Below are 57459 nucleotides of genomic sequence, written 5' to 3'. Positions count from 1 at the left end.
TGCCAGCAGTTGGCTGAAGTGCCATGAACCGGCGATCTTCACCTGCGCGCTGGTCAACAGCTGGCCCATGGGCTTCTATAGCCCTGACCAGTTGCTGCAAGAGGCCCGGCGCCAGGGTATCGAGGTGCGGTCGGTAGATGTCTGCCACAGCGAATGGGACTGTACCCTCGAGCCTGATGCTCAAGGCACATTGGCCATTCGGATGGGTTTGCGCCTGGTGCGCGGGTTGGCTGAGGCTGATGCCAGGCGGCTGGAGCAGGCGAGGGCTCAACGGCCATGGCGCGATGTCGAGGACCTGTGCCTGCGTGCCGGGCTCGACGCACGGGCCCGAGCCCGGCTGGCCGATGGCGGGGCGCTGCGAGCCTTGGCCAGCGATCGTCACCAGGCACGCTGGCAGGTGGCGGCGGTGCAGCCGCAGCTGCCGCTGTTCACTGATGTGCAAGCGGTGCCTGAAACGCCAGTGGACTTGCCTGTGCCCACCGTAGGCGAAGACCTGATGGCCGATTACCAGGCGCTGGGCACAACGCTGGGGCCGCATCCGCTGGCACTGTTGCGCTCACGCCTGAGGGCGCTGGGGTGTCGCAGCTCCAGCGAGCTGCAGGGTGTCGAGCATGGCGACAACATTGCCGTGGCCGGGTTGGTGGTGGGGCGGCAACGGCCCCAGACAGCCAGCGGAGTGACCTTCGTCACCCTGGAAGACGAGCACGGGATGGTCAACGTGGTGGTGTGGCGGGACATTGCCGAACGGCAGCGGCGGGCGCTGGTGGGGGCGCAGCTGCTCAAGGTGAGTGGGCGGCTGGAGCAGGAGAACGGCGTGCGGCACCTGATAGCACGGCGGCTGGAGGATGTGACCCCGTTGCTGCAAGGGCTGGATGTGCGCAGCCGGGATTTCCAGTAACCCCCGGCCCTACCAAAAGCCGTGATGCTCGCGTATTCCTTGTGGGAGCGGGTTCACCCGCGAACACGGGCGAAGCCCGTGCCATCCACCGTGTTGCCTTCTTCGCGGGTAAACCCGCTCCCACAGGGGCCGCTCACGCTTTCAGATTGGCAAGATAAAGACGATTCACGGCTCGCCAGTTACACCATCGCCAACCGCTGCTTGCGCGTCGGTGCCGGGAACGCCCGGTCGATTGCCCGAAGGTCTTCGCTGTTCAAGGTCAGCGCACCTGCGGCTGCATTCAGCCGCACATGCTCGGGCGCCACGGCCTTGGGGATGGCGATCACTCCGTCATTACGGGTCACCCAGGCCAGGCTGACCTGGGCTGGCGTGGCGCCATGGCGCTCGGCGATTTCTGCCAGCACCGGGTGCTGCAGCAAGCGCCCGGCCTGGGCCAGCGGGCAGTAGGCCATGGTCGGCAACGCGCGCTTTTCGCACCACGGCAGCAAGTCGAACTCGATGCCACGCTGAGCCGGGTTGTACAGCACCTGGTTGGTGGCGCAGTCAGGGTTGTGCAGTTCGCGCAGGTCGTCGAGGTCGAAGTTGGACACGCCCCAGCGCTTGATCTTGCCTTGTTCGCGCAAATGCTCGAAGGCTTCGACGGTTTCTTCCAGCGGGTGCTGGCCACGCCAGTGCAGCAGGTACAGGTCGATGCAGTCGGTACCCAGGCGTGTGAGGCTGCGCTCGCAGGCGGCCGCCATACTGCGTCGGCCGGCATTGTGCGGGTACACCTTGCTGACCAGAAACACTTGGTCGCGGCGCCCGGCAATGGCTTGGCCAACCACGTCTTCCGCCCCACCTTCGGCGTACATCTCAGCGGTGTCGATCAGGCTCAGGCCCAACTCAATGCCCTGTTGCAATGCCGCCACCTCGGCGGCTTTGCGGCCAGGGTCCTCGCCCATGTACCAAGTGCCCTGGCCGATGGCCGGAACGCTCGAACCTGCCAGTTTCACGTAACGCATGTCACCTCCCGGATGTGGGTATTGGAAAGCACAACCTCAAGCAGCGCTTGCGCTGCAGTGGAAAGCTTGTGTTCGCTGAGGGCAATCACGCCGATGCGCCGCTCGACCGTGGGCTCCACCAGGGTGACGCAGCGGGCGCCGAGTTCCTGCATCTGGTTGATGCACAGCGCCGGTACGGCACTGACCCCCAGGCCGCTGGCGACCATTCGGCCGATGGTTGCCAGTTGGTGGCTCTCGAAAGCCACGGCCAGTTTGCCGTGGTGGGCGGCCACATTCTGCTCCATCAGCAGGCGTACCGCCGAAGGGCGTTGCAGCGCCACGAAGTCCTCGGCCATCAGCTGTGCCCAACTGACCTGTGGCAGCAGCGCCAAAGGCGAGTCTGCGGGTACCACCGCGACAAAGCGGTCCAGGTACAACGGGTGGAAGTCCAGCCCGTCGATGTTGTCCGGCTCGAAGCCGATGCCCAATTCGACGCGGCGATGGCGTACCAGTTCCAGCACCTGTTCGTTGATCACGTCATGCACCGTGACATTGACCTTGGGGTAGCACTGGCGAAATACCTTGAGCGAGTGGGGCAGCAGGTTGCCGGCGAAGGCCGGCATGGCCGCCACCGACACACGGCCCAGTTGCAAGGTGAAGCGTTGGCGCAGCATCTCTTCCGTGTCGTCCCAGTCTGCCAGCAGGCGCCGTGCCAGCGGCAGCAACACTTCGCCCTCGGCGGTCAGGCTGACGCTGCGCGTGGTGCGGCTGAGCAGGGCGCCGCCGAGGTTTTCTTCCAGGGCCTTGATGGTCAGGCTCAGGGCGGGTTGCGAGATATGCAGGTGTTCCCCGGCCTGGGCAAAGCTCTGGTACTTGGCCACGGCGACAAAGGCACGCAGTTGCTTGACGTTCATGACAGGCCTATTGTCTGTTTTGTAAAAGTTATCAATCGATGACGAAAACAAAATTAACAAATCAGTCGCGTGCGGTGAAGATGTCTGCACACGCTCACCGACAGCCTCGTCGGTTCTACAACTACAAAAGGCGGATCAGCATGGCCGGACTGGACAAGCGCGTTGCAACCTATGAACAGGCCCTTGAAGGCCTGACCGACAACATGACAGTACTGGCCGGTGGTTTTGGCCTGTGCGGCATCCCGGAAAACCTCATCAGCGAAATCAAGCGACGCGGCGTCAAAGGCTTGACCGTGGTGTCGAACAACTGCGGCGTTGACGGCTTTGGCCTGGGCGTGTTGCTGGAAGATCGTCAGATTCGCAAGATGATTGCCTCCTATGTGGGCGAGAACGCCGAATTCGAACGCCAGCTGCTCAGTGGTGAGCTGGACGTGGAGCTGACCCCGCAGGGCACCCTGGCTGAGAAGATGCGTGCCGGCGGCGCCGGGATCCCGGCGTTCTACACCGCCACCGGCTACGGCACCCCGGTTGCAGAGGGCAAGGAAGTGCGCGAGTTCAAGGGCCGCAAGTACATCCTCGAAGAAGCCATTACCGGTGACTTCGCCATCGTCAAGGGCTGGAAGGCTGACCACTACGGCAATGTGGTGTACCGCAATACTGCGCAAAACTTCAATCCGCTGGCGGCCACCGCCGGCAAGATCACTGTGGTCGAAGTGGAAGAGATCGTCGAACCCGGCGTGCTGTTGCCCAGCGAAATTCACACCCCGGGCATCTATGTGGACCGTGTCATCGTCGGCACCTTCGAAAAACGCATCGAAAAGCGCACCGTCAAGGCCTGAGCGCCATCCACCAGAACAACAAAGAGACCCTGACCATGGCACTGACCCGCGAACAGATGGCGCAACGCGTCGCACGTGAACTGAAGGACGGCTACTACGTCAACCTGGGCATTGGCATTCCTACCCTGGTAGCGAACTACGTACCCGCCGATATGGATGTGATGCTGCAATCAGAAAACGGCCTGCTCGGCATGGGCGAATTCCCGACCGAAAGCACCCTCGATGCCGACATGATCAACGCCGGCAAGCAAACCGTCACCGCCCGCCGCGGCGCCTCGATCTTCGATTCGGCACAGTCGTTCGCCATGATCCGGGGTGGCCACGTCGACCTCACCGTGCTGGGTGCCTTCGAGGTCGACGTGCAAGGCAACATCGCCTCGTGGATGATCCCCGGCAAGCTGGTGAAGGGCATGGGCGGTGCAATGGACCTGGTGGCTGGCGCCGAGAACATCATCGTCACCATGACCCATGCCTCCAAGGACGGTGAGTCCAAACTGCTGCCACACTGCAGCCTGCCGCTGACCGGCGCCGGCTGCATCCGCAAGGTGCTGACCGACCTGGCCTACCTGGAAATCGAAGACGGCGCCTTCATCCTGCGCGAAACCGCGCCGGGGGTAAGCGTTGAAGAGATCATCGCGAAAACCGCCGGCAAGTTGATCGTGCCGGATGACGTGAAGGAAATGACCTTCTGATTCAACGGGCTTCATACATTCCCCTGCAGGAGCAGCTTTGGGCTGCGAAGGGGCCAGTGCAGGCATTCATATAATGTTTGTCTGTACTGGCCGCTTCGCAGCACAAGGCTGCTCCTACAGGGGTTTTGTGTTTTGGCTGATTTATCCGATAAAACCAATAAAAGGAATTCAACTGTGGCCGCTGAAATCCAAGACAGCCGTTCTGCGCGCTTTGCCTTGCGCTGCTCCAACTGGGCCGAACGCTGGTTCCCCGATTCCTGGGTGTTCGCCGCCCTGGCGGTGCTGCTGGTGTGTATCGGTGCCCTGGCCATGGGCGCCAAACCGACCGACACTGCCAAGGCCTTTGGTGACGGTTTCTGGAGCCTGATCCCGTTTACCATGCAGATGGCCTTCGTGGTCATTGGCGGTTATGTCGTGGCCAGCTCGCCTCCGGCCGCGCGGCTGATTGATCGCCTGGCGCGTATCCCCGGCAATGGTCGCTCGGCAGTGTGCTGGGTAGCCCTGATTTCGATGCTGGCTTCCTTGCTCAACTGGGGCCTGTCGCTGGTGTTCGGGGGCCTGCTGGTACGCGCCCTGGCGCGGCGCACCGAACTCAAGATGGACTACCGCGCCGCTGGCGCGGCCGCCTACCTGGGCCTGGGTGCAGTGTGGGCGCTGGGCTTGTCATCGTCGGCGGCGCAACTGCAGGCCAACCCGGCCAGCCTGCCACCGTCCATCCTGTCGATTACCGGGGTAATCCCGTTCACTGAAACCATCTTCCTCTGGCAGTCCGGCGTGATGCTGTTGGCGTTGGTGCTGGTCTCGCTGGTAATCGCCTATGCCACGGCCCCTGGCCCGAACAGCGCGCGCAGTGCCGAAGACTGCGGCGTCGACCCCAGCTTCACAGCGCCACCTGCACCGCAGCGCACGCGCCCGGGTGAGTGGCTGGAGCACAGCCCGATCCTGATCTTGCTGCTGGTGGCCCTGGCCGCTGGTTGGCTCTACCAGGAGTTCGCCACCAAGCCGGCGATTACCGCGATCTCCGGGCTGAACACCTACAACCTGTTGTTCATCATGCTCGGCGCCTTGCTGCACTGGCGCCCACGCAGCTTTCTGGACGCTGTGGCGCGCGCCGTACCGACCACCACGGGTGTGCTGATCCAGTTCCCGTTGTACGGGTCCATCGCTGCCATTCTCACCCAGGTGAAGGGCGTCGATGAACAGACGCTGGCCCACCATATTTCGCTGTTTTTCACCCAGATTGCCACCCACGACACCTATGCCGTGCTGATGGGAGTGTACTCGGCCGTTTTGGGCTTCTTCATCCCTTCGGGCGGTGGCAAGTGGATCATCGAAGCACCGTACGTGATGCTGGTGGCCAACGACCTGCAGTACCACCTGGGCTGGGCGGTGCAGATCTATAACGCTGCCGAAGCCTTGCCGAACCTGATCAACCCGTTCTACATGCTGCCGCTGCTGGGCGTACTGGGGCTCAAGGCGCGCGACCTGATCGGCTTCTCGTTCGTGCAGTTGCTGGTGCATGTGCCGTTGGTGCTGGTGTTGCTGTGGGCGCTGGGTACGACGCTGCAATACGTACCGCCTGTGATGCCATGAAGGCAGGGCCGCTGTGCGGCCCATCGCCGGCAAGCCAGCTCCCACAGGCCCGGCTGACGCTGTATGTGTGGAACCTGGCTTGCCCGCGATGGGCTGCAAAGCAGCCCCAGCATTTCGCCGGCAGTCCACGTATCATGGTCAGGCTGACTCAGCCTGGGAAACCCGCGTCACATGTCTATCCGATTGAAACTGCTGCGTAAGAAACTGGGAATGACCCTGGAAATGCTGGCCGAAAAGACCGGCATGACCAAAAGCTATCTGTCCAAGGTCGAGCGCGGCCTGAATACACCCTCGATTGCTGCCGCGCTAAAGCTGGCCCGGGCGTTGAACGTGAATGTCGAAGAGTTGTTCGCCGAAGAGCAGGCTGGCCCGAGCCGCTACAGCCTGGTGCGCCACGGCGAACGCCAGGCCCTGGTAGGCGACGGGCAAGGGCCTGGCTATGCAGCCCTGACCAGCCAGGTCGGGCAGCGCAGCCTGTTGCCGTTCCTGATCCAGCCGCCGTCCGAGTTCAGCGACCCCACGTTCAAGGAACACCAAGGCGAGGAATTCCTGTTCGTGCACGCCGGCCAGGTGGAGGTGGATTTCATGAACGAACGGGTGCTGCTGGAGCAGGGTGATGCCTTGCATTTCAACGCCCAGACACCGCATCGACTGCGCTCGGTAGGTGCCCAGCCGGCGCAATTGCTGGTCGTGGTTCACCACGCAGACGAATAAAACCACGGGGCAGGGCACGCCCTACCTGTGTTCTCATCCGTGAAACGCAGCCGCCATCGCATCAGCCCGCCTTTGCATCTTTTGCATGTCGGTATTTTGACGAATACCGCCATCGCCCATTGAATTTTATTATGGTGTCGGATCATTGACGTAGTGTCATTGTGCCCATAAGCTCAAGTCAACAGCGAAACAACTCCCGCCATACTGTGCAAATAACTAATTGATTTTCCTCATTTCAGGAGGGGCGTATGCGCACGACTCTGATTATCAAATCGATGTTCTTGCTGGTGTTGCTGAGTGGCGCTGCGCGTGCGGCAGATTCGTATGTAAACCAAAACAGTATCATTCCTGTTTCAACCGCCGGCTGGTTGTTGGCCTTCGCTGTTGTCGGCTTTGTACTGGTCGCCAACAGAAGAAAAATCTGAGCCTGACCCGCTCCCTGTCAAAGCGAGCGCAGGTTGTTGCAAGCCGGGGGCTGGCTTGTGAATTTCCCAACCGTTGCTATATTCCCAGTAGCCCTTCAAAGGCCTTGGTTGCAGGGCACTGCAGCCCACATGTACGGCGTCAAGGTTGGGGCCTCCAGGAAGGTCGAGGCCATCGCGGTGGGTTCAAGCCGCGAAGCGGAGCGAGAGTTGGTGTGCTGTTCTCATTCAGTGCTCTTTTTCGGGCCATTTGGCCGGAGGGACCCTCATGATGCGTTCATTGATTGCCGCATTCTGCGTGCTGGCCGTGTGGTCCAGTGCTGGCAACGCCGATCAGAGTGGTACGGCTTACCTGCTCAGCCCTGGTGATGTGGTAATGGTTTCGGTGTGGCAGGAAGACAGCCTGCGTCAAGAAGCCACCGTACTCCCCGATGGCAGCATCACCTTCCCCTTGGCCGGGCGCATCAATGTTGCCGGCCTGGATGTAACGGCAGTTGAAAAGCAAGTGGCTGCCAAACTCGACAAATTCCTCCCCGACCCAAACGTCAGCGTTGTCGTCAAGAGCATCGCCGGCAACCTGGTCTATGTACAAGGCAAAGTGATCAAGCCGGGCCCCGTGCAAATGGCGGGCCCTACCGCAGTGCTTCAGGCGCTGAGCATGTCGGGCGGGCTGGACAAGTTTGCTGACGAAAGCGATATCAAGGTGGTCCGCGGCACTGGCGCTTCCCAAAAGATCCTGCCCGTGCGATATAAGGACCTGGTGTCTGGGCGGGACATGTCCACCAACATCCAACTTCAGGCTGGCGACACGCTGGTCGTTCCTTGATCTTGCCTTTAATAAGAACACTTAATGCCTCTTCTCAGAACAACAAGCATTGCAACGGCAATCATTGTCTTGCCGTTTACGGACGTGGTACTGGCGGCAAATTGGCAGTCTACGGTGGTGGTACCGACATCCGTTGAATATGACAGCAACCCTTTGTTGCTGACATCGGGGGAAAAGGGTGTAACGCGCACGATCATCGCGCCGGATTACACCCTGATCGGTACCTTCGATCAGGATGAACTGAGGTTGGGGCTGGGCATGCATGTGTTGCGCTCGTCCGACACGGATGTGGTAGATGACCGTGAGGACCCCGATATCAGCCTGGGCTGGCAGCGCACCACCGAGCGTGGGCGTTTCGGGCTGGTGGCACGTTACAACGAAAGCTCGACGCTGTCGGGGACGGTGCTGGATACCGGGGTCATCACCACTGACGGTACGCAAAAGCTCTACACCCTGACCGGCAACTGGAGCCAGGCGGTGACCGAGCGTAGCACCCTGAGCAACGAAACCACGTACAACCGTGCCCGTTATGACATCAGCTCGCTGACGGGCTACGACGAACTGGCAAACGTATTCACCTGGACCTACGCCTGGAGCGAACGGGCCGATGTGTATTCCCGTTTCGGTGCCCGCCGCTATGAGCCCGAGCAGGACCTTACCGCGACCGCCTCCAACAGCTACACCCCGGCAGTCGGTATCAAGTACCAGCTTGCCGAAGGCCTGAGTGCCGATGCCCACATTGGCGTCAACCAGGTGTCTGGCGACGGCGGCGGCCGACGCGGGGAGGGTGGGGTGGCATTGCTGTACACCGGCACGCGCGCCGACGCCAGCCTGACCGCCGAGCGCAGCACGGTGGCCAGTGCCGAAGGCGGTTTCGCCGAGCTGGACCAGGTGCGTGGCGTGTGGAGTTATGCTGTTACCGAACTGGCGCGGGTGGGCGCTGACGCGGCCTGGCAAGACAGCAAAGGGCAGAGCCCTAACACACTGCAGACTTACAGCGTTTGGGCCAGCCGCCAGTTTTCACCGTACTGGGACTTGCGCCTGTCGCTCATGTACAAGGAACGGCAACAGGACCGAGCGCCCGATGCAACCGCGACGATCGTTGGTTTGACGTTGACGTACAGGTACCCCGACATCTGAACTTCAGGCAGGTGGCCCAATGAAGTCTGACTACGAACTCTCCATCAGAGATTACATCGCCATTATCAAGGACAGGGCCCTGGTGTTAGGGGTGAGTGCCGTAGTCATACTTGCCGCGACCGTGGCTGTCGCGTTGATGGTGCCGCCGATTTACCAGTCGACCGGCACCATTCTCGTGGAATCGCAACAGATTTCCCCTGAGCTGGTATCGACCAACACCACCAGCTTTGCCGATGAGCGCATCGAGGTGATTCGCCAGCGGGTGATGACGCGCGAGAACCTGCTGCGCATCATCGACAAGTACAACCTGTTCGCCGACAAGCGCTTGAGCGAGTCCGACAAGATCGACCAGATGCGCAATGCCATCGTGGTCGAAACCCTCACCACGTTCGTGCGCGGGCGGGGCGAGGCGACGGTTGCGTTCAATGTGTCCTTCGAACACAAGCAGGCGCAAGTCGCCAAGGAAGTGGCCGACGAACTGGTCACGCTGTTCCTCAACGAAAACCTCAAGCAGCGCACCGAGCGGGCCAACGAAACCACCGAGTTTCTTACCCAGGAGGCTAACAAGCTGGGCGCGGAACTGGCCAGCCTGGAAAACCAGCTGGCCGACTTCAAGCAGGCCCACGCCAATGCCTTGCCAGAGCACCAGACCCTGCGCATGAACATGCTCTCGCGTTCGGAGCTGGAGTTCCGCGAAGTTGACCGTGACTACAAGGCCGCCCAGGAAGAACTGCGCTACCTGGAGCTGGAACTGTCTGCGGCCAATGCTGGCCTTGCTACCAAGGTTACCGAGGGCACCAAGCCAGCCAGTGCTGACCAGGCTCAGGACCTGCCGAGCCTTAAAGCCGAGTACGCCCGGTTGCTGACCCGCTACAAGGATGCCCACCCGGATGTGGTGGCGATCAAGCGCAAGATCCAGGCGTTGGAAGCCAGTGGTGGGCGTACGGCCACGACGTCCACGGTCAGCCTCGACGTGGCGCGCGTCCGGGCCAAGATGAGCGCGGCCCAGGAACGTATCAGCTCGCTGGCCGATCAGAAGCGCGAGCTGACCCGAAAGATGGAAGGCTACGAGGCCGAGATCCTCGAGGCGCCGCAAGTCGAGCGTGGCTTGGTGACGTTGATGCGTGACCACGATAACGCGCGCAAGAAATACGAAGAAATCCGCGCCAAGGAAATGGGCGCTAAAATTACCGAAAGCCTGGAGCAGGAGAACAAGGCCGAGCGCTTTGTACTGCTGGAGCCACCGCTGATGCCTGAAAAACCGATCAAGCCTAACCGCAAGAAGATCGCGGCGCTGGGCCTGGTGCTGGCACCGGCAGGCGGTGGTGCCTTGGTGATGCTGCTGGAAATGCTCAACCAGCGCGTGCGCGGCGTCGGTGCGTTGGAAAACCTGCTGGGCAAACGGGTGCTGGTGGCAGTGCCCTACATCGATACCAGAGCGGACGTGGCCAGGCGCAAACGCTGGCGGAACTGGCTGATCCTGGCGGCACTGGCGTTGGTAGCTATCATGGTAGTGCTGGTGCACGTCTTCTACATGCCACTGGATGTGCTGTTGTTCAAGGTCATATCTCGGTTTGCATAGGGAAAGCAGTGATGGACAGGACCAAGCCGGCTGTTGGCAACAATATTCACCAGGTTACCCCGGGTACCCCTCAGGCTTTATCACCTCCCTCCGGCACGGCACTGGCGGAGGTGCCTGGGCAGTTCGACTATGTGAATACCAAAGTCGTGCCGCTACGGGCTGACCACCTTGAGCGCCACCGCATCGTGGCGTACAACAAGAACTCCAACATGAACGGGCCCATCGACCTGCTGCGTACGCAGGTGCTCAGGGCCATGGAGGAGAATGGCTGGCGGACCCTGGCCATCACCTCGCCAACGCCTGAGGCCGGCAAGACCGTGCTGGCGATCAACCTGGCCATGAGTATCGCTCACCACACCACCAAAACTGCCTTGCTGGTGGATTTCGACCTGCGCCGGCCCAAGGTCGGCAGCTGTCTGGGCCTGCCCATGGAGCAGGCGCTGAACGAGTTCCTGACGGACAAGGCCGAGCTGCAGGAGTGCCTGGTCAACCCGACTTTGCCACGCTTCGTGGTGCTGCCGACGCGGGTGCCGGTGCCGATGTCGACCGAGATGCTGTCGTCGCCCAAGGTGAACAACCTGATCAGCGATTTGCGCAACCGCTACGAGTCGCGCATCTGCATTTTCGATTTGCCGCCGTTGCTCAGCTCTGACGATGCGATCACCGTGATACCCAAGTTTGATTGTGTGCTGCTGGTGGTGGCCAACGGGATGAACAACAAGAAGGAAATCGAGGACTGCCTGCATCACCTGGCCACGGTGAACCTGATCGGGACGGTACTGAACAAGGCTGACGAGCAGCCGCGAACCTATTATTAAAGTTCGAAATTTTGGGGCTGCAAAGCAGCCCCCAAAGATCTCAGCCCTGATGCAGGCTCCAGGGATACTGCAACTCCCACTGCCACGCATGCCGCACAATCTGCTCCAGCGAAGCAAACTCCGGCCGCCAGCCCAGCACCTGCAGCGCCTTGCTTGCATCCGCCACCAGCCGTGGCGGGTCGCCGGCACGGCGCGGCGCGTCAAGGGCATTGATGTGCCGCCCGGTCACCGCCCGGGCTGTATCGATCACCTGCTGCACCGAAAAGCCCAGGCCATTGCCCAGGTTGAAAGCAGTGCGCACGCCACCCGCCAGTAAATAGTCCACCGCCAACGCATGCGCCGATGCCAGATCGGCCACATGCACGTAGTCGCGGATACAGGTGCCATCCGGGGTATCGTAATCCCGGCCAAATACCGTTACCGCCTCACGCCGGCCAGAGGCGGCCTGCAGGATCAGCGGGATCAGGTGGGTTTCCGGCTCGTGGCGTTCACCCAGCTGGCCATCCGGGTCAGCACCGGCGGCATTGAAGTAACGCAGGCATACCGACTTCAAGCCATACGCCCGGTCGAAGTCCTCGAGAATCTGCTCGACCATCCATTTGCTCAGCCCGTAGGGGTTGATCGGCCCTTTGACGTGCGCTTCATCAATCGGCACGTACTGCGGGTTGCCGTAAACGGCGGCACTGGAAGAAAACACCAGATGCCTGATACCCGCATTCACCATGGCCTGCAGCAAGGCCAGGGTGGCTGCAACGTTGTTCTGGTAGTACTTGCCGGGTGCGCTGACCGACTCGCCCACCTGGATGAACGAGGCGAAGTGGAACACGGCGTCGAAATGACAAACGCCGAACAGCACGTCCAGGGCCGCTTCGTCGGCGATATCGAGCTTGGCCCACTGGATGCCGGGGCCAGGCCAAACCAGGTCCGCCACCACTACCTCATGGCCGGCACCGAGCAGGTGCTTGACCATGTGCGAGCCAATGTAGCCCGCGCCACCCACTACCAGAAATTTCATCCGCACCTCCTGGAATCTGCTGTTTACAGACGCAGTGAACCGTCCCTGAAACGTGCAGGTGGGATGATCAGCTACAGGTGACCTGAGCGTAGATGGCCCTATGCCCTATTTCAAGAACAGCCAGTTGGACATGTAGTTGCTGTCGAAGGTAATGCTGTAATGCCCATCCTTGTACGCCACCGGCAGTGTCTTCAGCTGCGCCTGTGCATCGCGGGCGAACAGTTTGAGGCCGGCAGGTGCCTTGATGATCACGCTGCCTTCAAGCGGTTCGACGTTGAACGGCGTCTTGTCATCGGCCTTGGGCATGGCACGTGTCCCCAGTGACAGCAGCAGCTCACGCGACTGGCCCAAGGGCTTGCCGTCCAGGCTCTGTACCGCGACGCTGGCGTAAGGCGTTTTTGTCTGTAGCTGAACGGCCCCCAGGCTGATCGATCGGCCACCCAGCCAGCCGGTGGCGGCCTGGGTCAGTGGCGTATCGATGGTGTAGATGCCTTGTTGCCAGTTGCGCTTGAGCTCGCCGGTGTCGGTGACCGATTCAGTGGCATCGGCGGCCAGTAGCGATTGCCCCGGGTCCTGAAGCACTTGCGCGCCAGAGGGGATGGCGGCAGGTTTCAGCCACGGCAGTTCTGGTGTTGGCGGCAGGGCAATCTGCAGTTGGCCCTTTTCCATGGCTGTGCGCAACAGTACCGAACTGCGCGGGGTGATCTCCTGGTTGTAGAGGGTGGCGGGCGTTGGTGCGAATACGTAGCGGGTAGTTGCCGGCTTGACGTCCGCACGGCGGTAGAGCAGGGCGGCAGCGGGCAGGGTGGCGATCATCGCCGGGTCGTTGTACGCGTGCCAGTTGTCCGCCGTGCGCCAGCCCGGGTTGAACCCTTGCTGGCTGTACGCGTACTGCATCATGGCGTCCCAGCCTTGATGGCTGGCGGTGCCGGCTACATACAGCGGCAAAGAATGGCGGTCGGGCAGCGGGAACGGTTCGGCGTTCCACTCGGTGACCGTTAGCGGTTTGCCGACCACCTGGGCGGCGGCGATCCAGTCGATCATGCCGTCGCTGGTCAACGGGTTCTTCTCCAGCTGGCCAATGGCGCCGTAGCTGTGGGCATCGACGACATCGCCTGCGGTCAGCGCCGGCAGTGCACTCAGGCCATTGCCGCCCCAGGTGCTGGTGGTGGCGATCGGCACTTTCACGCCCAGGCCGCGCAGGTGGGCGATCATGTCGGCGTTGAAGCGCTGCTCCAGGTCGTTCAGGAACAGCTTCGACGGGCCGTGCTCCCAGGCGCGCCAGGTAAGGTCGGCGGGAAGGTCATGCTGCCTGGCGAACGCTTTGGCTGCGGCCATGTAGCGTTCGCTGTGGCGCGGTACATCCTTGTTCGGCATCAGTGCGTTACCGTAGTGCTGGGTGAGATCGTTTTCGTTGGTGATCAGCACGGCGGCGATGGCGGGGTCGTCTTTGTAAGCCAGGCCGGTGTATTCATTCACATGGGTCAGGTACTGCTCGGCGAACCGCTTCATCGCTTTCTGGATACTGTCGTTCACGTAGGCGTAACCCTTCAGGTCGACGCGACCTTCCTTCTCGGGCAGCTCACCGAAATCATCAATGTTGTCGTTGGCGGTAAACGCACGTTGCACGTGCATGTCCAGCCAGATGTAGATGCCTTCGTCCTTGAGTGCCTTGATCCACAGGTCGAGCTTGCGCAGCGACTCGGCGCTAAGTTGCTGGGTATCGCGCACCAGGGTGCCGTCGCCAAACACGTTCGGGCTCACCCACGGCGAATCGTGGTGGTGCAGGCGCACCAGGTTGAAGCCCAATGCCGACAGGCGCTTGGCCTGTTGGCGAATTTCGTCGTCGGGGCTCTTGAACAGCGAGTAGGCAGACAGGTTGGTACCCCAGAAGCGCACCGGGGTGTTGTCTTCAAACATCAACTGCTCGCCGACTGCCTTGACGAAGCCGCGCTTGCCGGCGGGCTTTTCTGCCGCATTGAGGAACGACAGGTCCACTGGCGAGGTGCGCCAGTCCAGCTGGTCATCGGGCCAGGTGGCGGGGTCGGCCAGGCCGAAACGCTCGGTGGGCGTAGGACCCAGTTCGATGTCGCCGGTAACGTTGAGCACCGCCTTGAGCTGCTGGCGGCCGGCGCTTATCGGGTCTTTGTAGAGAAACGCACGCAGCTCGGACGGATTGCCGCGCTCGAAATAGACCTTGGCCAGTGGCGGATCGAAGCGCATCTCGACACGCCGGCCCTGGTCGGCCTTGCCCCACGACCAGCCGCGGTTGTCGGGCAGCAGTTGCGGGGCGCCCATGTCGCCCGCAATCTGCGCCGGGTCGAACTGGAACACCATGCCGCCGCCCATCACCCCGGCCTGGCGGCTGTGGGCGTTGAGGTCGAATGCCCAGCTCAGGGTTTGTGCCTGTTCCTTGCGGATATCCGCCTTCAGGTCAAAGTCCAGCTCCTTGTTCTTGCCCAACAGTGTGTACTGGTAGGGGCCATTGACCTTGAAGTCAGTGTAAAAGCCGGTCCAGCTCCAGTTGGCCGCCCAGAAGTCGAACTTGGCTTTCATCACCGGGCCGCCGCCGCGTGTCACGGTAGGCAAGCCATTTTGCTCATCGACACTGACGTGCCAGTCTGACCCCCAGCCGGTCAACGGCAGCAGGGCCAGGCCAGAAATGGCCGTAAGGCGCACGAAATGACGCAGGGTGAGCACGTTCATTGACATTACCTGGGTTGTAGGTCGGGTTCGGCCAGTTCCATGACCGGGCTGCTGTTCAGCCGGCGGACCATCTGGATGTAGGCCACGCCCAGCCCTGCGATTGACCAGTACACCACCGGGATGAAGGTGATGCTGCTGACGGTGAAGATGATCACCAGAATGCCGATCAGCGTTGCCAGCAGCACCCGCCCCAGCTGTCGTCGTTCGTCATCCTTGTCGGGAAAACTGAGCATGGCCCTGCGGATGCCCCTCAACACCACGGCAAAGAAGGCGACGAACAGACCGAGCCCGACCAGCCCGACCCGCAGCGCCAGGTTGATGTAGGTGTTGACGATGTCGATGATGCCTTCGCCCTGGATCATCGACTGCATTTCCGGCGTGTTGCGGAAGTCGAACGAGCCGAACAGCGGGTTGCGCTGGATGACGATCCAGGAGTTGTCCATCAGCCGCTCGCGGTAAGTGATGTTCTCTTTTTCGATGTTGCCGATGTAAGGCAGCAGGTCCAGCACCTTGTCGCCGCCCGGCACGACGGTCAGCAAGGGCAGCGCCAGCATGCCAGCCGCGCCGAGCAGCGCCAGGCGCCTGACCGCGCCTTTGCCCATGGCAATGAACACCACCACGATGACCACGACTCCGATCCACGGCCCACGTGACAACGGCGCGAACAGCCCGGCGGCCAGCAGCAGGGCGCCCATGGCCTTGTGCAGCGGGCGTTGCACATAACCCTGCACGAACAGGAACAGGCCGATGGCCACGCTCATCACATAACCCAGGGCAATCGCCTGGCCGGTGGTGACGCTGGCCCGCAGCGCGCCGCCGCGGCTGAGGTAACCGGACATGCTCCATGGCACGCCCATGGCGTCGATCAGGGCGCTGTACAGCAGCCAGTGGCGCACATATTCGGCCACGGCGATCAGCGCCATGACGAAAGCGGTTAGCACGAAGGCCAACAGGGTGTCCTTGAAGTCGCTGATCTGGCGCAGCCCACGGCTGGCCACGTAATACGGCAGGAATACGTCGACGTACAGGTACAGCGCCTGGCGCAGGGTGTCGGTGAGGGTGGTTTCGCGAAGGTACAGCACGCTCATCAACACCAGGCCGGCGGCCAGCAGCCTGTCGGCCCAGGTGCGGCCGAACCGCAACGTGTCAGCTTGCCGCCGCAGTTGCAGCGCGGCCGGCAGCAGCACGCAGAGGGTGAGCAGGCGGATATGGTTCAGGTCAACCAGATAGTTGACCACGCCGAACCCGGGCACCTGCACCGATGCCGGCGGAATCAGGAACAGCAGCATGTAGAACAGCGCCATGGGGTTGTGCTCACGGCGCCCGGCGAGCAACAGGATGACCGCGCCCGCCCCCAGATACAGCCAGAAGCTGTGCGAGACAAAGGCCAGCACCGTCAGCACAAACCAAAGATTGCGCCTGCGCTTGTAATCGCTGAGCGCAATGAGGTCGGTGGCAGGCCGCCGCGCCATCAGGAAGACCACGCTCGCCAAAAACAGGATGACGATCAACGCACGAAAATGTTCAGGCATCGGCTATGTACACCTTTCCCTTGGTGGGCAACGGCTAGCATCGTGGCTAATTGAAACTATAGTGACTTTTAGCCAATCAGTCAGAGATTGAAGTCATGCCGTCGATTGATGTGTCAGCCGCTGCGAGCCTGCGCAACCGGGCCCTGAGGGCCGGGTCGTGGAACCTGGTCTCGCAGGTGGCTTCTCAGGTGATGCGCCTGGGCGGCAATCTGATCATGGCCCGCTTGCTGCTGCCGGAAATGTTCGGGGTGATGGTCATCGCCACCACCGTTTCGGTACTCCTGCATCTGCTTTCCGATGTCGGCCTGCGCCAGAACATCATCCAGAGTCACCGTGGTGACGATCCGGATTTTCTCAACACCGCCTGGACCGTGCAGATCATTCGCGGCTTCCTGTTGTTTGCCCTGACCCTGCTGCTGGCCCTGGGCGCCTGGTTGGCCCAACTGGCGGAACTGTGGCCGGCGGACTCTACCTACGCCGCCCCGGTACTGCCGATGGTGCTGGCGGTAACCGGGCTGTCGGCGGCCATCTGGGGTTTCCAGTCCACCAAGATAGATGTGGCTGTAAGAACTTTCCAACAGAAGCGCGTGGTGCTGGTCGACCTGGCCTCGCAGGTGGCCGGCCTGGTGGTGATGCTGGTGCTGGGCTTGCTGACCCATTCGATCTGGGCCCTGGTGATCTCCGGCCTGGTGTCGGCCGTAGCCTGGACCGTGCTGGGGCATACCGCCCTGGAGGGGCCGAACAATCACCTGCGCTGGGACCGTACGGCGCTGACTGAGTTGATCGTGTTTGGCCGCTGGATCCTGTTGTCGTCGATGGTCGGCGTGCTGGCCATGTACGGCGACCGCATCTGGTTTGGCGCCAGCATGTCGGCGGCGCAACTGGGGGTGTATTCGATTGCCGTGCTGATCCTTGGCGCGGTGCAGACCGCGCTGATGAAAATTGTCGGGGCGGTGGCGCTGCCCGCTTTCAGTGAAGCAGCTCGGGCCGACGACAAGGAACGCCTGACAGCGCTTTATCACCGCTTTCGCCTGCTGGTCGACCTGCTGGTGCTGTTCATCTGTGGTGGTTTCCTGACCGCCAGCCCGCTGCTGATTGGCTGGATGTACGACGATCGCTACCGTGAAGCTGGCCCTATGCTGGCAATTCTTTCGCTGTCGTTCATCGTAATGCGCTATACATTGGCTCATCAGGTGTGGATTGCCCTTGGCCTGACCAAGTACCAGGCCATGGACAACATCATCCGCCTGGTCTCGCTGTGGGGGCTGCTACCGCTATTGCTGGCGATTGGTGGTGTGGAGTGGGCGATCTGGGGGGTTGCCCTGCATGCCGTGCCGACACTGGTGCTGGTCGTGTATGTGAACTGCAAACTGGGTATGTTCAGCCTCAAGCGTGAGCTGGTGGTGCTGCCGATGCTGCTGGTCGGGGCGCTGTGCGGAGCGTTGCTCACGGCCTTTTTCAACTGGCTTTGAAGCAGCGTGCTGGGTGCAACTTTCATGGGTACGGGTCACGGGATCATGGGGAAGCTCACTTTTTGTACTGCGCAGTTGGGCCGTAGAGGCTTTCTCCAGAGTTGTGTCTTGCTCGGTGTGGGTGGCGCGGTGTTTGGCGTCTCGGCGTCCGTTGCAGGCAAACCTGTCGAGCAGCCTGGGTTCGTGGTGATCAACGGTTGGGTATTGCCTTCCCGTTATTTCCGGAACGAGCCAGCATGATCAAGGACTTTCAGCAGCAGAAGGCGCTGCGCGACGACTACGATTTTTGCATCATCGGTGCCGGCCCGGCGGGTATCACGTTGGGCTTGCGCCTGGCCGCCGCCGGCTGGAACGTATTGCTCGCCGAAGGCGGGGGGCGCGAGTATGCGCCGCACTCGCAAGGGTTGTACGCGTGCGCGTCCACGGGCCTGGAGCTGTATGCCGAGGAGACCCGCCTGCGTTATCTGGGGGGCACCTCCAACCACTGGGCTGGCCGTTGCCGGCCATTCACCCCGTCGGACTTTACCGTCGGCCCGCCAGGTGACTTGCCGGGTTGGCCTATTCCTTATTCGGAGATCGAGGGCTACCTGCCGGCAGCCATGGACATCGTCGACCTGCCACCCGGCGCGGATTTTCGTGCGATGAACACCGGCCTGGATGGCGGTGACTTCGAGGCGGACCGCTTTCTGCTCAGCACGCCCACACGCTTTGCGCAAAAGTACGCCACGGCACTGGAGCAGACCAAAGGCCTGGACGTTTTCATCAACTGCAACTGCGTAGACCTGGAATTCGACAAAGGCTCTGGCCATCTGACTGCGGTGGTGCTATCCGACTACGAGCGCAATCGTCAGCGCCTGGTGGCCAGAAACTTCATTCTGGCCACCGGTGCCATCGAAAATGCCCGGCAGTTGCTCAACAGCCACACGCTGGTGGCGGCAGGCGTGGTGAACAAGGAAGGGCTGGTTGGCGGGTGTTTCATGGAGCACCTCAACATCGACCTGGGCACGTTCATCCTGAAGTCCGGGCAGGACCCGGAGCCGCGCCAGTACTACACCACCGATGCCTTTGTCGACGAGTACAAGGCCGGTAAAGGCAATGTCACTGCCGCGTTGCTGGCCGATGTGCAGACGTATGGCCGCACTGCCGAGGTCAAGCATTTTCTGGAGAACCTGGCCTGTGACATGGGGGTTGCCGGCAAGATCGCCTTCGTCGCCAAGTTCAGCTGCCCCGGCGACGGCGTGATCAGCACCATGATCGAGCAGTTCCCCAACCTGCACAGTCGCATCTCGCTGCTTGACGAGCAGGACGCACTGGGGGTGGCCAAGGTCAATGTCAACTGGGCGCTGAGCGCCGATGACCGACACACCATCAAGTGCATTGGCAGCGAACTGGCCAAGCAGTTCGCCGACATGGACCTGGGCTTCGTCAAGCTTAACGACTTTGTCTACGACACTTCGATACCACTGAAGATGGCACCGCACGCCCACCACATGGGCACCACACGCATGGCTGCCTCGCCGCAGTTCGGCGTTGTGGATGCCAATTGCAAGGTGTTCGGTACCGAGAATCTTTATGTCGCCGGCAGCAGTATCTTTGCCAAAGGTGGCGCCTCAAACCCGACCATGCCCCTGTTGCAGTTTGCCGTGCGGCTGGCCGACCACCTCGATACCAAGATGAGAGCGGCCAGCGGCGCCGCTGCGTGAAGCAGGTTGTACACGGGTTGAGTGCGCTGCGGTCAGCACCTAGAAGAACGAGACCGGAACGCCTCAGGACACTCCAGATTGTTCAGATCGCGAGGCCAGGCAGTATGAAGGGATGGATACGCAAGGCAGTGGCGCACTACGCCCATGCAACCGGGCGCGGGGGCAAGTTCTACAGGAGGTTCTGCAACCCTTCTGGTCTTGAATGGGGGGCCTATCTCGCCCGATGGGGTAACTTTCACTCAGTTGGCAGCAATTTCTTCGTCAATACAGGCTGTAAATTCCTTGACCCTTCGCTGGTACGTATCGGTAACAGCGTTGGCCTGTCCGACTGTACGTTGATCGGTCATGACGGGGTGGTTTTACTGATCGAACATCGCTTTGGCAAGCACCTGGATTCGGTCGGTTTCATTGATATCAAGGACAACTGTTTCATCGGCCATGGTGCGATCATCATGCCCCGCGTGACCATCGGCCCGGAATCGATCGTGGCTGCCGGCGCGGTGGTGACCAAGGACGTGCCGCCAGGCACCGTATTTGGTGGAAACCCGGCCCAGTTCATCTGCACCACCGAGCAGCTGATCAAACGGGTCGAGGCGCGTTGCGAAAGCTACCCGTGGATCGAACTGGTAAAACAGCGCAACGGCGCTTACGACCCGGAAGTTGAACCGCTGTTGATGGCGCAAAGGCGGCAATACTTCTTTGGGGACGGCAACAATGGCTAGCAAACCAGTGGATGTCATGGTGGTCAACTTCAATACCGCCGGGCTGCTGCAGCCGATGTTCGATGCGCTGCGCCGGGCCGACAGCGAGCGGCTGGCCAGTTACCTGGTAGTAGACAACGCATCGCGCGATGACTCGGTGCAGCGCATGGCCCAGGTGTGCCCCGAGGCACTGCTGCTGAGCAACAAGCAGAACGTGGGCTTCGGCCGGGCCAATAACCAGTTGCTGGCGCACCTGAAGGGCAAGTACGCCTTGCTGCTCAATACCGATGCCTTCGTTGCCGCCGACTCCCTGCAAAAAACCCTCGACTACATGGACGCCCACCCGGAGTGCGGCGTGCTAGGGGTGCGCCTGGAAGGCCGTGACGGCGATCTGCAGCCCAGCTGCCGCTACTTCCCTACGCCGCTCAACGTGTTTGTCGGGCGTACCGGGCTGGGGCGGTTCTTCCCGGGGCTGAAGATGGTCGATGAAATGACCTGGGACCACGCCTCGGTGCGCGAGTGTGACTGGTTACCGGGTTGCTTCTATCTGGTGCGCCGCGAAGTGCTGGACAAGGTGGGCCTGTTCGACCCGCGTTATTTTCTTTATTACGAAGAGGTGGACCACTGCAAGCGGGTGAAGGCAGCCGGCTGGAAAGTCGTGTTCTACCCGCATACCACCGTGGTGCACATCGGGGGTGAAAGCTCCAAGTCGGTGGCAGAGCTGGAGGCGGCCAGCCGGCAGATCTCGTCCTACCAGATCGAAAGCGAGCTGTTGTATTTCCGCAAGCATCACGGGGTGGCGGGCCTTGCCCTGCACATGGCGCTGGTCACCCTGGGTGACCTGGTGCTGGCACTCAAGGCGCTGTTGAAGCGACGCGGCTGGGGCGCGATTCAGGCCTGCTGGCGTCATTGCCGGGCGACCTGGTCACTGTTGTTCAAGACCCGGTACGCCAGCCAACCGACAAGGTAGGTAAAGCCATGTTCGAGAATATTCGTGCCGACCTGCGCGCCCATGGCGGGGATTGGGGGGCGCAGGGCTTCTGGGTACTGCTGGTGTATCGCTTCGGCCGCTGGCGCTACACCGTGCGCCCGGCACTGCTGCGCAAACTCTTCTCGTTGATCTACAAGGTGTTGTTCAAGTTCGTGCAGATCATCACCGGTGTCGAACTGCCGTGCGAAGTGGTGATTGGCCGCAACTTCGTCATCGACCATTTTGGCGGCATCGTCATCAGTGGTTATGCCCGGTTTGGCGATGACTGCCGTATCCGCAACGGCGTGGTAGTGGGCTTGAAGAATGTCGACGAACCGATTGCCCCGGTGTTTGGCAACAACGTCGATATTGGTACCGGGGCCAAGGTGCTGGGCAGCATTCGTATTGGCAACAACGTGATCATCGGCGCCAATGCCGTGGTGCTGGCCGATGTGCCGGACAATTGCCTGGCGGTAGGGGTGCCGGCCACCATCAAGGCCAGGCAGCCAGTTGCCACGGCGCCCGTCGAGTGACGCCCATGGCGGCTGCAATGGGTGTGGTGGTCATCGGCCGCAACGAGGGCCCGCGCCTGGAGCGCTGCCTGCGCTCGCTGGTAAACGGTGCTGGGAAGGTCATGTATGTCGACTCGGGCTCCACCGACAGTTCGCTGCAGCTGGCCCGCAGCCTGGGTGTGGAGGTATTGGCGCTGGACATGGCCATCCCGTTCACCGCCGCCCGCGCGCGCAATGAAGGTTTCAGCGCCTTGCAGCGGCTGCTGCCGTCGATGCAACTGGTGCAGTTTGTTGATGGCGATTGCGAGGTGGATGCCCACTGGCTGGCCACGGGGCAGCTGTTTCTCGACCAGCATCCCGAGGTGGCGGTGGTGTGTGGTCGCCGGCGGGAGCGCTTCCCGGAACGCTCGGTGTACAACCTGCTGTGCGACCTCGAGTGGGACACCCCCATCGGTGAGGCCAAGGCGTGCGGTGGTGATGCGCTGATGCGGGCAGACGCGTTTGCTGCTGTCGGGGGCTTTCGCGCCGAGCTGATCGCCGGTGAGGAGCCTGAGCTGTGCGTGCGTTTGCGGGCCAAGGGCTGGAAAGTCTGGCGCCTGGCCGCCGAGATGACCTTGCACGACGCCGCCATGACCCGTTTCAGCCAGTGGTGGCGGCGCAGCCTGCGTGCTGGCCATGCCTATGCCGAAGGGGCCTACCTGCATGGTCAGCCGCCCGAGCAACACTGGTTGCGCGAGTCGCGGCGGGCCTGGTTATGGGGCCTGGGCGTACCCTTGGTAATCGTGCTGGCCTGCCTGCTGCTGGGTGGCTGGGGCCTGCTTTTGCTGTTGATCTACCCGCTGCAGGCCGTGCGCCTGGCGCGCCGTGGTAGTAAGTCGGCGCGCGAAAACTGGCTCCAGGCAGTGTTCCTGGTGCTGGGCAAGTTCCCGGAAATGCTCGGCCAGGTGAAGTTCTTGCGCCACCGCTTCGCGGCCGGCAAATCGGCTTTGATCGAGTACAAGTGAGAGATGACCATGATGCTCGGCACCCTCGTGAAAAGCGTGTTTACCTTGCAACCGGGCTACTCGTTGCGGGCGTTGAACAACAAGTACAAGTTGATGCTGCAGATTGCCAGGCAATGGCCTGAGCTGCATGGCTTCATGCAGCGCATGACGGCGGCGTTGGGTGAGCAAGGTGTACAGCGCTTGGGCGTGGACTGCATCGGTGTGGTGCAGTGGCCTTACCTCAGCAAATCCTGGGAAGCCCCGCAGCGCCTGGCGGTGATCGCTTCGCACTTTGAAGTAATGGCCGGTCAGTTTCCGACGCTGTTACTGCTGGGGCGGGACGAAAGCCTGACGCTGTGCGAGCTGTCCAGCCATTCGCCAGGCTGCAGCCTGGTGCTGGACCGGCCGATCTGGTTCAAGCGAGAAGGCGAGTTGGTGCTGAACCTGTTTCAGGGCGACCTGCGGGTGGCTTCACTGGCGTTTACCCTGTGCCGCAGCCACGGTGAGCTGTACCTGTTCATCGGGGCCGTGCAGGGCATCCACAAGGGCATCGACAGTGAAACCTCGCTGACCATCTATCGTGACCTGACCAAGGACTTCGAGGGCCTGCGCCCGCGCAGCCTGGTACTCGAAGCGCTGAAGTGCCTGGCCCGGGCGTTGGGTGTCGCGCACCTGTATGCCGTCAGCGATGCCTGCCGGCACCACCGGCACGCTTATTTTGGCAGCGACAAAGGCCAGGACCTTGCGGCCAACTATGACGTCATCTGGCAGGAACACGGCGCCAGCGCCTCGAACCAGGCGGACTTCTTCACCGTACCGCTGGCCCCGGCGCAGCGAGCAGAAAGCGACATTCCAGCAAAGAAGCGGGCGATGTACCGCCGCCGTCAGGCGATGCTCGACGATGTTTTCTCACGCTTGCAGGCAGCATTGCCGAGCAGCAGTCACAACCTTGGACTACAAGGAAAACAGGGGGATGCATTTGCTGTGAGTGCATCGGCAGTGGACAAACCGCCCGTAGTCGACAGCCTGAAGTGAGGGTTGGCAGGGAAGGTAGGTCATCAAGCGGGTTTGGATCTGGATTCGTATGCGCATCGCTTACTTCATCAATCAGTACCCGAAGGTCAGCCACAGTTTCATCCGCCGCGAGATACTGGCGCTGGAGCGCCAGGGCGTAGAGGTACAACGCTTTGCCTTGCGGGGGTGGGATGCCGAATTGCAGGATGCCGAGGACACGGCCGAGCGGGCCAGGACCCGTTATGTGTTGCAAGGCGGCATAAAAGGGTTGCTGACGCCTGCGTTGCAGGTGCTGCGCGCGCAACCGCGGCGCTTTTTCCAGGCCTTGAGGCTGGCCATGCGCCTTGGCCGGCGTGCTGACCGCCCGTGGCCGTACCACCTGGTGTACCTGGCTGAGGCCTGCCAGCTGTTGCAGTGGCTGCAGGCCGATGAGGCCAGGCACGTGCATGCCCATTTTGGCACCAACTCTACCGAGGTGGTCATGCTGGCCCACCTGCTGGGCGGTCCCGCCTACAGCTTTACCGTGCACGGGCCGGAGGAGTTCGACAAGCCGCAGTTCTTGCACATGGGCGAGAAGGTGCGGCGTGCTGCTTTTGTGGCAGCGGTAAGTTCCTACGGGCGCAGCCAGCTGTTTCGCTGGGTGGCGCACGAGCACTGGGCCAAAGTGAAAGTGGTGCATTGTGGCCTGGAGCGAGGTTTCCATGAGGTGGCGCCGGTCAACGTGCCGGCGGTGCCGCAGCTGGTGTGCGTCGGCCGGCTCTGTGAACAGAAAGGCCAGCTGTTGCTGCTTGAGGCGGCGCGTCAGCTTGCGCAGCAGTCGATTGCCTTCGAACTGGTCCTGGCGGGTGACGGCGAGATGCGCGAGCAAATCGAGGCTCTGATTACCCGTCATGGCTTGCAGCAGCACGTGCGCATCACCGGCTGGATCAGCAGCGCACAGGTGCGCGAGGAAATTCTTGCCGCACGTGCGCTGGTATTGCCCAGCTTCGCCGAGGGCCTGCCGGTGGTGATCATGGAGGCCATGGCCTTGCGCCGACCCGTATTGACCACCTATGTGGCGGGTATCCCGGAGCTGGTGCGCCCCGGCGAAAACGGCTGGCTGTTCCCCGCTGGCGCCGTGGAGGAACTGGCCCAGGCCATGGCCGAGTGCCTTGCGCAACCCGCCGAAGCGCTGCAGCGCATGGGCGAGGCGGCTTACCAGCGCGTGCTGCAACGGCATGATATCGACACCGAGGCGGCCAAGCTGGCCGGCTATTTCAAGGCATCCGCATGATGAGTGTATTGAGTTGGTTACTGGGCCTGCTGGCGGTGATCGCCTTTGTGCCTGTGTCTGTGTTTTTCTTGCAGATGCTGCTGGCTTGCCTGCCGCCGCGCACGCGGCCCTTGGGCGTCAGCGTGCGTCCGCGGGTGGCAGTGTTGGTACCGGCCCATGATGAGGCTGCGATCATTCGTGCAACGCTGGCGAGCGTAACCCCGCAGTTGCTGCCAGGCGACCGCTTGCTGGTGGTGGCCGACAACTGCACGGACGACACGGCGCGGCTGGCCCGTGAGGCCGGCGCCGAGGTGGTGGAGCGCTTTGATACGTTGCTACGTGGCAAAGGCTACGCGCTGGACTTCGGCGTACGCCACCTGGCCGAACAGCCGCCCGAGGTGGTAATTGTGGTGGACGCCGACTGCCAGGTAGGCGAGGGGGCGATTGACTGCCTGGCGCGTCGTTATCACCAGGCCCAACGCCCGGTGCAGGCGCTTTACCTGATGCGCGCACCCGCCGGTAGCGGGCTGAAGGTACAGGTGGCCGAGTTTGCCTGGCGTGTCAAGAACCTGGTACGGCCGCGTGGCTGGGCCCGGCTGGGGCTACCGTGCCAATTGATGGGGGCAGGCATGGCATTCGGTTGGCACGACCTGGCCCTCATCAACCTGGCCAATGGGCACTTGGTGGAGGATGTAAAGCTGGGCCTGGACCTGTGCCAGCAGGGCAAGCCGCCGGTGTTCTGCCCCGAGGCGTTGGTCACCAGCCAGTTCCCTGCAAGCCAGCAAGGCATGAACAGCCAGCGCACCCGCTGGGAGCATGGCCACCTGGGCTTGATGCTGGCGGATGCGCCCAAGCGTGCGCTGGCCGCCATCCGCCAGCGCAACGGTAGCCTGCTGGCCATGACCCTGGACCTGCTGGTGCCACCGCTGGCGCTACTGGTGCTGGCGTTGCTGGGGCTCAACCTGGTGACCTGGTTGGCCTACCTGCTGTCAGGCCATGCGGCGCCTGCGTGGATCGCACTGGCTGCGCTGGTCATGCTCGGCCTCGCCGTTGTGCTGGCGTGGGCACGCTTCTGCCGTGAGCTGATCCCGTTTTCCGTGCTGCTGTACGCGCCTTTTTACGCCGCAAGGAAAATCCCCCTGTACCTGGGGTTCCTGATCAAGCGCCAGGTCGAATGGGTGCGCTCCAAACGGGATGATGACTGATGGCTCAGTGGCAATGGCAGAAACGCTGGCGGGGTATTATCGACACGCTGGAGGTGGTGCCTGACAGCGCTGCAGCGCAACGCCTGCTCGACAGGCTTGCCACCCCGGACTCTGCAACCGTACTGGGCTTCGTCAATGCCCACGCAATGAACCTGGTGGTGCGCGACGGCGCGTATTGCCAGGCGTTGTCGGCGGCCGATGTGCTGTTGCGCGACGGCTCTGGCATGGCGATCCTTTATCGCCGGTTGGGCCTGGAGCCTGGGCTCAACATGAATGGCACCGACTTCATTCCCAGCCTCATGGAGGCATACCGCGGACGACGGGTAGCATTCTGGGGCACGCAGCAACCGTACCTGAACCAGGCTGTGCAACGCAGCGAAGCTTTGTTTGGCGTGGTGCCGGTATCGGTCCACGATGGCTTTGCCAGCATCGACACCTACCTGCAACTGGCCCGTGAACGCAAACCGGAGCTCATCGTGCTGGGGATGGGCATGCCCAAACAGGAAGCGGTGGCGGCCAGGTTGGCAGCTGTCGGCGGGCCATGCCTGATTGTGTGCGGCGGGGCGATTCTGGATTTCCTGGGTGGCAAGGTCAGCCGGGCACCGCAGTGGCTGCGGCATTTGGGGGGCGAGTGGGCCTACCGGCTGTTACGCGAGCCGAAGCGCCTGTTCATGCGTTATGTGGTGGGTAACCCATTGTTCTTGCTGCGCACCCTGCTGTGCCGCAAGACAGCCGATTCGGCCAGTGGAACCCTATGAATCGGCCAAAATCCGCGCTGATGGCGGGTGGCTGCTACAGTGAGATCAGTGGCTTGGGGGCTGCACGATCCTGCTTCACTGGCGTTGAATAAGCTGTTTTCAAGGCTTGATGTTTGATGGACGGCACTTGCTACGCTCAAATAGATGAGGTCTGAAATGGTTTTCGAACCCAGAAGCAGTCGTTCCTTACTCCAGAGAAGAAGCAGCGTCAGTAACGCCATTCAGGCGGGGCTTGATGGTATTGCAGTCACCGGTATTGCCTGGTACCTCATCTATGACCAGTTTGGTTACATTACCTCCGATTATGTAATCATGCTGCTGTTGCTGATTGGCGCACTGGCGGTCATCTACGACCATTATGCAATCTACCGTACCAACGTTGGCCTTTCGATCAAGGCGTTCCGCCTGTTCAAGGCGTGGTCGGCGACGTTCTGTTTTCTTGTGGTCATGGCGTTTTTGACCAAACAGAGTGAAACCTACTCCCGGTTGTTGGTCGTGCAGTTGTTTATCATTGGTTATATTGCCCAGTTGTTCTTGCATTTTGCGGTTCGTGAACTGCAAAAACGCTTTACCGCGCATGCGCGCCTGGACAACGCCCTGATTATCGGCAACGGCGATCTGGCCAATTTTCTTTACCAGAAGATCAGCAACAACCCCTGGTTTGGCGAACGGGTGCTGGGGTGTGTGCTGACTGACAAAGCCGGCGAACAGGGGCAGGAAAGTGCCGAGGGCAAGCAACGCCTGCCCGTGCTTGGGCACATTGCAGAGCTGGATGAAATCGTTGCCCGGCATGGCATTCGCACCGTCTACCTGGTGACCCCGCTGGGGGGCTCAGAGGTCATCAACGATGTGTACTTCAAGTTGCTCGACAAATGCATCGCTGTGAACTGGGTGCCGGATATCTTTTCGTTGCGCCTTATCAATCACAGCGTGCGGGAAATTGCCGGCATTCCTGTGCTGACCCTTTCTGAAACGCCGTTGACGGGCATGAGCCTGTTCCTGAAAAATATCGAGGACCGCGTGTTGGCGGCATTGATACTGTTGTGTGCATCGCCTGTATTGCTGGGCGTTGCGCTGGCCATCAAACTCACCAGTCGCGGGCCGGTATTCTTCCGCCAGGAACGCACGGGCTGGACGGGCGAGTCGTTCCGTATCTGGAAGTTCAGAAGCATGCACGTTCACCAGCCGGACAATGGCGTGGTTAAACAGGCGCAGAAGAATGACCCGCGGCTGACTAAAATTGGCGCCTTCATCCGCCGTACCAGCCTTGATGAACTGCCACAGTTGTTCAACGTGCTGACCGGGGAAATGTCGCTGGTTGGGCCACGGCCACATGCGTTGCAACATGACACGTTGTATTCCCAGGACATCGTCGATTACTTTGCCCGCCACAACATCAAGCCGGGCATGACCGGCCTGGCGCAAGTGCGCGGTTTCAGGGGGGAGACCAAGGACATTGAGCAGATGATCCAGCGGGTGGACTCGGACATCGAGTACATCAACAACTGGTCGCTGTGGCTGGATTTTGTGATTCTGGTACGCACGTTGAATGCGTTTACCGGTAAGCAGGCATATTAATTAAAGTGCAATCCCGGCAGCAGTGTTGTGGGCGCGGGCTTGTCCCGCCAATAGCAGGCACGCGGTGCATGGCACCGGCTTGGCCGGTGTTCGCGGGGCAGGCCCGCTCCCACAGAGCCTCTATTCCTTGTTCAGCGGATGCAACTCCCTGAACCCTCGCGCCTCTTCCACCAGCCAGTCATGCACCGCCCGCGCGCCCGGCTGGTTCAACCCGCCTGGCGGGTAATGCACCACGTAGCGTTTGTGGTTGGCGATCGGCACGCCAAACGGCACGATCAGCGCGCCGCGCTCCAGTTCGTCATTGAGCAGTGTGCGCCGGGCGATCGCTACACCAATACCGGCAATTGCCGCCTCGATGGTGAGGTGGTTGCGGTTGAAGGTATGTCCACGCCGCACATCCAGGCCGGCGGCGCCAATCCCGTCCAGGTAGAACTCCCACTCCGCATACTCCGAGCTGCCCCGCCAGGCGGTAATGTCGTGCAGCAGCGGGTAGTGCACCAGGTCCGCCGGCCCATGCAGGGGGGGGCGCCCGCGCAGCAGGGTGGGTGAGCACACCGGGAAAATCTGTTCGTCCAGCAGCGGTGTCGAGAGCATGCCCGGGTAGCTGCCATCATTCAGGTCGATAGCCAGGTCGAAATCGCCTGGTGTCAATGCCTGGGCGCTGTCTTCGGCCACCAGGCGCAGCTCGATGTCCGGATACCGCTGCTGAAAGCGTGGCAGGCGCGGGGTAAGCCATTTGGCCAGAAATGACGGAATCGAGCGCACGCGCAAGGTGCCGCGTATTTCACCGGCGTCCAGGCGCAGCAGTTCAGCCTCGATACTGCCGTAAGCCTCGGCCACCGTCTGGGCCAGGCGTTGCCCTTCGGCACTCAGTTCCACGCCGCGCGCGCGGCGCAGAAACAGCCGGTAACCCAGGCGTTCTTCCAGCTGGCGCATCTGCTGGCTGACCGCGCCAGGGGTGATGTGCAGCTCTTCGGCGCAGCGGGTAAAGGACAGGTGCCGGGCTGCACAGGCGAATACATGCAGCCAGACAAACACCTGGCCATTGAGTTGTCGTCGCATCGTTTAGCACCACTAAAGGCTTGCTTAGAAAGATTCGTTGGTCATCCGTGAGCCAGCGCGTCAGTATCGCGCAAAATCGCAATACCGCTCAATTTCATTCACTAAACCGTGCTGTGGATTCAAATCAGGGTACGGTCAGGCATTAGCATGGCTATCAGTGTTTTCGACCTTTTCAAAATCGGCATCGGGCCGTCCAGTTCCCACACCGTCGGCCCGATGCGGGCAGCGGCGACGTTTGCCCAGGCCCTGCGTGAGCAGGGGCTGCTGGCACAGGTGTCGCGCGTCGAAGTGCGGTTGTATGGCTCGCTGTCGGCCACCGGGGTTGGCCACGCTACCGATCGCGCCTGCCTGCTTGGGCTGATGGGCCAGTGGCCGGACCGCATAGACCCGGCCACCATCGAGTCGCGCGTTGGTCAGGTGTTGCAGGAGCATTGCCTGATGTTGGATGGCAGCCACCCGGTGGCTTTCGAGTATGGCCGCGACCTGCTGCTGCTCGACGAGAGCCTGCCTTACCACCCCAATGCCATGAGCCTGGAAGCACTGGACGGGGAGAGCAGCCTGCTGCTGCAGACCTACTATTCGGTAGGTGGCGGCTTCATTGTTGAACAGGGCGAACTGGATGCCCCGGCAGGCGAAACCCATACTGTTGTGCTGCCTTATGAGTTCGACAGTGCTGCCCAGTTGCTGGCCTTGTGCAAAGCCCACGGCTTGAGCGTGGCGCAGCTGATGATGGCCAACGAATGTGCCTGGCGCCCGGAGGCGCAAGTACGTGAAGGCCTGCTGCGCATCTGGGCGGCCATGCAAGAGTGCGTTGACAACGGGCTGCGCAACGAAGGCATCCTGCCTGGCGGGCTGCACGTCAAGCGCCGCGCCGCGCGGCTGCACCGCAGCCTGCAGGAACTGGGCAAGCCCAACGTGATTGGTTCGACGCTCAGCGCCATGGAGTGGGTGAACCTGTTCGCCCTGGCGGTGAATGAAGAGAATGCCGCCGGCGGTCGCATGGTCACCGCGCCCACCAACGGCGCGGCCGGTATCATCCCGGCGGTGTTGCACTATTACATGAAATTCAACCCGGTCGCCTGCGATGCGGATGTAGTGGACTTCCTGCTGGCGGCAGCGGCCGTGGGCATACTGTGCAAGAAAAACGCGTCGATTTCCGGTGCCGAGGTCGGCTGCCAGGGTGAGGTGGGCTCGGCGTGTTCGATGGCCGCTGCCGGCCTTGCACAGGTGTTGAGTGCCACGCCGCCGCAGCTGGAAAACGCGGCCGAGATTGCCCTGGAACACAACCTGGGGCTCACGTGCGACCCGGTTGGCGGCCTGGTGCAGGTGCCGTGCATCGAGCGCAATGCGATTGCTGCGGTGAAGGCGATCAACGCGGTGCAGATGGCGTTGCGCGGCGATGGCGAGCACTTTATTTCGCTCGACCGGGTCATCCGCACCATGCGTGATACCGGGGCGGACATGCATGCCAACTACAAGGAGACCTCGCGCGGCGGCCTGGCAGTCGCCTTTGTCGAGTGCTAGGAAAACTCACCGGCCGATGCAGTCTTTTGTGGGAGCGGCCTTGCGTCGCGAAAGGGCCGCAAACCGGCCCCAGCACTTTGTATATCAGGGCTTGAATCCTGTGGCTGCCTCGCAGCCCTTTCGCGACGCGAGGCCGCTCCCACAAGTATTGTGTTCGGGCGGCCCTTAGCGGGCTTTCTGCCTGGCTTCAATGAAGCTCGCCCGCATGTCCTTGGCCCAGCCATCGAGTACCGGCTTGACGTCATTCAAGGTCAGCTTCTGGGTATCGTTTTCCAGTTCCTGACCCGCGCCTTTGCGTACCACCTGGGCCAGCACTTTCTGGCTGGCACCGTCCAGGAACGCCGCCTCCACGCCGACATCCACGTCCTGGTCACGTCCACCCATGGCGGTGTTCACACCTGCCGAAATGAGCGCAATGGGGATCACTTCATAGGGCTTGAGGCCTTCATTGCTGGTGGACACCGCCGTGATTGCCGGGCGCACCACGATCACACCCGGGCCGGGCCCCTTGGCCAAGGGCATCACGCTACCGAGTTCACGGCGCAGCGCTTCATTGAAGTAGCGGGTGATTTCCTGCAGCGTCTGCTGCGAGATAACCGCTGTCGGCTGCGGCTTGGGGTAGAACTGGCTGGGCTCGATGAACACCTGGCTGTACTGGTTGATATTGACCTTGGGGTCGATCCAGCGCATCACCGGGTCACCCGACGGGCTCTTGGCTTCTTGCAACCGGCTGTAGTCCTTGAGGAAGCCGGAATAATCCTTGGGGTCCACGCGATTGCTGGAGCAGGCGGCCACGGCAAGCAGTGCGGCGCACAACAGGGTAATGCGAGGCAGTGATTTCATGATGAAGGCGCATCCATGAGAGGTCGGCCAGAACAACGCTAGCAGGTGCGCGACAGTTGGCCAGTGGGCGAGTTCAATCCCCTGTGGAAAGCGGAAAAAGTGGCGGCGCCCCTTCTCTCGGGCACCGCGTCCTTTGCAGCGCACTCAACCCAGCGCTTCGCGCAACCGGTACCACAGCATGCCCAGTGCCAGTAGCGGCGAGCGCAGCGCCTTGCCGCCAGGGAACGTCAGGTGGGGCACGGCGCTGAACACATCCAGGCCCTGGCTGTGGCCGAGGGCGATGCTTTCGGCCAGCAGTTTTGCCGTCCAGTGCGTCACGTTCAGCCCGTGCCCGGAATAACCCTGGGCGTAATACACGTTAGGGTGCTGGCTCAGGCGCCCGACCTGGGGGAAGCGGTTGGCGGTGATGCCGATCATGCCGCCCCACTGGTAGTCAATGCGCACGTTGGCCAGTTGCGGGAACACCTTCAGCACTTTGGGCCGCATGTAGGCGGCGATGTCTTTGGGGTCGCGGCCGGAGTAGTGGCAGGCCCCGCCGAACAGCAGGCGGCGGTCTGCCGTGAGGCGGTAGTAGTCCAGGCCGACCTTCTGGTCGCACAGCGCCATGTTCTGCGGGATCAGTGTGGTCGCCAGCGGTTCGGGCAACGGTTCGGTGGCCACCACGTAACTGCCGGCTGGCAGCACCTTGCCGCTCAGCCGCGGCTCCAGTTCATCGAGGTGAGCGTTGCAGCCCAGCACCAGGCTGCTTGCCCGCACCTTGCCACGGGCCGTGTGCAAGGTCACGCGCGGGCCGTGCTCGATACGCAGCACGGGGCTTTGCTCGAAAATGCGCACGCCCAGGCTATGGGCGGCACGGGCTTCGCCCTGGACCAGGTCGAGCGGGTGCAGGTGGCCCGAACCCATGTCGACCAGGCCGCCGGCGTACTGGTCGCTGGCGACAATTTCATGCAACTGCCCAGGGCCTACAAGGCGGGTTTCAGGGCGATAGCCAAGCGCTGCCAGGTCATCCTGCTCGTCCTTGAAGGCGGCGAACTGCTCAGGCGTGTTGGCCAGTTCGCAGAAACCCCAGCGCAGGTCGCAGGCAATGCCGTACTGGGCGATGCGGCTGGCCACCAGCGCCACCGAATCGATGCCGGCCTGCTTGAGGTAGCGCACCCCATCCTGACCGACATGCCGGGTGAAACCGCTGACGTCATGGCCGATGCCGCGAATCAGCTGGCCGCCATTGCGCCCGCTGGCGCCCCAGCCAATGCGCCGGCCTTCCAGCAGCACCACCGACAAGCCACGTTCAGCCAGTTCCAGGGCGGTGTTGACGCCGGTCAGCCCGCCGCCGACCACGCACACATCAGCCGTCAGTTCGCCGTCCAGGGTTGGGTAGGGCGCCGCGTTGCGTGCCGTGGCAGCGTAGTACGAAGCAGTGTGTTGGGAATCGAAAGACATGGGCGTTCTCGGCTCAGCGGTTGGACTTGATCTTGCTCCAGGAGCGGGTCATGACGCGCATGATCTTCGGGCTCGGGGTGCTGGAGATGTAGAGCTTGTCCAGCACGTCCTGGGGAGGATAGATCTCAGGGTTGTGCACCAGCGATGCATCCATGTAGGCCTTGGCGTCGGGGTTGGCGTTGGCATAACCGACCGTGGCACTGACGTTGGCGATCACTTTCGGGTCGAGCAGGTAATTGATGAAGGCCAGCGCCTGCTCGGGGTTGCTGGCGTCCTTGGGAATGGCCAGCAGGTCGAACCACAGGTTGCTGCCTTCCTTGGGGATGCTGTAGGCGACTTTTACGCCGTTCTTGGCCTCCACGGCGCGGTTGGCGGCCTGGAACACGTCACCGGAATAGCCGAAGGCCACGCAGACATCGCCATTGGCCAGGTCGGACACGTATTTGGATGAATGGAAGTAAGTGATGTAGGGCCGCAGTTCGAGCAAGCGTGCTTCAGCCTTGGCGTAGTCGGCCGGTTTTTCGCTGCGTGGGTCAAGGCCCAGGTAGTTGAGCATCGCCGGGAACAGTTCGTCGGGCGAATCCATGAAGGCCACGCCGCATTGCTTGAGCTTTTTCAGGTTTTCGGGCTCGAACAGCACCGCCCACGAGTCGATATGGTCGATGCCCAAGGCTGCCTTGACCTTGTCGACGTTGTAGCCGATGCCGTTGGTGCCCCACAGGTAGGGCACAGCGTACTGGTTGCCGGGGTCGTTCTGTTCAAGCTGCTTGAGCAGCTTGGGGTCCAGGTGTTGCCAGTTCGGCAGCTTGCTGCGGTCCAGCGGCAGGAAGGCGCCGGCCTGGGCCTGGCGGGCGAGGAAGTGGTTGGACGGCACCACCACGTCGTAACCGGTGCGCCCGGCCAGCAGCTTGCCTTCGAGGGTTTCGTTGGAGTCAAACACGTCATAAACCACCTTGATCCCGCTGCTGGCCTGGAAGTCAGCCAGGGTGGTGTCACCGATGTAGTCGGTCCAGTTGTACACACTGACCGAGGGGGTGGCCTGGGTGGTGGTGGCGAACAGCAGGGCGAACGCAGCGGGGATCAGGGCTTGCAAATGACGCATGGGGACACCTCGTTGGTCTTGTTCTTTGAGTTTGGTGTACTGGGGGCGCACAGCGCCCCGGGTGGGTCAGACGCTCATCATCAGGAACTCACGCTCCCAGGAGCTGATGACCCGCTTGTAGTTCTCATGCTCGGCACGTTTTACCGCTACATAGCCCTGGACGAACTGCTTGCCCAGGTACTGCTGCACGGTTTCGCAGTCTTCCATGTGCTGCAGGGCGTCTTCGATGGTGATCGGCAGGCGCAGGTTGCGCCGTTCGTAGGCGCGGCCCTGCACAGGTGCGCTTGGATCGAGCTGTTCGACCATGCCCAGATAGCCGCACAGCAGGCTTGCAGCGATGGCCAGGTAAGGGTTGGCATCGGCGCCCGGCAGGCGGTTTTCCACGCGCATTGCCTCTGGGCTGGAGGTGGGTACGCGCAGCCCGGCGGTACGGTTTTCTTCACCCCATTCGACGTTGACCGGCGCCGAGGTGTCCGGCAAGAAGCGACGGAACGAGTTGACGTTGGGCGCGAACATCGGCAACAGCTTGGGGATGTACTTTTGCAAACCGCCGATGTGGTGCAGGAACAGCTGGCTCATGCTGCCGTCATCATTGGCAAAGATTGGCTTGCCGGTGGCGATGTCGACCACGCTCTGGTGCAAGTGCATGGCACTGCCAGGCTCGTCCGTGATCGGTTTGGCCATGAAAGTGGCGGCCACGTTGTGCTTGAGCGCCGCTTCGCGCATGGTGCGCTTGAACACGGTGATCTGGTCGGCCAGGTCCAGCGCGTCGCCGTGGCGGAAGTTGATTTCCATCTGCGCCGGGCCGTCTTCGTGGATCAGCGTATCCAGGTCCAGGCCCTGGATCTCGCACCAGTCGTAGACGTCCTCGAACAGCGGGTCGAATTCGTTGGCGGCATCGATCGAGAATGACTGGCGACCGCTTTCGGCACGACCAGAACGCCCCAGCGGCACCTGCAATGGCAAGTCCGGGTCTTCACAGCGCTTGGTGAGGTAGAACTCCATCTCGGGCGCGACGATCGGCTGCCAGCCCTTGTCGGCGTAGAGCTTGAGCACTTTCTTCAGCACGTTGCGCGGCGACAGTTCGATGGGGTTGCCTTGCTTGTCGAAGGTGTCGTGGATCACGATCGCAGTTGGCTCGATCGCCCACGGGATCTGGTACACGGCGCAGGGGTCGGGCCGGCAGACCATGTCGATGTCGGCGGCATCGAGCAGGTTGTAGTAGATGTCATCGTCAACGTAGTCGCCGGTGACCGTCTGCAGCAGCACGCTTTCGGGCAGGCGCATGCCACGCTCGTGGAGGAACTTGGCGGTGGGCGCGATCTTGCCGCGGGCGATGCCGGTCAGGTCGCTGATCACGCATTCGACTTCGGTGATGCGGTGTTCTTTCAGCCAGGTGTACAGCTGATCGAAGGGGGCGTTCATACAGACCTCTTGGTTGGGTTTTAGTGTGGGAGCGACGCTTTTGACGAAAGCCGCAGTATGGCTTTGCAAGGTGTGCACTTCCCAGGTGACGCACTGGAGACTATCTTGGTCGCAGCCCCCGGGGCCGATCTATCCATTTTCTTCGGCAAGCAATGCACCAAAAGAGTGCAACTAGGATCTCGCGTGACAACGCCCAATGCGCTGCAAGTTCAGGCCTTTCATACCACCGATGTCTCTGAGCAAGTGCGCGCGACCCCCGGCTGGCAGCAGCAATACCGGCAGATGTCGCCGGGCAATTTCAGCGGAGAGTTGCGCTGGCTGGGGATGGATGGCGTGGAGGTATACGAGGAGCGTCTGAATACCCGGGTGGAGCAGTTTTTCCGCGCACCGAGCGGTTCACTGGCGTTTTGCTTTGACCGCAGCGAAAACAGCCTGTACTTGCTGAACGAACAAAGCCGCAATATCTGGATAACCCCGGAGAACTATCAGGAAGTGGCAGTGGTGTTCGACCAGGCCTTCCTCGCCCGCCATGGGCTGGACCCGCAACGCCTCGAAGGGTTGTTCATGGTGCCGTTGGGCAGTGGGCAGAACGCGTTGTTTGGCAGTTGGCTAAGCGCCACGCTGACCCGCCTCGGGCAGGCTGACTGCCCAGTGCAGGGGCAGGCACTGGCGGAACAACTGCTGGAGGATTGCCTGTTCATCCTTGATAACGCCAGCCAGCGACTTCAGGGCGTAGCCTTGGGGCGCCGCGACGAAGAGCGGGCGATCATGCGGCGGGTCAGCGAGTGGGCGGCTGATTGCCCCGAGGAGACGTTGAACCTGGTGGAGCTGGCGGATGTTGCAGGGGTATCGCTGCGCCAGCTGCAGCAAGCGTTCAAGGCATTTACCGGCATGCCGCCAGCGCAGTGGCTGCGCTTGCGCCGGCTGAACGGCGCACGGCGCGATTTGTTACGCGATGGCAGGGCGACCGTGGCCGAGGTCGCGATGCGCTGGTCATTCTGGCATTTGGGAAGGTTTTCAGAGAGTTACCGTCAATTGTTCAAGGAGTTTCCGAGCGAGACCTTGCGGCGGGGCAGGGGTTAAGGTGTGACCTTCGAATCCACACTGTTTTTTTGTTTAATTTCATTTAGTTACCGAAACCTCATCAAGTAACTTCCTGATCTGGATTCTGGTGCAGCAGGCGACACTGAACTCAGCATCCCACGCCGAAAGTTGCTATCGTGCCGCCCTGATCCAACCCGAGGTGCCGATGTTCTACCTGCCTTTGCCCAGTGACCAGGCCGACCGCCTCGCCAGCGAGCCCAACACCGACTTCTTCACTATTGCCAGCGTCCTGGACGCTGCCGCTGTGCTGTTCGTGCAAAACCTGCCTCGCCAGCCGGCTACCGCCTCGGCCGATGCGCAAGAACGCCGCTTCGCCGAAATCGTGCGCATCGCCAACCAGGTCGAAAGCGCCGCACCGGGGCGCTTCCAAAGCCAGGTAGCGCAACATTTTGATCGCGAAGCCTTTGCGATGGGCCTGGGCATGCTGGGCGAAAATGGCATCGCGCTGCTGTCCGCCGAGGTGAAGTACACCGCAGATGAACTGCTGGATACCGAAGGCCAGTGGAATTTCCAGTTTGCCGACACCTACCGCCAGCGGGCCACACCGCTGCATCCGGTGTACCTGCCGTCCCTGGCCAGCGACCTGATGCTCAGCGACCAGCAGAACCGCCTGTTGCGCGAGTTTCTTGGTGGTATCGATGAGTCAGTGGCGGTGCAGGGCTTCGCTGGCACCGGCAAGACCTTCCTGATTCAACAGTTTGCCCGCCTGCTGGAACCACAGCGCACGTTGCTGCTGGCCTTGACCGAAGGCCAGTTGCGCGCCCTGCAGGCGCGGGTAAAGGACGCCGCCGCCTACACCGCGCTGACCTTCGGCCAGCTGGCAGACGAGCTCCTCAACAGCGACCTCACCAGCAACGGCTGGCGCCTGCGTGACCCTTATCGCACCAAACTGTCATGGCGCCCGCAGGACGCGCAGGTGGTGCGCTGGTTGGCCATCCCTGACATCGGTCCGCTCACCGCGCGCGATGTGGTTGCCTTGTGCGTCCGGGCCGTGCGCACCTTCTGCCACAGTGCCGACACCCAGCTTCAGCTGCACCACTTGCCCTGGGCCGGGCCTGGCACTTCACCGCTGGATCAGGAGGTGCTGTTGGAAAAAGCCCGCCTGTACTGGCAAGAGCTGATTCGCCCGTCCGCGCGGGACGTCCAGTTGCCGGTGCGCGACTACCACCGGGTCAAGCTGCTGTCGTTGACCGGTTATGTGATCGATAGCCGCTACACCCACGTGATCGTCGATGAGGCCCACGAGCTGTCGGCACCGATGCTTGTCGTGCTCGATCGCAGCCCGCAGTCGATCATTACCCTGGGCGACGAGTTGCAGAACCTCAACGGCCTCAGCCCGCACCATGGCAGCTTCATCCGCCAACGCTGCATCGACCATTCGTTACGTGCCGGGCCGGCGATGGACAATGTGCTCAACCCGCTGATCCAGGCGCACCCGGCGGCCATCCAGGGGGCCTTCAGTGGCAGCGCCGAGCATTACACCCGGGTCAGTTTCTTCGATCAGGTGACGGTGCCGGAGCAGCCTACGGCGCTGATCGTCGATGACGAATGGGGCCTGTTTGGCTGGTTTCAGCGCCTGACCCACCAGGGGGTGCCGTTCGTATTGCTGAAAAGCGCGCGCAAGGACTTCGAACTGTTCGTCGAGGACTGCATCGAGCTGTACCGCTACGACACTCGGCCGCGTCACCCGATGTTGTTCCGCTATGCCAGCTGGCAGGCCCTGGAGCAGGACAAGGGCGATGACAAGGCGTTCATTGCCGTGGCCAACATGCTGCGCAAAGGCTATACACCCGAGCACTTTGCCAAAGCCAAGAGCCGTTACCGCTGGGACAAGGCGCCCAAGTTGTTCCTGGCGCGGGTACGGGATGTGAAAAACATGGAGTTCGCCCGGGTAATGGTGTCGCCGGAGCTGATGGTGGCGCCGCAGGTGGCGGGCAACCGCAATGAGCGGGCGCGGATGCTGGCGGGGCTGTATACCGCCTGTTCGCGGGCGCGGCATGAACTGATCGTGCCGGGGGGGATGCTGGACTGGGTCAAGGACCAGGTCCGCGATTGAAGCCGTTCCCGCAGGAGCACGCAATTTCCTGTAGGAGCGGCCTTGTGTCGCGAAAGGGCTGCAACGCAGCCCCAGCATTGCCGATCAGTTACGGTCTAGCCACACTGTCTGGGCATTGGTGAACTCGCGCACACCGAAGTGCGACAGCTCACGCCCGAACCCGCTTTTCTTCACGCCACCAAACGCCACACGGGGGTCGGAAGCGCAGTAGCCGTTGATGAACACGCCACCGGTATCCAGTGCCGCAGTCATGCGCTCGGCCAGTGTATAGTCGGCGGTATAGATGGTCGCGGCCAGGCCAAACTCGCTGTCGTTGGCCAACTCTACGGCATGGTCGGCATCACGTGCAGTGATGATGGCGGCTACCGGCCCGAACAGCTCTTGCTTGAATGCGGTCATTTGCGGGGTGACGTTGGCGAACACGGTCGGCGCGTAGAAGTTGGCTGCACCTTCGACCTTGTGACCGCCCAGCAGCAGGGTAGCGCCTTCGGCGAGGGTCGCCTGAACCTGGCCATCCAGCTCGTCGCGCAGGTCGTAACGGGCCATCGGGCCGATATAGGTGCTGTCATCCAGTGGGTTGCCGACTTTCAGTTCGCGAGTAGCCTCAACGAACTTGCGGGTAAACGCCTCGGCGATGCTGTCTTCCACGATCAGGCGCTTGGCCGCAGCGCAAACCTGGCCGGTGTTCTGGTAACGGCCAATGACCGCAGCCTTGACGGCGGCATCCAGGTCGGCGTCGGCCAGCACGATGAACGGGTCGGAGCCACCGAGCTCCAGTACACACTTCTTCAGCGCGGCACCGGCCTGGGCACCAATCGCCATGCCGGCACGCACGCTGCCGGTCAGGGTCACGGCGGCGATACGCGCATCGTTGATGGCGCGGGTGACGCCGTCCGGGGTCACGTTCAGCACTTCGAACACGCCCGCCGGCAGGCCGGCATCCTTGAACAGCTCGCCCAGCAGGTACGCGCTGCCCATCACGTTCGGCGCATGCTTGAGCACGTAGGTGTTACCTGCCAGGATCGCCGGCACGGCGCCGCGCAGCACCTGCCAGACAGGGAAGTTCCACGGCATCACAGCCAGGATCGGGCCGAGTGGGCGGTATTCGATTCGGGCTTTTTCAACCTGGGTCGGTTCCGGCGCAAGCATGGCCGGGCCGTGTTCGGCGTACCAGCGGCACAGGCCCACGCACTTGCTGACCTCGCCACGGGCCTGGGCAATCGGCTTGCCGATTTCGCGGCTGATCATCTGGGCAAAGGCTTCGGCCTTGGCTTCGAGGGTGCTGGCCAGCGCCAGCAGGTACTCGCTGCGCTGACCCAGCGACACGTGGCGCCACTGGCGGTAACCAACCTTGGCACGTTGCAGCGCCGCTTCCAGTGCGGCGTCGGTGTCGAACGGGTAGGCGCCGATCTGCTCGCCGGTGTACGGATCGAGGGAGATGGCGTGGGTCAGGCTGCTGATCGCGCTCATGGCGGACACTCTCGTTGTTGTTAATCAGTGACGCCAGACTAGTGGGCTATGGCTTTAATGAAAACTGAATAATAATGAGCGAAACATTCACGTTTGGAGAAAGGCTGTGGACCTGGTGCAACTGGAGATCTTCAAGGCCGTGGCAGAACAGGGCAGCATCAGTGCCGCCGCGCAGCACATTCATCGGGTGCCGTCCAACCTGACCACGCGCATCAAGCAACTGGAAGAAGACTTGGGCGTGGAACTGTTCATTCGCGAGAAGAGCCGCCTGCGCCTCTCGCCTGCGGGCTGGAATTTTCTCGAATACACCCGGCGCATCCTCGACTTGGTGCACGAGGCGCGGCTGACCGTGGCCGGCGAAGACCCGCAGGGCACCTTCGCGCTTGGTTCGCTGGAAAGCACGGCAGCGGTGCGCATTCCGGCTTTGCTGGCGGCATACAACCAGCGCTACCCCAAGGTCGACCTGGACCTGTCCACCGGGCCTTCGGGGACCATGCTCGAAGGCGTGCTGTCTGGCCGCCTGGTGGCGGCTTTCGTCGACGGCCCGGTGCTGCACCCGACACTGGAAGGCATACCGGTGTTCGAGGAAGAGATGATGGTCATTGCACCGCTCAACCACGCGCCCGTCACCCGCGCCCAGGATGTGAACGGTGAAAGCATCTACGCCTTCCGCGCCAACTGTTCGTATCGCCATCACTTTGAAAACTGGTTCGTCAAGGACCAGGCAGTGCCAGGAAAGATCCACGAGATGGAGTCTTATCACGGCATGTTGGCCTGCGTGAGCGCTGGCGCCGGCCTGGCCATGATGCCGCGCAGCATGCTGGACAATATGCCCGGCTGCAGCACGGTCAGCGCCTGGCCGATGTCGGAGGATTTCCGCTACCTGAAAACCTGGCTGGTGTGGCGACGTGGCACCGTATCGCGCAGCCTGAGCATGTTCGTGAAGCTACTTGAAGAAGGTCGCTCAACTCATTGATAGATAAATAATAAATAACAAGAATTGATGATTGATTGCCACCTGTTGCTGTGACGGCTACGCATCAGCCAGAACACCCGTACCCCACGAGGATCAGATACTAGGTAAGCCATCCTCTGAAGGAGGGTCGTACCATGCGAAACCACCACTATGCGCTCGGCGCGGCGTTGCTGATTACCCTGGCCATGCCATGGACCTTGGCTGCCGCCGCCGACCTCAATGCACCCATCGACATACAGGCCGTGCAGTTGCAACCGCAGGAACAGAACGGCGTGCGCTACGTGCAAGGCGGAATTGGCCAGGACGAAGCCAATGCGCTGCGCAAGACCACCGGTTATGACCTGCATGTAGAGCTTTCGACTGGGCCGCAAGGCAAGTTCCAGAGCGGTGCCACAGTCGACATCCAGAATGCACAGGGCCAGCCCGTACTCAGCGTCATGGATGCCGGGCCGTTGCTGTATGTGCAGTTGCCAGCCGGCAAATACAAGGTCACTGGCACCGCCCAGGGTGCGACGACGCAGCAATGGGTGACGGTGAACGGCAAGGCCCCCACCACCGTGAACCTGAATTGGCGCTGATGGGAGAAGGGGCGGGAGTACAGATGTGCTCCCGCCATAGCGCAGAGCCTGAATACATGAAGAAGCACGGTGCTCGGCAAGGCACATCTTGACGAAGTCATTACGCCATTAGTGGCAATTCACTTTCAACTTTCTGATTATTTGGACAATAATCACAAAACTATTACTTCGTGTGACCGTCTGGATGCGCCGGTCACCTCATAAAGATCGAGGGGCAAAAGCCCCCGCTTGCCGTGTAGACCATCAGGAGAGTCGTTGATGAAAACCCGTCTTGCAGCTTCGCTGGCTGCTGCAGTGCTGGCCTTTGCAGGGGCCAACCTGGCCCAGGCCGCACAGGTGTCCGGTGCCGTGGGCGCCACTAGCCAAGGTGACATGACCTACCGTATCGGCCTGTCATTCGACTGGGACAAGAAATGGCTGGAAAGCAGTACCGGCTATGTGAGTGGTTACTGGGATGCCGCCTACACCTACTGGGAGGGTGGTGACGCCAGCGGTGCGCACTCGCTGTCCTTCAGCCCGGTGTTCACCTATGAATTCAGCGGTTTTACCTACACGCCGTACATCGAGGCCGGTATTGGCCTGGCGGCATTTTCCAAGACCGATGTGGGTGACCAGCGCATGGGGTCGGCGTTCAACTTCGAAGACCGCATCGGTTTCGGCCTGAAGCTGCCTGGGGAGCAGAAGGTCGGGATCCGCGCGATGCATTATTCCAATGCGGGGATCAAGCAGCCTAACGACGGGATTGAGTCCTACTCGCTGTTCTACAGCAAAGGTTTCTGAAGCAGGGGGCTGCAACGCAGCCCCAGCCATTCAGAATGTGTAGGAGACCCCAGCCTGCACCGTCCGAGGTGCTCCCGGGTAGGCGTAGGTATTGAATGCACCTTCGTCATATTCCTTGTTGAACACGTTTTTCACGTCCAGGTTCAGGCGTACGTGCTCATTGAGCTGGTAGAAGCCCAGCAGGTCAACCACGGTGTACTGGCCCATATTGTAGGTGACCGCCTCGGTCTGACCATTACGGTCATCCACGTACTTCACGCCGATCCCCAGGCCCAGACCTTTGGCCAAGCCGTCCTGGAATTCATAGGTGTTGAGCAGGCTGAAGCTGTTACGTGGAATGTTTGCCAGGCGGGTGCCGGTGGGCAAGCGGTTGTCCTTGGTAACTTCGGCGTCGACATAGGCGTAGCCGCCGATCACCCGCCACTGCGGCGTGATGTTGCCCGCGATGTTGATGTCCAGGCCGCGGCTGCGCACCTGGCCGGCGGCGACGCTGTAGTTGGGGTCTGCCGGGTCGCGCGTCAGCACGTTTTCCTTGACGATGTGGTAAATCGCCGCGTCGACGCTCAGCTGGCGATCGAGCGCTTCCCATTTCACGCCCAGTTCGTAGGATTTGCCTTTCTCGGGGTCGAAACCGCGCCCCGTCGCACCTGCAGGCGCACCGCTGTTGGGTTTGAACGAACGTGCGGTGTTGACATAGACCGCCACGGTGTCGGTCAGCTCATAGAGCAGGCCGAAACGTGGTGTGACGCCGTTCTCTCCCTTGTTGAAGTCACCCGCTGCGCTGAGTTTGTTGACGTAGTCGTGCTCAAAGCGCTCGAAACGCACACCTGCCAAGGCCTTGAGCCGCTCTGTAAGGGCTACCTGGTCCTGAACGAAGAGTGCCCAGGTCTTGAGGTTTTCCTTGTCGTGGGTGGTGGTACGGGTCAGGGCCGGACGTGCCTGGCCCAGCACCGGGTCGAAGATATCGATCGGGTAGGCGGTGGCGCCTGCAGCGGAGCGCTGGATAATCGAGTTGTAGTCGTAGTCTTCGTACTCGATACCGGTCAGCAGCGTGTGGGCGAAGCCGCCGGTGTCGAAGTGGCCGGTAAGGTTGAGCTGGTAATCGCGGTCGGTCCACTCCAGCTTACGGTAGTTGAAGTTGCGCCCAAGGGTGCGGCCGTCGGGCTGCAAGCCATTAGCCTCCACGGCATTGCCTTTGAGCGAGCCGTCCAGCCACTGCATGCCGCCGCCCAGGGTCCAGTTATCGTTGAGCAGGTGCTCGAAGCGTAGCTGGGCCATGTTGTTGTCGTTGTGCAGCAGGTTGTCGCTGCCTTTTTCCCAGATGTTGGTGTCGCGCGAGGCTGTGCCGAGCTGGCCGGGCAGCCGTGTCAGGCCGCGGTCCAGCGGGTGGTTGTTACGCATGAAGTCGCCTTCGAAGATGAGCTTCGTGGCGTCATTGACCTGCCAGCTGATGACCGGTGCGACATCATACCGTTCGCTTTCCACATCATCGCGGAAGCTGTCGCCTCCTTCCCCCAGCATGTTCAGGCGGTAAGCCAGCGAGCCGTCCTGGTTCAAAGGCCCGGTCGCATCCAGGGTTGCCCGGTGCATGCCCTGGTCATCGAACTGACTGCCCAGAGTGACCCTGGATTCCGGCAGTGGCTGTTTGCTGACCACGTTGAACGTGCCGCCGGGGTCGCCGCGGCCATACAGGCTGGTGGCCGGGCCACGGATCACTTCCAGCCGCTCGACGGTATTGGCGTCCGGGGCGTTGGGGTAGCCGCGGTTGATCGGGAAGCCATTGCGATAGAACTCGCCGGTAGTGAAGCCACGCACGGTAAAGGTAGTCAGGCCCTGGCCGCCGAAGTTGTTGGCGCGGCCGACACCGCCGGCGTAGTCCAGGCCGTCCTGCAGGCGCGTGGCGCCGGTGTCTTGCAGCACATCCTTGGGCACCACGCTGACCGATTGCGGCGTTTCGTGCAGCGCCGTGTCGGTGCGGGTGGCACTGGCTGAGCGGCTGGCTTTGTAGCCTTGGACCGGACCATCGGCGCGTTCGCTGTCGGCGGTGCCGGTGATGCTGAGGGCCTGGAGTTCGATCTGGGCGGGGGCGCCGAGCGTTTCAGGCTCGGCAAACGCCAGTGGGGAGACAGCATGGAGCACACAAAGCGAAACGAATGTGCGACGCATCGACGATACGATCCTGGAATAGGGCGCTGAAGGGAGGGTGGGCAAGCGCCGAGAAACTACTACGAATCATTATCAAATACATTCTTTTTAAGTGGCACTGGTGTGCCAGATACCAACACGTGAAATCTGTGCCGGTCTCTTCGCGGGTCAAAGCGCGAAGAGACCGGTCAGGGCATATCAGCACTCAGCGAACGGCCTTGATCGCCAACACATTGCACAGCGGGTGTTCCAGCACATGGGCCGTGGTTCCGCCCAGGTAGGTCTGCATGGCGTCATGCCGGTGGCTGCCCATCACGATCACATCCGCCCGGCTGTGGCTGACAAACTGGGCAATGGCCCTGATCGCTGCGCCTTCCAGGAAGTGCCGCCGTTCCAGCGGGATCTGGTGATGGTCGCCCAGGCGGTTGAACGCAGCCCGCTGCGCAGTCCGCACGCTGCCATCGAAGCCGGGCATGGTCACGGTGCCGGCACCGAAGTCGGCGATATGGGTTTTGGCTGCATCGCACACATGCAGCAGGTGCAGCTCGGCGTTGCACTGCAGGGCCAAGGCGCGTGCGAAGTGAATCACCTGCTCATCCAGGTGCTCGCCAGCACCGTGGCTGTTGAGGTCCACGGCCGCGGCAATTTGCCGGGGCAGGGGCAGGCGGATGTCGCTGACCAGGTGCACGGCAACCGGGCTGTCCTTGAGCAACTGCCAATCCAGTGGCGTGACCAGCAGGCGTTTGAGCACCGGTTCGTGCTGCACATCCTTGACCAGCAGGTCACAGCCTTGCCGTTCGACCCGCTCCAGCACACTGCCCAGGGGGTCGCGGGTCAACAACAGTTCGGTTGAAACGTCCAGGCCCGCATTGCCCAACTGATCGGCCTCATCTGCCAGCCACTGGCGGTTGTCACTGAGCAGCCGCTCACGCTCGCGGCCATCGCCCATCAAGCCAAAGGTGTCGACATCGTCGACGAATACGTTGATATCCAGCAGTGCACCGCTGGACTCCGCCAGCGCCGCTGCGCGTTGCAGCGCTGGCGTATGGCGCATCTGCGGGCCGAGCATGACAAACAAGCGCTTGAATTGGCTCATCTCACACCTCCACGTGTGGCAGCCCCCCCCGGTTAGCTGGTTCTGTTGAGTCTAGACCCGTGTGCACCTGATAGAACCATGCCCGTTTTTCACCAGGCGCATGGCCGGGTGTGGCTGGCGCCGCGTGTCGGGTATGATGCGCGCCCTATCATTGTCACGAGGCCTGTCCCATGTCCCTGAGTGCTGAACAGATCGGCGAATATCGCGCCTTCGCCGAGCAGTTGGCCGATGCTGCCGCAGTGGCGATCAAGCCGTACTTCCGCGCCAGCCTGGATGTCGAGGACAAGGGCGGGCGCCTTTACGACCCTGTCACGGTGGCTGACAAGGCGGCCGAGGACGCCATGCGCGAGCGGATTCAGGCACGCTACCCTGACCACGGTATTCTGGGTGAAGAGGCAGGCGTGGCCATTGGCAGCAGCCCGTTGACCTGGGTGCTCGACCCGATCGACGGTACCCGTGCCTTCATCACCGGCCTGCCGTTGTGGGGCACGTTGATTGCCCTGAACGATGGCACGCGCCCGGTGGTAGGCGTGATGAATCAGCCATTCACTGGCGAACGTTTTGTCGGCACCCCGGAGGGTGCGTGGTGCAGCGGTACGCCACTGAAAACCCGTGCCTGTGCCGACCTGGCTTCAGCCACGCTGATGTGCACCACACCGGACATGTTCGATACCGCCGAGCGTAAAGCTGCGTTCGAGGCCGCTGCTGGCAAGGCGCGCTTGATGCGCTACGGCGGCGATTGCTATGCCTACTGCATGCTGGCATCGGGGTTTGTAGATGTGATTGTCGAGGCGAGCCTGCAGCCGTATGACGTACAGGCGCTGATGCCGATCATCGAAGGGGCGGGCGGGGTGATCACGGCCTGGGATGGCAGCAGCGCACAGAATGGCGGGTGCGTAGTGGCCTGTGGTGACCCGGCGCTGCATGCGCAGATGGTAGAGATGTTGCGCCACGCCATGTGAGCCACCTATCCCCGATCACTGCACTTTTTACGATTTCCGGGTTCTATGCTTGGCCAGGCTGCACTGACCCCCGGTGCGGCCGCCGAATATCGACCCGGTGCCGATGGTTGCAAGCTACCCGAATTTCCTCCCACGCCTGCTGCTGGCAGGCGCCCTCACATGCCTGTGCGCCTGCACCCAGGAGCAAGGCCGCGATATTGTCAGCCAGTTCGGCAACGGCAAGCCCAGTGAACTGTTCCAGACCAGCGTCGACCGCCTGGCCTCGCTGTCGATGCGCGACAACCTGCAAAGCCTGTACCTGCTGATGAACAAGCTGTACCTGCGCAACCCCAACCAGTGGAAGATGTCGGGCTACGTGGATGCCGCCACCGCTGAGCGGCAGATCCGTATGGCCATCGAACAACGCCAGCCACTGCCGCAACTGGGCAACCGCCGTGACCTGGCTGCGTTGAGCTACGCCCTGAGCCCGGAGTTTCGCGGAGATCGGGTGGGTGCTTTCATCTACGCCATCGGCAGCATGTTGATCACCGCGCACGGCGGGCGCACCGAGTTCTACATGACCGATACACTCGATCCGCTGTTCATCAACAACGCGGCGCGCAACATCGAAAAGGCCACCTGGATGCTTAGCCAACGGCAGGACGCCAATGGTGTGTTGCTGCTGTTTTCCAACGAGATTTCGGAAGAGGGCAGTAACCTGAGTTTTGCCGTGGAGTTCGGCAAGATCGTTGCGCGGCTGGACCTGTTAGCCGAGTTGCTGGATGAGCGCTATCGCCGGATTGGTTTGAATTACGCCCAAAGCCTGCTGCTGATGAACTTTTTGCCGGTGCAGTGAACCGCAGCCGTTGCGCAGGCCCTTGCAGGAGCGGCCTTGTGTCGCGAAAGGGGCGCGCAACGGCCCCAGGATTTCGGCTACCAAAGGCCATTGGACGGTTCAGAGCAGCGCCTGTATCGCCTGCCTGTAACGCTGCCCGGCCAGGCTCATGCTGTTGTTATGGGTGGCGCCCGGCACCAGCAGCAATGTTTTGGGCTGCCGGGCTGCGTCGAACAGCTGCTGGCTGAAGCGCGGGGGTACAAAACGGTCATCCGTGCCATGCACCAGCAGCACTGGCAGGCCGATGTTGCCGATCTTGTCCAGCGAGTCGAACTTCTGCGACATCAACCAGCGTACCGGCAGGGAGGTATCGGCCACCGCTGCCGCGACATCGCCCAAGGAGGTGAAGGTCGACTCAAGGATCAATCCGCGTGCCGGCGCCCCGACACCGTCTTTTTGCGCCTCACGTGCCAATTCACTGGCCAGTTCCACCGCTACCGCACCGCCCAGCGAGTGACCGAAGATCAGGCGCTTGCCAGCATCGGGCTGTAACTGGACAAAGCGCTCCCAGGCAACCCGGGCATCTTCGTACACCGTGGCCTCGGATGGCAGATCGCCCCGGCTTTGGCCAAAGCCACGATAATCCACGGCCAGCACCGAGTAGCCCATGGCATGCAGTTGCTCGATGCGGAACAATTGGCCGGTCAGGTTCCAGCGCACGCCGTGCAGGTACAGAACCGCCGGGGCATTGGCGCGTTTGGCCGGCCACCACCAGGCATGCAGGCTCTGGTTATCCCTGAAGCTGCGCGGGCGTAGGTCGAGTTCCTGCACGTCGCTGGGTAAACCGCGAAACCAGCTGGCCTGGCCAGGCTCTATGCGAAACACCAGTTCACGCTCCTTGTGCTGCAGCATGGCGCAGCCAGAGGGTAGGCCTATGACCAGCAAGGTGGCGCACAGCCAGGTGAGCCAGCGGCGGCGCAGGTGGGTAAGGAAGAGGGTAGGCATGTGCGATTTCTAGCAGAAGCACTGCGCCGGATGTTGAAAAAGTGACCGAATGGCAGGGTGGTTTGGTTGCAAGCTGTTTCTGGATGAAATGAAATATGACCGGCCTCGCGCGGGTTTACTCCCGAAGCGGCCGTGACAGGAACACTCTGTTCGGTAAACGAACGCCAGCTGCATCTGGCTTGTCCGCTATCCGCCCATCCAATCCCATCGCCGCATTGCCCAACCCCCGCCTTTTTGCTGTAGTGTGCCCACCCACCGGTTGTCGCCTGCCCCCGCAACCCGCAACCGGCCCGATAGAATGACCGTGACGACCGCAACCACCGCCCACAAGGCCGTAGGAAGCGGCGACCAGAAGAATAACGATACCGAGTGCCTTGCCTATGGAAAGCCGCCTGCTGAGCGAGCGCAGTAGCGTGTTTCACCACGCCGACCCTTATGCTGTGTCCGATTATGTGAACCAGCATGTAGGCCAGCATTGCATCGGTCTGTCCCGTACCACCCATCCCCAGGCCAGCCTCAGCCATCGCAAGTTCGCCGAACTCGACCTGTGCCGCATCAGCTACGGGGGCAGCGTTCGCGTGACTTCGCCAGCGCTGGAAACCATTTATCACCTGCAAGTGTTGCTCAACGGCAACTGCCTGTGGCGTGGGCACAAGCGCGAGCAGCATCTGGTGCCGGGCGAGCTGCTGCTGATCAACCCGGATGACCCGGTTGACCTGACCTACTCGGAAGACTGCGAGAAGTTCATCCTTAAAGTGCCAACCCGGCTGCTGGATTCAATCTGCGACGAACAGCGTTGGCAGCGGCCCGATGGCGGCGTGCGGTTCTTGCGCAACCATTATCGGCTGGATGAACTGGACGGCTTCGTCAACCTGCTGGCCATGGTTTGCCATGAAGCAGAGGTGAGCGATTCGCTGCCCAGGGTGCAGGGGCACTACAGCCAGATTGTCGCCAGCAAGTTGTTGACCCTGATGAGCACCAATATCCGCCGCGAATGCCTGAGCGCACCGCAGGCGGGCCTTGAGCGCATTCTTGATTACATCGAGCGCAACCTGAAACTGGAGCTGTCGGCTGAAGTGCTGGCAGAGCAGGCCTGCATGAGTGTGCGTTCGCTGTATGCGTTGTTCGACCAGCACTTGGGCATCACGCCCAAGCATTACGTGCGCCAGCGGAAACTGGAACGGGTGCATGCGTGCCTGAGCGACCCGACTTGCGGTGTGCGCAGTGTGACCGAGCTTGCCCTGGATTACGGCTTCCTTCACCTAGGCCGGTTTTCCGAAGTGTATCGGCAGCAATTTGGCGAGCTGCCTTCGCAGACGTTCAAGTGCCGGGGTGAGGCGCGCTAGCAAGGCCACCTGATAGTTCTGCCAGTTGTTGGCATTTCATGCACAGCCCACCATTTGCCTTATTTCGGGTAAAGGGTGGGAACCATGTCGACATCGCAGATTTCATCTTGTGCACTCCAGTACACCGTTTATGGGCGTGATGGGGGCGAGCAAAGCGCATCCCTGCTGCGCTACAGCGGTCAGAGAAAAGAGTCGGCCACAGGGCACTACTTGCTGGGGAATGGATACCGTGCGTTCGATCCGGTTTTGATGAGATTCCATCGCCCTGACAGCATGAGCCCTATGGGTGCTGGAGGATTAAATTGTTACGCCTACTGCGGCGGGGATCCCGTTAACAACACTGACCCAAGCGGGCACATGAAGCTTCCCCAAGTGAGGTTGCAGAGCATTCGCCCTAAGGCAGGGTTTCACATGCGAAATCCAGGCTTTAAAGGGGAAAATACGGTTTCTCCAGCTGTAACAGAGCGTGTCGTGGGAACGGTTAATGAACTAGGTCGTAATTACGGGAGCCAGTTGAACCGAATAATGACATCGGCGGATTGGACTGGTCCGCAGTTATTACTCGTGGAAGGTGCAACACAGAAACTGATCAGCAACTATGGAGAGAACTTGAAACGGGAAGCTGGTTTGACAGTCATCCAAGCTGCAGCACCCATCAGTTCGCAGGATCGACTAAGCGAGGCGATCGGCGTGCTCGTTCCGCTCTACGAAAAGATGAAACTAGCCAAAGATACTCCTAGTGCCATCAGCTGGCTCCATGATCCCGGACGTATGGTCCCAAAAGTACGAGATCCCGGCAGAACTGGATAGCACTCTGCACAATCCGGATAGTCCCCCGCCAGTCGTCTCCCTAACCTGACCAGGTCTTAACAATAACAATGGAGACCCTGGCCATGTCCCTGGGATTCGACTACCTCAATGCCATGCTCGAGGACGACCGTGAAAAGGGCATCTACCGCTGCAAGCGCGAGATGTTCACTGACCCACGCCTGTTCGACCTGGAAATGAAACACATCTTCGAGGGCAACTGGATTTATCTGGCCCACGAAAGCCAGATCCCCGAGAAGAACGACTTCCTCACCCTGACCATGGGGCGCCAGCCGATTTTCATCGCGCGCAACAAGGACGGTGAGCTCAATGCCTTCCTCAACGCCTGCAGCCACCGCGGCGCCATGCTGTGCCGGCACAAGCGCGGTAACCGCTCCAGCTACACCTGCCCGTTCCACGGCTGGACGTTCAACAACAGCGGCAAACTGCTGAAGGTGAAAGACCCGAGCAACGCCGGCTACCCCGACAGCTTCAACTGCGACGGCTCCCACGACCTGACCAAGGTGGCGCGCTTCGAGTCATACCGGGGCTTTTTGTTCGGCAGCCTGAATGCCGATGTGAAACCCCTGGTGGAGCACCTGGGCGAATCGGCCAAGATCATCGACATGATCGTTGACCAGTCGCCGGAAGGTCTGGAAGTGCTGCGCGGTGCCAGCTCGTACATCTACGAAGGCAACTGGAAACTCACTGCCGAGAACGGCGCCGACGGCTACCACGTCAGCTCCGTGCACTGGAACTACGCCGCTACCCAGAACCAGCGCAAGCAGCGCGAGGCGGGCGACGAGATCAAGACCATGAGCGCCGGTGCCTGGGCCAAGCAGGGCGGCGGCTTCTACTCCTTCGACCACGGCCACCTGCTGCTGTGGACCCGCTGGGCCAACCCGGAAGACCGCCCAGCCTATGAGCGCCGTGATCAACTGGCCGCTGACTTCGGCCAGGCGCGTGCCGACTGGATGATCGAGAACTCGCGCAACCTGTGCCTGTACCCGAACGTGTACCTGATGGACCAGTTCAGCTCGCAGATCCGCGTTGCCCGGCCGATTTCGGTGAACAAGACCGAAATCACCATCTACTGCATCGCGCCCAAAGGCGAGAGCGCCGATGCCCGCGCCAAGCGCATCCGCCAGTACGAAGACTTCTTCAATGTCAGCGGCATGGCCACCCCCGACGACCTGGAAGAGTTCCGCTCCTGCCAGACCGGCTACGGCGGTGGTACCGGCTGGAACGACATGTCCCGTGGTGCAGCCCACTGGGTGGACGGCGCCGATGAAGCGGCCAGGGAAATCGACCTCAAGCCGCTGTTGTCCGGCGTGCGCACCGAAGACGAAGGCCTGTTCGTGCTGCAGCACAAGTACTGGCAGGACACCATGATCCAGGCCCTGAAGGACGACCAGCAACTGATCCCCGTGGAGGCCGTGCAATGAGCCTTTATGAGACTGTGCGCGACTTGCTCTACCGCGAAGCGCGCTACCTGGACGACGCCCAGTGGGACCAGTGGCTGGAGCTGTACGCCAGCGACACCAGCTTCTGGATGCCGAGTTGGGACGATGACGACACCCTCACCGAAGACCCACAAAGCGAAATCTCGCTGATCTGGTACGGCAACCGTGGCGGCCTGGAAGACCGTGTGTTCCGCATCAAGACCGAGCGCTCCAGTGCGACCGTGCCCGACACCCGCACTTCGCACAACATCAGCAACATCGAGATCGTCGAGCAGGGCGAGGGCAGCTGCCAGGTGCGTTTCAACTGGCACACCCTGAGCTTCCGCTACAAGACCACGGACAGCTACTTCGGCACCAGTTTCTACACCCTCGACCTGCGCGGCGAACAGCCGTTGATCAAGGCCAAGAAGGTGGTGCTGAAGAACGATTACGTGCGCCAGGTCCTCGACATCTACCACATCTGATACAGGGTTTTGCGAGCACTGCCCGGTGCGTCATGCGACGCGCCGTGGGCTGGCTCGCCTGCGAGGTGCAACATGAGCTACCAGATCGCATTGAATTTCGAAGACGGCGTAACCCGTTTCATCGAGGCTACTGGCCATGAAACCGTGGCTGACGCTGCCTACCGCCAGGGCATCAACATCCCGCTGGATTGCCGCGACGGCGCCTGCGGTACCTGCAAGTGCAAGGCCGAATCCGGCCGCTACGACCTGGGCGACAACTTCATCGAAGATGCCCTGAGCGAAGACGAAATTGCCGAAGGCTACGTACTGACGTGCCAGATGCGCGCCGAAAGTGACTGCGTTATCCGCATCCCGGCCTCGTCGCAGCTGTGCAAGACCGAGCAGGCCAGCTTCGAGGCTGCCATCAGCGACGTGCGCCAGCTGTCGGCCAGCACAATTGCCCTGTCGATCAAGGGTGACGCGCTAAGCCGCCTGGCCTTCCTGCCGGGGCAGTACGTCAACCTCAAGGTGCCGGGCAGCGAGCAGAGCCGCGCCTATTCGTTCAGTTCATTGCAAAAGGGCGGCGAAGTCAGCTTCCTGATCCGCAATGTACCGGGCGGGTTGATGAGCAGCTTCCTGACCAGCCTGGCCAAAACCGGCGACAGCATGAGCCTGACCGGGCCGCTGGGCAGCTTCTACCTGCGCCCGATCCTGCGCCCGCTGTTGCTGTTGGCCGGCGGTACCGGCCTGGCACCGTTCACCGCCATGCTGGAGAAGATCGCCGAGCAGGGCAGTGAACACCCGCTGCACCTGATCTATGGCGTAACCAACGACTTTGACCTGGTCGAACTCGACCGCCTGCAAGCGCTGGCGGCACGCATCCCCAACTTCACCTACAGCGCCTGCGTGGCCAATCCGGACAGCCAGTACCCGCAAAAGGGCTACGTGACCCAGCACATCGAGCCCCGCCACCTCAACGACGGCGACGTGGATGTGTACCTGTGCGGGCCGCCGCCGATGGTCGAGGCGGTCAGCCAGTACGTGCGCGAGCAGGGCATTACCCCGGCCAACTTCTACTACGAGAAGTTCGCGGCGGCGGCCTGACAGATCGCCGGGGCCGCGCTGCGGCCCTCCCAATTGCCATTAACCGGGTCATGCAGGAAAAACATATGAACAACAGATTCCAAGGCAAGGTCGCCCTGGTCACCGGTGCCGCCCAAGGCATCGGCCGGGGCGTGTGCTGGCGGCTCAAGGCCGAAGGCGCGCAAGTGGTGGCGGTAGACCGTTCCGAACTGGTCCACGAGCTGGCTGGCGAGGGCGTGCTCACCCTCACTGCCGACCTGGAACAACACACCGACTGCGCCCGGGTCATGGCCAGCGCGGTGGAAACCTTTGGCCGCATCGACATCCTGGTCAACAACGTCGGCGGCACCATCTGGGCCAAGCCTTTCGAGCACTACGAGGTCGAGCAGATCGAGGCCGAAGTGCGCCGTTCGCTGTTCCCCACCTTGTGGTGCTGCCATGCCGCGCTGCCCTACATGCTTGAACGCGGCAGCGGCGCCATCGTCAACGTTTCGTCCATCGCCACCCGTGGTGTCAACCGTGTGCCCTATGGCGCGGCCAAAGGCGGCGTCAATGCCCTTACCGCGTGCCTGGCCTTTGAAACTGCTGGCCGTGGCATTCGTGTCAACGCCACCGCACCCGGCGGCACCGAAGCACCGCCGCGGCGGGTACCGCGCAACAGTGCAGAGCAGAGCGAGCAGGAAAAACACTGGTACCAGCAGATCGTCGACCAGACCCTCGACAGCAGCCTGATGCACCGTTACGGCAGCATCGACGAGCAAGTGGGCGCGATCCTGTTTCTGGCGTCGGACGAAGCCTCGTACATCACCGGCGTGACCCTGCCGGTAGGGGGCGGCGACCTCGGCTAAGCAGCAACCTCAAGGCAACAGCTTTCCTCCACAACAAAAACAAGAGCGACAGATGCCATGCGAACCCTTGACGTACACCCGATCATCGACAACGCGCGTTTCACCCCGTTTCACTGGATGGTCATGGCCTGGTGCGGCCTGCTGCTGATTTTCGACGGCTATGACTTGTTCATCTACGGCGTGGTACTGCCGGTGATCATGAAAGAGTGGGGCCTGACCCCGTTGCAGGCTGGTGCGCTGGGCAGCTACGCGCTGTTCGGCATGATGTTCGGCGCCCTGGCTTTCGGCAGCCTGGCCGACCGCATCGGGCGCAAGAAGGGCATTGCCATCTGTTTCGCCTTGTTCTCGGGGGCAACCATCCTCAATGGCTTCGCCAGCAGCCCGAGCGAGTTTGGCATCTACCGCTTCATTGCCGGCTTGGGCTGTGGCGGCCTGATGCCCAACGCCGTGGCATTGATGAACGAGTACGCACCCAAACGGCTGCGCAGCACGCTGGTGGCAATCATGTTCAGTGGCTATTCGCTGGGCGGCATGCTTTCGGCGGGCGTGGGCATCTTCATGTTGCCGCGCTTCGGTTGGGAGTCGATGTTCTTCGCGGCTGCAGTACCCCTGTTGCTGTTGCCGGTGATCCTCTACTACCTGCCGGAATCCATCGGCTTCCTGGTGCGCCAGGGCCGCAACGATGAAGCGCGCAAGCTGCTCAAGCGGTTGGACCCAGGGTGCGATGTGCAGGCTGATGACGTATTGGAGGCGGCTGACCGCAAAGGCAGCGGGGCCTCGGTACTGGCGCTGTTCCGCAACGGCCTGGCCGTGCGCACCCTGGCGTTGTGGCTGGCGTTCTTCTGCTGCCTGTTGATGGTTTACGCACTCAGCTCCTGGTTGCCGAAACTGATGGCCAACGCTGGCTACAGCCTGGGTTCCAGCCTGTCGTTCCTGCTGGCGTTGAACTTCGGCGGCATGGCCGGGGCAATTCTCGGCGGCTGGCTGGGCGACCGCTACAACCTGGTCAAGGTCAAGGTGGCGTTCTTCATTGCCGCCGCACTGTCGATCAGCCTGCTGGGTGTCAACAGCCCGATGCCGGTGTTGTACCTGCTGATCTTCATTGCCGGCGCCACCACCATTGGAACGCAGATCCTGCTGTATGCCGGTGCCGCGCAAATGTATGGGCTGTCGGTGCGTTCCACGGGGCTTGGCTGGGCCTCGGGTATCGGCCGCAACGGCGCCATCGTCGGCCCCTTGCTGGGCGGTGCACTGATGGGCATCAACCTGCCCCTGCAACTCAACTTCATCGCCTTCGCCATCCCTGGCGCCATTGCCGCGCTAGCCATGGCCGTGCACCTGGCCAGCGGCCGTCGGCAAGCCCAGGCCGTGGTGGCGCAGGCATGACCCGAAAATAACAAGATGAGGTAACCCAAAATGACCGTGAAAATTGCCCACACTGCCGAAGTGCAGCGGTTCTTCGAGGAGGCCGCGGGCATTGGCAACGATGAAGGCAGCCCACGCCTGAAACGTATCGTGCAACGCGTGCTGCAAGACACCGCACGGTTGATCGAAGACCTGGAAGTCAGCGAAGACGAGTTCTGGCATGCCGTCGACTACCTCAACCGCCTGGGCGGGCGCGGCGAGGCCGGGCTGCTGGTGGCGGGCCTGGGCATCGAGCACTTTCTCGACTTGTTGCAGGATGCCAAGGACGAACAGGCAGGGTTTACCGGCGGTACACCCCGTACCATCGAAGGCCCGCTGTATGTTGCAGGCGCGCCCATCGCTCACGATGAAGTGCGCATGGACGACGGCAGTGAAGACGGCGTGGCCACGGTGATGTATCTGCAAGGCCAGGTATTCGACCCCCAAGGGCAACCGCTGGCGGGTGCCACCGTCGACCTGTGGCATGCCAATACCCGTGGCACCTATTCGTTCTTCGACCAGAGCCAGTCCGCCTACAACCTGCGCCGTCGCATTGTCACCGACGCAGAAGGGCGTTACCGCGCTCGCTCCATCGTGCCGTCGGGGTACGGATGCGACCCGCAGGGGCCAACCCAGGAATGCCTGGACCTGCTGGGCCGCCATGGCCAGCGCCCGGCGCACGTGCATTTCTTTATCTCGGCAGCTGGGCATCGCCACCTGACCACGCAGATCAACCTCTCCGGGGACAAATACCTGTGGGATGACTTTGCCTATGCCACGCGGGATGGGCTGGTGGGGGAGGTGGTGTTCGTCGATGGCCCGGCGGGGCGGCATGCGCAGCTGAAGTTCGACTTCCAGTTGCAG

The 57459-nt window shown here is 61.8% G+C and carries 50 protein-coding genes and 1 pseudogene (1 of these 51 cut by a window edge); 37 read left to right on the top strand and 14 right to left on the bottom strand.

Annotation, left to right across the window (positions count from 1 at the left end):
* Positions 1–898, top strand: the 3' portion of a protein-coding gene (locus ACK1VC_RS05125) for an error-prone DNA polymerase (protein ID WP_191086623.1). The gene continues 2183 nt to the left of window position 1, outside the view; 898 of the gene's 3081 nt are visible here — the last part of the coding sequence; its start codon lies beyond the left edge, outside the window; it ends in the stop codon at positions 896–898.
* Between the two features lie 179 nt (positions 899–1077).
* Here ACK1VC_RS05125 and ACK1VC_RS05120 read toward each other — a convergent pair whose 3' ends face one another.
* Positions 1078–1899, bottom strand: a complete 822-nt coding sequence (locus ACK1VC_RS05120; protein WP_016487272.1) for an aldo/keto reductase — start codon at positions 1897–1899, stop codon at positions 1078–1080.
* Complete coding sequence (locus ACK1VC_RS05115) at positions 1887–2792, bottom strand: LysR family transcriptional regulator (RefSeq protein ID WP_191086622.1); 906 nt, start codon at positions 2790–2792, stop codon at positions 1887–1889. The genes ACK1VC_RS05120 and ACK1VC_RS05115 overlap by 13 nt, the downstream gene beginning before the upstream one ends.
* A 140-nt stretch (positions 2793–2932) precedes the next feature.
* Here ACK1VC_RS05115 and ACK1VC_RS05110 point away from each other — a divergent pair, with 140 nt between their 5' ends.
* The 9 genes from ACK1VC_RS05110 (at position 2933) to ACK1VC_RS05070 (ending at position 11418) form a co-directional block, all read left to right on the top strand.
* Positions 2933–3631 carry a CoA transferase subunit A gene (locus ACK1VC_RS05110; RefSeq protein ID WP_016487270.1) on the top strand — a complete coding sequence of 233 codons (699 nt, stop codon included), beginning with the start codon at positions 2933–2935 and terminating at the stop codon, positions 3629–3631.
* 35 nt (positions 3632–3666) lie between these two features.
* On the top strand, positions 3667–4323 hold the full coding sequence (locus ACK1VC_RS05105) for a CoA transferase subunit B (RefSeq protein WP_016487269.1): 657 nt from the start codon (positions 3667–3669) through the stop codon (positions 4321–4323).
* Positions 4324–4497: 174 nt separating this feature from the next.
* On the top strand, positions 4498–5916 hold the full coding sequence (locus tag ACK1VC_RS05100; RefSeq protein WP_016487268.1) for a short-chain fatty acid transporter: 1419 nt from the start codon (positions 4498–4500) through the stop codon (positions 5914–5916).
* Positions 5917–6087: 171 nt separating this feature from the next.
* Positions 6088–6630: a helix-turn-helix domain-containing protein gene (locus ACK1VC_RS05095; RefSeq protein ID WP_016487267.1), complete on the top strand. Its 543-nt coding sequence runs from the start codon at positions 6088–6090 to the stop codon at positions 6628–6630.
* 248 nt (positions 6631–6878) lie between these two features.
* Positions 6879–7055, top strand: coding sequence for an EPS-associated small membrane protein EppA (eppA, locus tag ACK1VC_RS05090; protein ID WP_016487266.1), 177 nt, complete (start codon positions 6879–6881; stop codon positions 7053–7055).
* Between the two features lie 265 nt (positions 7056–7320).
* Positions 7321–7878 (top strand): polysaccharide biosynthesis/export family protein, encoded by a 558-nt coding sequence (locus ACK1VC_RS05085; RefSeq protein ID WP_016487265.1) that lies wholly within the window; start codon positions 7321–7323, stop codon positions 7876–7878.
* Between the two features lie 24 nt (positions 7879–7902).
* Positions 7903–9018, top strand: a complete 1116-nt coding sequence (locus ACK1VC_RS05080; RefSeq protein WP_016487264.1) for a hypothetical protein — start codon at positions 7903–7905, stop codon at positions 9016–9018.
* 19 nt (positions 9019–9037) lie between these two features.
* On the top strand, positions 9038–10600 hold the full coding sequence (locus ACK1VC_RS05075; RefSeq protein ID WP_096426108.1) for a GumC family protein: 1563 nt from the start codon (positions 9038–9040) through the stop codon (positions 10598–10600).
* Positions 10601–10611: 11 nt separating this feature from the next.
* Positions 10612–11418: a CpsD/CapB family tyrosine-protein kinase gene (locus ACK1VC_RS05070; RefSeq protein ID WP_191086621.1), complete on the top strand. Its 807-nt coding sequence runs from the start codon at positions 10612–10614 to the stop codon at positions 11416–11418.
* A gap of 40 nt (positions 11419–11458) precedes the next feature.
* Here ACK1VC_RS05070 and galE read toward each other — a convergent pair whose 3' ends face one another.
* The 3 genes from galE to ACK1VC_RS05055 form a co-directional block, all read right to left on the bottom strand.
* On the bottom strand, positions 11459–12433 hold the full coding sequence (galE, locus tag ACK1VC_RS05065) for a UDP-glucose 4-epimerase GalE (protein ID WP_191086620.1): 975 nt from the start codon (positions 12431–12433) through the stop codon (positions 11459–11461).
* Between the two features lie 105 nt (positions 12434–12538).
* On the bottom strand, positions 12539–15139 hold the full coding sequence (locus ACK1VC_RS05060) for a cellulase family glycosylhydrolase (RefSeq protein ID WP_191086619.1): 2601 nt from the start codon (positions 15137–15139) through the stop codon (positions 12539–12541).
* A gap of 5 nt (positions 15140–15144) precedes the next feature.
* Positions 15145–16671 (bottom strand): O-antigen ligase family protein, encoded by a 1527-nt coding sequence (locus ACK1VC_RS05055; protein WP_016487259.1) that lies wholly within the window; start codon positions 16669–16671, stop codon positions 15145–15147.
* A 95-nt stretch (positions 16672–16766) separates the two neighbouring features.
* On the opposite strand from ACK1VC_RS05055, the gene ACK1VC_RS05050 reads away from it, so the two are divergent.
* From ACK1VC_RS05050 to ACK1VC_RS05000, 11 genes are all read left to right on the top strand, one after another.
* Entirely contained in the window at positions 16767–18143 is a 1377-nt protein-coding gene (locus ACK1VC_RS05050) for an oligosaccharide flippase family protein (RefSeq protein WP_016487258.1), read from the top strand.
* Positions 18144–18379: 236 nt separating this feature from the next.
* Positions 18380–19846, top strand: a complete 1467-nt coding sequence (locus ACK1VC_RS05045) for a GMC oxidoreductase (protein WP_096426106.1) — start codon at positions 18380–18382, stop codon at positions 19844–19846.
* Positions 19847–19950: 104 nt separating this feature from the next.
* The gene (locus ACK1VC_RS05040; protein ID WP_016487256.1) at positions 19951–20568 is read left to right on the top strand and encodes an acyltransferase; all 618 of its coding nucleotides are present in this window, start codon (positions 19951–19953) and stop codon (positions 20566–20568) included.
* Entirely contained in the window at positions 20561–21517 is a 957-nt protein-coding gene (locus ACK1VC_RS05035; RefSeq protein WP_016487255.1) for a glycosyltransferase family 2 protein, read from the top strand. Before ACK1VC_RS05040 ends, ACK1VC_RS05035 begins: the two co-directional genes overlap by 8 nt.
* An 8-nt stretch (positions 21518–21525) precedes the next feature.
* Positions 21526–22050 carry a serine O-acetyltransferase gene (locus ACK1VC_RS05030; RefSeq protein WP_016487254.1) on the top strand — a complete coding sequence of 175 codons (525 nt, stop codon included), beginning with the start codon at positions 21526–21528 and terminating at the stop codon, positions 22048–22050.
* 5 nt (positions 22051–22055) lie between these two features.
* Positions 22056–23033 (top strand): glycosyltransferase family 2 protein, encoded by a 978-nt coding sequence (locus tag ACK1VC_RS05025; protein WP_191086618.1) that lies wholly within the window; start codon positions 22056–22058, stop codon positions 23031–23033.
* Positions 23034–23042: 9 nt separating this feature from the next.
* Positions 23043–24047, top strand: coding sequence for a VirK/YbjX family protein (locus ACK1VC_RS05020; protein WP_024717499.1), 1005 nt, complete (start codon positions 23043–23045; stop codon positions 24045–24047).
* Positions 24048–24096: 49 nt separating this feature from the next.
* Complete coding sequence (locus ACK1VC_RS05015; RefSeq protein ID WP_016487251.1) at positions 24097–25299, top strand: glycosyltransferase; 1203 nt, start codon at positions 24097–24099, stop codon at positions 25297–25299.
* Positions 25296–26483: a glycosyltransferase family 2 protein gene (locus tag ACK1VC_RS05010; protein ID WP_016487250.1), complete on the top strand. Its 1188-nt coding sequence runs from the start codon at positions 25296–25298 to the stop codon at positions 26481–26483. The genes ACK1VC_RS05015 and ACK1VC_RS05010 overlap by 4 nt, the downstream gene beginning before the upstream one ends.
* Positions 26483–27241, top strand: a complete 759-nt coding sequence (locus ACK1VC_RS05005; RefSeq protein ID WP_016487249.1) for a WecB/TagA/CpsF family glycosyltransferase — start codon at positions 26483–26485, stop codon at positions 27239–27241. Before ACK1VC_RS05010 ends, ACK1VC_RS05005 begins: the two co-directional genes overlap by 1 nt.
* A gap of 156 nt (positions 27242–27397) precedes the next feature.
* Positions 27398–28819 carry an undecaprenyl-phosphate glucose phosphotransferase gene (locus ACK1VC_RS05000; RefSeq protein WP_016487248.1) on the top strand — a complete coding sequence of 474 codons (1422 nt, stop codon included), beginning with the start codon at positions 27398–27400 and terminating at the stop codon, positions 28817–28819.
* Positions 28820–28939: 120 nt separating this feature from the next.
* Here the strand turns inward: ACK1VC_RS05000 and ACK1VC_RS04995 are convergent, their stop codons facing one another.
* Positions 28940–29881 (bottom strand): LysR substrate-binding domain-containing protein, encoded by a 942-nt coding sequence (locus ACK1VC_RS04995; protein WP_016487247.1) that lies wholly within the window; start codon positions 29879–29881, stop codon positions 28940–28942.
* Between the two features lie 147 nt (positions 29882–30028).
* Between ACK1VC_RS04995 and ACK1VC_RS04990 the strand changes: the two genes are divergently transcribed.
* Positions 30029–31405 carry an L-serine ammonia-lyase gene (locus tag ACK1VC_RS04990; RefSeq protein WP_016487246.1) on the top strand — a complete coding sequence of 459 codons (1377 nt, stop codon included), beginning with the start codon at positions 30029–30031 and terminating at the stop codon, positions 31403–31405.
* A gap of 165 nt (positions 31406–31570) precedes the next feature.
* Here the strand turns inward: ACK1VC_RS04990 and ACK1VC_RS04985 are convergent, their stop codons facing one another.
* The 4 genes from ACK1VC_RS04985 to ACK1VC_RS04970 all read right to left on the bottom strand — a co-directional run bounded on the left by ACK1VC_RS04985 (position 31571) and on the right by ACK1VC_RS04970 (position 36215).
* Complete coding sequence (locus tag ACK1VC_RS04985) at positions 31571–32248, bottom strand: DUF3313 domain-containing protein (RefSeq protein ID WP_016487245.1); 678 nt, start codon at positions 32246–32248, stop codon at positions 31571–31573.
* Positions 32249–32392: 144 nt separating this feature from the next.
* The gene (locus ACK1VC_RS04980) at positions 32393–33688 is read right to left on the bottom strand and encodes an NAD(P)/FAD-dependent oxidoreductase (protein WP_023048146.1); all 1296 of its coding nucleotides are present in this window, start codon (positions 33686–33688) and stop codon (positions 32393–32395) included.
* A gap of 13 nt (positions 33689–33701) precedes the next feature.
* Positions 33702–34790 carry a polyamine ABC transporter substrate-binding protein gene (locus ACK1VC_RS04975; RefSeq protein WP_016487243.1) on the bottom strand — a complete coding sequence of 363 codons (1089 nt, stop codon included), beginning with the start codon at positions 34788–34790 and terminating at the stop codon, positions 33702–33704.
* 66 nt (positions 34791–34856) lie between these two features.
* On the bottom strand, positions 34857–36215 hold the full coding sequence (locus ACK1VC_RS04970) for a glutamine synthetase family protein (RefSeq protein WP_023048145.1): 1359 nt from the start codon (positions 36213–36215) through the stop codon (positions 34857–34859).
* Positions 36216–36398: 183 nt separating this feature from the next.
* Between ACK1VC_RS04970 and ACK1VC_RS04965 the strand changes: the two genes are divergently transcribed.
* Together ACK1VC_RS04965 and ACK1VC_RS04960 are read left to right on the top strand one after the other, a co-directional pair.
* Complete coding sequence (locus ACK1VC_RS04965; RefSeq protein WP_145914145.1) at positions 36399–37298, top strand: helix-turn-helix domain-containing protein; 900 nt, start codon at positions 36399–36401, stop codon at positions 37296–37298.
* A gap of 166 nt (positions 37299–37464) precedes the next feature.
* Positions 37465–39375 (top strand): AAA family ATPase, encoded by a 1911-nt coding sequence (locus ACK1VC_RS04960; RefSeq protein ID WP_191086616.1) that lies wholly within the window; start codon positions 37465–37467, stop codon positions 39373–39375.
* A gap of 84 nt (positions 39376–39459) precedes the next feature.
* Here ACK1VC_RS04960 and ACK1VC_RS04955 read toward each other — a convergent pair whose 3' ends face one another.
* Entirely contained in the window at positions 39460–40845 is a 1386-nt protein-coding gene (locus tag ACK1VC_RS04955; RefSeq protein ID WP_191086615.1) for an aldehyde dehydrogenase family protein, read from the bottom strand.
* A 106-nt stretch (positions 40846–40951) separates the two neighbouring features.
* Between ACK1VC_RS04955 and ptrR the strand changes: the two genes are divergently transcribed.
* The 3 genes from ptrR to ACK1VC_RS04940 all read left to right on the top strand — a co-directional run bounded on the left by ptrR (position 40952) and on the right by ACK1VC_RS04940 (position 43179).
* Positions 40952–41821, top strand: a complete 870-nt coding sequence (gene ptrR, locus ACK1VC_RS04950) for a putrescine utilization regulator PtrR (RefSeq protein ID WP_096426100.1) — start codon at positions 40952–40954, stop codon at positions 41819–41821.
* 134 nt (positions 41822–41955) lie between these two features.
* Positions 41956–42399, top strand: coding sequence for a hypothetical protein (locus ACK1VC_RS04945; protein ID WP_060517855.1), 444 nt, complete (start codon positions 41956–41958; stop codon positions 42397–42399).
* A gap of 258 nt (positions 42400–42657) precedes the next feature.
* Positions 42658–43179 (top strand): acyloxyacyl hydrolase, encoded by a 522-nt coding sequence (locus ACK1VC_RS04940; protein WP_016487236.1) that lies wholly within the window; start codon positions 42658–42660, stop codon positions 43177–43179.
* A 30-nt stretch (positions 43180–43209) separates the two neighbouring features.
* On the opposite strand, the gene ACK1VC_RS04935 is transcribed toward ACK1VC_RS04940, so the two are convergent.
* Both ACK1VC_RS04935 and ACK1VC_RS04930 read right to left on the bottom strand, forming a co-directional pair.
* A complete protein-coding gene (locus ACK1VC_RS04935; protein ID WP_449117868.1) occupies positions 43210–45345 on the bottom strand; it encodes a TonB-dependent siderophore receptor in 2136 nt (711 codons plus the stop codon).
* Between the two features lie 184 nt (positions 45346–45529).
* The gene (locus tag ACK1VC_RS04930) at positions 45530–46420 is read right to left on the bottom strand and encodes a universal stress protein (protein ID WP_191086613.1); all 891 of its coding nucleotides are present in this window, start codon (positions 46418–46420) and stop codon (positions 45530–45532) included.
* Positions 46421–46590: 170 nt separating this feature from the next.
* Between ACK1VC_RS04930 and hisN the strand changes: the two genes are divergently transcribed.
* The gene (gene hisN, locus ACK1VC_RS04925; RefSeq protein WP_060517852.1) at positions 46591–47382 is read left to right on the top strand and encodes a histidinol-phosphatase; all 792 of its coding nucleotides are present in this window, start codon (positions 46591–46593) and stop codon (positions 47380–47382) included.
* A gap of 103 nt (positions 47383–47485) precedes the next feature.
* A complete protein-coding gene (locus tag ACK1VC_RS04920; protein ID WP_024717498.1) occupies positions 47486–48217 on the top strand; it encodes a hypothetical protein in 732 nt (243 codons plus the stop codon).
* 99 nt (positions 48218–48316) lie between these two features.
* On the opposite strand, the gene ACK1VC_RS04915 is transcribed toward ACK1VC_RS04920, so the two are convergent.
* Positions 48317–49201 carry an alpha/beta hydrolase gene (locus ACK1VC_RS04915; protein WP_016487231.1) on the bottom strand — a complete coding sequence of 295 codons (885 nt, stop codon included), beginning with the start codon at positions 49199–49201 and terminating at the stop codon, positions 48317–48319.
* A 380-nt stretch (positions 49202–49581) separates the two neighbouring features.
* Here ACK1VC_RS04915 and benR point away from each other — a divergent pair, with 380 nt between their 5' ends.
* The 8 genes and pseudogenes from benR to catA form a co-directional block, all read left to right on the top strand.
* The gene (benR, locus tag ACK1VC_RS04910) at positions 49582–50547 is read left to right on the top strand and encodes a benABC operon transcriptional activator BenR (RefSeq protein ID WP_060517850.1); all 966 of its coding nucleotides are present in this window, start codon (positions 49582–49584) and stop codon (positions 50545–50547) included.
* 111 nt (positions 50548–50658) lie between these two features.
* Positions 50659–50907 (top strand): annotated as a pseudogene (locus ACK1VC_RS04905) (RHS repeat-associated core domain-containing protein); the annotation flags it as partial.
* A 533-nt stretch (positions 50908–51440) separates the two neighbouring features.
* The gene (benA, locus tag ACK1VC_RS04900; protein WP_016487229.1) at positions 51441–52799 is read left to right on the top strand and encodes a benzoate 1,2-dioxygenase large subunit; all 1359 of its coding nucleotides are present in this window, start codon (positions 51441–51443) and stop codon (positions 52797–52799) included.
* Positions 52796–53281: a benzoate 1,2-dioxygenase small subunit gene (gene benB, locus ACK1VC_RS04895; RefSeq protein ID WP_191086612.1), complete on the top strand. Its 486-nt coding sequence runs from the start codon at positions 52796–52798 to the stop codon at positions 53279–53281. The genes benA and benB overlap by 4 nt, the downstream gene beginning before the upstream one ends.
* Before the next feature lie 72 nt (positions 53282–53353).
* Positions 53354–54364 carry a benzoate 1,2-dioxygenase electron transfer component BenC gene (gene benC, locus ACK1VC_RS04890; RefSeq protein WP_060517846.1) on the top strand — a complete coding sequence of 337 codons (1011 nt, stop codon included), beginning with the start codon at positions 53354–53356 and terminating at the stop codon, positions 54362–54364.
* A gap of 65 nt (positions 54365–54429) precedes the next feature.
* On the top strand, positions 54430–55191 hold the full coding sequence (locus tag ACK1VC_RS04885; protein ID WP_016487226.1) for a 1,6-dihydroxycyclohexa-2,4-diene-1-carboxylate dehydrogenase: 762 nt from the start codon (positions 54430–54432) through the stop codon (positions 55189–55191).
* Between the two features lie 57 nt (positions 55192–55248).
* Entirely contained in the window at positions 55249–56577 is a 1329-nt protein-coding gene (locus ACK1VC_RS04880) for an MFS transporter (RefSeq protein ID WP_016487225.1), read from the top strand.
* A 30-nt stretch (positions 56578–56607) separates the two neighbouring features.
* A partial coding sequence (catA, locus tag ACK1VC_RS04875; protein WP_449117867.1) for a catechol 1,2-dioxygenase occupies positions 56608–57459 on the top strand: 852 nt, incomplete at its 3' end.

Source organism: Pseudomonas sp. XP2 (genome assembly GCF_053557975.1).
This window is presented reverse-complemented; position numbering and strand designations above follow the sequence as displayed.

Coding starts and splice junctions, on each gene's coding strand:
- ACK1VC_RS05085 (WP_016487265.1), top strand. CDS start 7,321: ATGATGCGTTCATTGATTGCCGCATTCTGCGTGCTGGCCGTGTGGTCC.
- ACK1VC_RS04995 (WP_016487247.1), bottom strand. CDS start 29,881: ATGCGACGACAACTCAATGGCCAGGTGTTTGTCTGGCTGCATGTATTC.
- ACK1VC_RS05015 (WP_016487251.1), top strand. CDS start 24,097: ATGCGCATCGCTTACTTCATCAATCAGTACCCGAAGGTCAGCCACAGT.
- ACK1VC_RS05115 (WP_191086622.1), bottom strand. CDS start 2,792: ATGAACGTCAAGCAACTGCGTGCCTTTGTCGCCGTGGCCAAGTACCAG.
- ACK1VC_RS05120 (WP_016487272.1), bottom strand. CDS start 1,899: ATGCGTTACGTGAAACTGGCAGGTTCGAGCGTTCCGGCCATCGGCCAG.
- ACK1VC_RS04930 (WP_191086613.1), bottom strand. CDS start 46,420: ATGAGCCAATTCAAGCGCTTGTTTGTCATGCTCGGCCCGCAGATGCGC.
- ACK1VC_RS04945 (WP_060517855.1), top strand. CDS start 41,956: ATGCGAAACCACCACTATGCGCTCGGCGCGGCGTTGCTGATTACCCTG.
- ACK1VC_RS04920 (WP_024717498.1), top strand. CDS start 47,486: ATGGTTGCAAGCTACCCGAATTTCCTCCCACGCCTGCTGCTGGCAGGC.
- ACK1VC_RS04915 (WP_016487231.1), bottom strand. CDS start 49,201: ATGCCTACCCTCTTCCTTACCCACCTGCGCCGCCGCTGGCTCACCTGG.
- ACK1VC_RS05050 (WP_016487258.1), top strand. CDS start 16,767: ATGCCGTCGATTGATGTGTCAGCCGCTGCGAGCCTGCGCAACCGGGCC.
- ACK1VC_RS04955 (WP_191086615.1), bottom strand. CDS start 40,845: ATGAGCGCGATCAGCAGCCTGACCCACGCCATCTCCCTCGATCCGTAC.
- hisN (WP_060517852.1), top strand. CDS start 46,591: ATGTCCCTGAGTGCTGAACAGATCGGCGAATATCGCGCCTTCGCCGAG.
- ACK1VC_RS04990 (WP_016487246.1), top strand. CDS start 30,029: ATGGCTATCAGTGTTTTCGACCTTTTCAAAATCGGCATCGGGCCGTCC.
- ACK1VC_RS05105 (WP_016487269.1), top strand. CDS start 3,667: ATGGCACTGACCCGCGAACAGATGGCGCAACGCGTCGCACGTGAACTG.
- benB (WP_191086612.1), top strand. CDS start 52,796: ATGAGCCTTTATGAGACTGTGCGCGACTTGCTCTACCGCGAAGCGCGC.
- ACK1VC_RS04970 (WP_023048145.1), bottom strand. CDS start 36,215: ATGAACGCCCCCTTCGATCAGCTGTACACCTGGCTGAAAGAACACCGC.
- ACK1VC_RS05020 (WP_024717499.1), top strand. CDS start 23,043: ATGATGCTCGGCACCCTCGTGAAAAGCGTGTTTACCTTGCAACCGGGC.
- ACK1VC_RS05025 (WP_191086618.1), top strand. CDS start 22,056: ATGGCGGCTGCAATGGGTGTGGTGGTCATCGGCCGCAACGAGGGCCCG.
- ACK1VC_RS05000 (WP_016487248.1), top strand. CDS start 27,398: ATGGTTTTCGAACCCAGAAGCAGTCGTTCCTTACTCCAGAGAAGAAGC.
- ACK1VC_RS05005 (WP_016487249.1), top strand. CDS start 26,483: ATGGCTCAGTGGCAATGGCAGAAACGCTGGCGGGGTATTATCGACACG.
- ACK1VC_RS05060 (WP_191086619.1), bottom strand. CDS start 15,139: ATGAACGTGCTCACCCTGCGTCATTTCGTGCGCCTTACGGCCATTTCT.
- benC (WP_060517846.1), top strand. CDS start 53,354: ATGAGCTACCAGATCGCATTGAATTTCGAAGACGGCGTAACCCGTTTC.
- ACK1VC_RS05110 (WP_016487270.1), top strand. CDS start 2,933: ATGGCCGGACTGGACAAGCGCGTTGCAACCTATGAACAGGCCCTTGAA.
- ACK1VC_RS05075 (WP_096426108.1), top strand. CDS start 9,038: ATGAAGTCTGACTACGAACTCTCCATCAGAGATTACATCGCCATTATC.
- ACK1VC_RS05055 (WP_016487259.1), bottom strand. CDS start 16,671: ATGCCTGAACATTTTCGTGCGTTGATCGTCATCCTGTTTTTGGCGAGC.
- ACK1VC_RS04880 (WP_016487225.1), top strand. CDS start 55,249: ATGCGAACCCTTGACGTACACCCGATCATCGACAACGCGCGTTTCACC.
- ACK1VC_RS05035 (WP_016487255.1), top strand. CDS start 20,561: ATGGCTAGCAAACCAGTGGATGTCATGGTGGTCAACTTCAATACCGCC.
- ACK1VC_RS05030 (WP_016487254.1), top strand. CDS start 21,526: ATGTTCGAGAATATTCGTGCCGACCTGCGCGCCCATGGCGGGGATTGG.
- ACK1VC_RS04935 (WP_449117868.1), bottom strand. CDS start 45,345: ATGCGTCGCACATTCGTTTCGCTTTGTGTGCTCCATGCTGTCTCCCCA.
- ACK1VC_RS05010 (WP_016487250.1), top strand. CDS start 25,296: ATGATGAGTGTATTGAGTTGGTTACTGGGCCTGCTGGCGGTGATCGCC.
- eppA (WP_016487266.1), top strand. CDS start 6,879: ATGCGCACGACTCTGATTATCAAATCGATGTTCTTGCTGGTGTTGCTG.
- benR (WP_060517850.1), top strand. CDS start 49,582: ATGGAAAGCCGCCTGCTGAGCGAGCGCAGTAGCGTGTTTCACCACGCC.
- galE (WP_191086620.1), bottom strand. CDS start 12,433: ATGAAATTTCTGGTAGTGGGTGGCGCGGGCTACATTGGCTCGCACATG.
- ACK1VC_RS04885 (WP_016487226.1), top strand. CDS start 54,430: ATGAACAACAGATTCCAAGGCAAGGTCGCCCTGGTCACCGGTGCCGCC.
- ACK1VC_RS04985 (WP_016487245.1), bottom strand. CDS start 32,248: ATGAAATCACTGCCTCGCATTACCCTGTTGTGCGCCGCACTGCTTGCC.
- ACK1VC_RS05095 (WP_016487267.1), top strand. CDS start 6,088: ATGTCTATCCGATTGAAACTGCTGCGTAAGAAACTGGGAATGACCCTG.
- ACK1VC_RS05070 (WP_191086621.1), top strand. CDS start 10,612: ATGGACAGGACCAAGCCGGCTGTTGGCAACAATATTCACCAGGTTACC.
- ACK1VC_RS04940 (WP_016487236.1), top strand. CDS start 42,658: ATGAAAACCCGTCTTGCAGCTTCGCTGGCTGCTGCAGTGCTGGCCTTT.
- ACK1VC_RS04980 (WP_023048146.1), bottom strand. CDS start 33,688: ATGTCTTTCGATTCCCAACACACTGCTTCGTACTACGCTGCCACGGCA.
- ACK1VC_RS05040 (WP_016487256.1), top strand. CDS start 19,951: ATGAAGGGATGGATACGCAAGGCAGTGGCGCACTACGCCCATGCAACC.
- ACK1VC_RS04975 (WP_016487243.1), bottom strand. CDS start 34,790: ATGCGTCATTTGCAAGCCCTGATCCCCGCTGCGTTCGCCCTGCTGTTC.
- ACK1VC_RS04960 (WP_191086616.1), top strand. CDS start 37,465: ATGTTCTACCTGCCTTTGCCCAGTGACCAGGCCGACCGCCTCGCCAGC.
- ACK1VC_RS05080 (WP_016487264.1), top strand. CDS start 7,903: ATGCCTCTTCTCAGAACAACAAGCATTGCAACGGCAATCATTGTCTTG.
- benA (WP_016487229.1), top strand. CDS start 51,441: ATGTCCCTGGGATTCGACTACCTCAATGCCATGCTCGAGGACGACCGT.
- ACK1VC_RS05045 (WP_096426106.1), top strand. CDS start 18,380: ATGATCAAGGACTTTCAGCAGCAGAAGGCGCTGCGCGACGACTACGAT.